The sequence below is a fragment of the Streptomyces xingningensis genome (assembly GCF_054957865.1).
Genome location: NZ_JBDJPF010000014.1, coordinates 1 through 56,259 on the forward strand (window position 1 = coordinate 1; position 56,259 = coordinate 56,259).

Below are 56,259 nucleotides of genomic sequence, written 5' to 3' on the forward strand. Positions count from 1 at the left end.
GGCGGCCGCCGCGGAACAGGCCCGCGCCGAGGGCGTACGGGTGGCCCTGATCCCCACCCGCTCCCCGGTGCAGGGCATCGCCGCCCTCGCCGTCCACGAGCCCGGGCGCCGCTTCGACGAGGACGTCGTCGCCATGACCGCCGCCGCGGGCGCCACCCGCTACGCCGAACTGGCCGTCGCCGAGCGGCAGTCCTGGACCATGGCGGGCGTCTGCCAGGCCGGGGATGTGCTCGGCCTGATCGACGGGGACGTCGCCGTGATCGGCGCGGAGCTGGCCGCGACCGCCGAGACCGTGCTCGACCGGATGCTGGCGGCGGGCGGCGAAATGGTCACCCTGGTCCTGGGCGCGGACGTCCCGGACGCGGTCGCCGACCGGCTGGAGCGGCATGTACGCGGCGGTCACCTCGCCGTGGACACCGTGGTCTACCGGGGCGGACAGCAGTCGGCACCGCTGCTCATCGGCATCGAATAGACGGCATCGAATAGACGGCATCGAATAGCCCCGGCTGTCAGCGGCCTGGTGTGCAATAGGGGCGTGCCCGCGCTCGACACTGCGAATTCCTGGGGGATGACCCCCAGACCCCCAGCCGGAGCCCCACGGCGCCGGCCCTGGAGACAATTGTGCTGCTCAACGAACCACTGAAGAAGATCCTCGGCGGCAACACCGCGAAGGTGATGGCCGAGCACCTCGGCCTGCACACCGCCGGCGATCTGCTGCACCACTACCCGCGCCGCTACGCCGAGCGCGGCGAGCTGACCCGGCTCGCCGATCTGCCGCTCGACGAGCACGTCACGGTGGTCGCCCAGGTCGCCAAGGCGGCCATGAAGACCTTCAACCATGGCAAGGGCGTCCGCCTGGAGGTCGTGGTCACCGACGGCAGCGGCTCGCTGACCCTGGTCTTCTTCGGCCGGGGCGCCTATGCGCGGGAGAAGGAGCTGATCCCCGGGCGGCGCGGCATGTTCGCCGGGAAGACGTCCCTCTTCAACCGCACCAGACAGCTGCTGCACCCCGACTACGAGCTGCTGGACCGCGACGGCGGCGCGGCCGCCGCCGAGGAGTTCGCGGGCCGGCTGCTGCCCATCTACCCGGCGTGCAAGCAGTTCCAGTCCTGGAAGCTCGCCAAGGCCGTCGGCACGCTGCTGGACCTCTTCGAGGCGGAGGGCTGGCAGGGCATCGTCGATCCGCTGCCGCCCGCGCTGCGCGAGGGCCGGGGGCTGGCCGAGCTCGCCGACGCCTTCCGCAAGGTCCACCGGCCGCGCGCCAAGGCGGACATCGAGGACGCCCGGGCCCGGCTGAAGTGGGACGAGGCATTCGTCCTCCAGGTCGCCCTGGCCCGTCGGCGGCATGCGGAGGGGCAGCTGCCGGCGGTGGCCCGCAAGCCCGTCCAGGGCGGGCTGCTGGACGCCTTCGACGCCAGGCTGCCGTTCACCCTGACCGAGGGTCAGCGCACGGTCTCCGCCGAGATCTTCGGCGACCTGGCCACCGAGCACCCCATGCACCGGCTGCTGCAGGGCGAGGTGGGCTCGGGGAAAACCCTGGTCGCCCTGCGCGCCATGCTGGGCGTCGTCGACGCGGGCGGCCAGGCCGCGATGCTCGCCCCCACCGAGGTGCTCGCCCAGCAGCACCACCGGTCGATCACCGAGATGATGGGCGAGCTGGCCGAGGCCGGCCTGCTGGGCGGTGCCGAGCAGGGCACCAAGGTGGTGCTGCTCACCGGCTCGATGGGCACGGCGGCGCGGCGGCAGGCGCTGCTGGATCTGGTCACCGGCGAGGCCGGGATCGTCATCGGCACCCATGCGCTGATCGAGGACAAGGTGCAGTTCCACGACCTCGGCCTGGTGGTGGTGGACGAGCAGCACCGCTTTGGAGTCGAGCAGCGCGACGCGCTGCGCTCCCGGGGCAAGCAGCCTCCGCACCTGCTGGTGATGACCGCGACGCCGATTCCCCGCACCGTCGCCATGACCGTCTTCGGCGATCTGGACACCTCCGTCCTGGACCAGCTCCCGGCCGGGCGTTCGCCCATCGCCACCCATGTGGTGCCCGCCAAGGACAAGCCGCACTTCCTGGCCCGCACCTGGGAGCGGGTGCGCGAGGAGGTCGAGGCCGGGCACCAGGCGTATGTAGTGTGCCCGCGCATCGGCGACGAGCAGGACGAGCCGGGGAAGAAGTCCGCGGAGTCCGTCGAGGACGCCATCGAGAAGCGCCCGCCGCTCGCGGTCCTGGAGATCGCCGAGCAGCTCACCGGGGGCCCGCTGGCCGGGCTGCGCATCGAGGTCCTGCACGGCCGCCTGCAGCCCGAGGCGAAGGACGACGTGATGCGCCGCTTCGCGGTCGGCGAGGTGGACGTCCTGGTCGCCACCACCGTGATCGAGGTGGGCGTGAACGTGCCCAATGCCACCGCCATGGTGATCATGGACGCGGACCGGTTCGGCGTCTCCCAGCTGCACCAGCTGCGCGGCCGGGTCGGCCGTGGCTCGGCGGCCGGGCTGTGCCTGCTGGTCAGCGAGATGCCGGAGGCCGGCCCCGCGCGGGCCCGGCTGGCCGCCGTGGCCGGCACGCTGGACGGCTTCGAGCTGTCCCGCATCGACCTCGAGCAGCGCCGCGAGGGCGATGTGCTCGGCCAGGCGCAGTCCGGCGTCCGCTCCTCGCTGCGCATGCTCACCGTCATCGACGACGAGGAGGTCATCGCGGCGGCCCGGGAGGAGGCCTCGGCGATCGTCGCGGCCGACCCCGGGCTGGCCCGGCTCCCCGAGCTGCGCACGGCGCTGGACGCGCTGCTGGACGCGGAGCGGGAGCGCTACCTCGACAAGGGGTGACCAGCGGCGGAGCCGCATAGGCTGAGGGTGCGGCGGCCCGTTCGCCGCCGCCCCGCCGCCGCCACTCCGAAGGACCGAGAGCCCATGACCCGCGTGATCGCCGGAGCCGCCGGCGGACGCCGCCTGGCCGTGCCGCCCGGCACCGGCACCCGCCCGACCTCCGACCGGGCGCGGGAGGGCCTCTTCTCCACCTGGGTGTCCCTGCTCGGCACCCTGCAGGGCCTGCGGGTGGCCGATCTGTACGGCGGCTCCGGCGCGGTCGGCCTGGAGGCGCTCTCCCGCGGCGCGGACCATGTGCTGCTGGTGGAGGCCGACGCCCGCGCGGTCCGGGTCATCCGGGAGAACGTCCGTGCGATCGGGCTGCCGGGTGCCGAGGTACGGACGGGCAAGGCGGAGCAGATCGCGTCGGCCCCCGCCCCCGGCGCCCCCTATGACGTGGTCTTCCTCGACCCGCCCTATGCCGTGACAGATCAGGAACTGCGGGAGATCCTGCTCACACTCCGCACCCATCACTGGCTGGCCGAGGGTGCGCTGATCACCGTGGAGCGCAGCACCCGAGGCGGGGAATTCCGCTGGCCGGAGGGTTTCGCGGCGCTGAGGGCCCGTCGCTACGGCGAGGGGACGCTTTGGTACGGTCGCGCCGCCTCGGCGTGCACGGCCGACCCGGCTCAGGGCACGCCATGAATGGACCGGAGAGCGAGGAACCACCGTTGTTGCGCCGCGCCGTCTGTCCGGGGTCGTTCGACCCCGTCACCAATGGACACCTCGACATCATCGCCCGCGCCGCGAAGCTGTACGACGTCGTACACGTCGCCGTGATGATCAACAAGTCCAAGCAGGGCTTGTTCACGGTCGAAGAGCGGATAGAACTGTTGCGCCAGGTCACCGCCGAGTACGGCAACGTACAGGTGGAGTCGCACCATGGACTGCTGGTCGACTTCTGCCGGGACCGTGACATCGCCGCCATCGTCAAGGGCCTGCGGGCCGTCAGCGACTTCGACTACGAACTGCAGATGGCCCAGATGAACAACGGCCTCTCGGGCGTGGAGACGCTGTTCATACCGACCAACCCCACCTATAGCTTCCTGTCGTCCAGCCTGGTCAAGGAGGTCGCGGCCTGGGGCGGCGATGTCTCCCACCTGCTGCCGCCGGTGGTGCTGGAGGCACTCACCGAGCGGCTCGCGCACTCCTGATGATCTGACAAGTCGTCAGTTGGTGTCAGGCCGGGGCCGCTGGCCGTACAGTCGTCCCGTTCGTACCAGCCAAGAAAGCGACGGTCGCCAAGGTGGACGTGCAGAAGAAGCTCGACGAGATCGTCACGGCCGTCGCCGGTGCCCGTTCCATGCCCATGTCGGCCTCCTGCGTCGTCAACCGGGCCGAGCTGCTCGCCCTGCTGGAAGAGCTGCGGGCCGCTCTGCCCGGTTCGCTGGCCCGGGCGCAGGAGCTCATCGGCGACCGGGAGCAGCTGGTCGCCGAGGCCCAGGAGGAGGCCGAGCGGATCCTGGAGTCCGCGCGCGCCCACCGGGGTTCGCTGATCTCCGACACCGAGGTCGCCCGGGAGTCCCGGGAGGAGGCCGACCGGATCCTGGCCGAGGCCGGCCGGGAGGCCGAGGAGATCCGCGCCCAGGCCGACGACTATGTCGACAGCAAGCTCGCCAACTTCGAGGTCGTCCTGACCAAGACCATCGGCTCCGTCGACCGCGGCCGGGAGAAGCTGCTCGGCAGGGGCGACGGCTACCAGGACCCCGAGGACGCCGAGGTGCCCGAGCGCAGCACCGATCCCGGCACCCAGCGCCACAACGCCGACGCCTATGTGGACGCCAGGCTCGGCGCGGTCTCGGCCGTGCTGGCCAAGACCCTCGAGGCGGTCGGCCGGGGCCGTCAGAAGCTGCAGGGAGCCCGGCCGATCGACGAGCTGGGCGCCCACCTGGCGGCCCAGGACGACCTCGCCGCGGGCCACGGCCCCAGCGACGCGGACTTCCTCGCCCACCTGGCCGCCCCCGGCGAACCGGCCGCGCAGCCGCCGGCCCAGCCCGGCTACCCCGAGTACCCCGAGTACGCCGTGCCCGCCGCCGGCTACCAGCCCCAGGAGGCGTACGGCTACCAGCCGCACTATGCGCAGCAGCCGGACCCCTACGCCGCCCAGGGCGGCTACCAGCAGCCGGATCCCTATGCCTGGCCGGTGCAGAACACCGGGCCGGGCCAGGGCGCGGACGGCGGCGCGTACCAGCAGCCGCAGCCGCAGCCGCAGCCCCAGCCGGGCGGTGCGCTCGACGAGACCAGCCTGTTCGACACGAGCATGATCGACCTCAACCAGCTCCGCCGCTACGAGCAGGGACGCTGACCCGGCCGACGCGGATTGGGCCCACAGCGGGCCGTCCAGTATCCTGGCTGTTCGGTCGCGTGCACGACCGCGATCCAGGCTGCCCACGGTGTATCACCATCGATCGCCATGGCGGCAGCCGTCACCGCAGCGTAGAAAGCAGGAAGCCCTGAACGCCCGCCTTGATCACCGTTCCCCTCTTGTGTTCGACACACACGAGCTGGGGCGGCGTCCCGGTGCGCTGAAGAGGGTTTCCCGCTCCGTCCCGGCCCCGACCGACCTCGGCATCGGGGTCGCCGAGGGCGCGACGGTGGAGCTCGACCTCCGCCTTGAGTCGGTCATGGAAGGGGTGCTTGTCACAGGCACCGCCCGTGCACCGCTGGCAGGGGAGTGCGTAAGGTGTCTGGAGCCGCTGGAGCGAGAGCTCGACGCGGACTTCCAGGAGATGTTCTCCTACCCCGACGCCGACGACCGGAGCCGCCCCAAGGCGGAGCCCGGCGACGACGCCGAGGAAGAGGAGGACATGCTCTTCCTCGAGGGCGACCTGTTCGACCTCGAGCCCGTGCTGCGCGATGCGGTGGTGCTCGCACTGCCGCTGCAGCCGGTGTGCCGGGAAGACTGTCCCGGCCTGTGCTCCGAGTGCGGAGCGCGGCTGGCGGACGAACCGGACCACCATCACGAGACCGTCGACATTCGTTGGGCGGCACTGCAGGGACTCGCCGGATCCGGCCAGGACGGCGAGATGGACAACGCACCCCGTTCCGACGGGGATGACTCACAGGAGAAGTAGCCGTGGCTGTTCCGAAGCGGAAGATGTCGCGCAGCAACACGCGCCACCGCCGGTCGCAGTGGAAGGCTGCGGTCCCCACCCTGGTGGCGTGCGAGCGCTGCCACGAGCCGAAGCAGCAGCACATCGCGTGCCCCAGCTGCGGCACCTACAACAAGCGCCAGGTCCTCGAGGTCTGATCGGCGGGTGACAGGCTTTATGTCAGACGCCACTACCTCGTCCCGCAAACGCGGGGATGGCTCCGGACCGGTGCCACAGGCGGACACGGCCTCGTCTCACGCGCTTCTGGAAGGGCGGCTCGGGTATGAACTCGAGACCGCCCTTCTGGTGCGTGCGCTGACCCACCGTTCCTACGCGTACGAGAACGGCGGCCTGCCCACCAACGAGCGGCTGGAGTTCCTCGGGGACTCGGTGCTCGGCCTGGTGGTCACGGACACGCTGTACCGCATCCACCCGGACCTGCCCGAGGGCCAGCTGGCCAAGCTGCGGGCCGCGGTGGTCAACTCCCGGGCGCTGGCGGAGGTCAGCCGTGGCCTGGACCTCGGCGCCTTCATCCGGCTCGGCCGCGGTGAAGAGGGCACGGGCGGCCGGGACAAGGCATCCATCCTCGCGGACACCCTGGAAGCGGTGATCGGCGCGGTCTACCTCGACCAGGGTCTGGACGCCGCCGCCGAACTGGTGCACAGGCTCTTCGATCCGCTGATCGAGAAGTCCTCGAACCTCGGCGCCGGCCTGGACTGGAAGACCAGCCTCCAGGAGCTCACGGCCACCGAGGGGCTGGGCGTGCCGGAGTATCTCGTCACCGAGACCGGGCCCGACCACGAGAAGACCTTCACGGCTGCTGCCCGCGTCGGTGGTGTCGCGTACGGCACCGGCACCGGCCGCAGCAAGAAGGAAGCGGAGCAGCAGGCGGCGGAGTCCGCCTGGCGTGCCATCCACGGTGCCGCCGAGGCGCGCGCCGGGGACGGGCAGTCGGACGACAAGCCCGACGACGCTTCGCTCTGAGCCACCCTTCGGCCCGCGGCGCCCTCCGGCGTCGCGGGCCGAAGGTTTTCCCGCCGCTTTCCCAGGGCCTTTCCGAAGGAGATCCGTGCCCGAGCTGCCCGAGGTCGAGGTCGTACGGCGCGGACTGGAGCGCTGGGTCTGCGGGCGCACGGTCGCCGAGGTGCAGGTCCTGCACCCCCGGGCGGTCCGCCGCCATGAGGCCGGGGCGGAGGACTTCGCCGCCCAGCTGACCGGCCATCCGCTGGGCGCCGCCCGGCGGCGGGGCAAATACCTCTGGCTGCCCCTGGGCGACCGGCCCCAGGCCGTGCTCGCCCACCTCGGGATGAGCGGCCAACTGCTGGTCCGGCCACCGGACGCCCCCGACGAGAAGCACCTGCGGGTGCGCGTCCGGTTCGCCGACCCTGCGGGCACCGAACTGCGCTTCGTCGACCAGCGCACCTTCGGCGGGCTCTCGCTGCACGACACGGACCCCGAAGGGCTCCCGGATGTCATCGCGCACATCGCACGCGATCCGCTGGACACCGCTTTCGACGACGAGGCGTTCCATGCCGCGCTGCGCCGTCGCCGTACCACCGTCAAACGCGCCCTGCTCGACCAGTCGCTGATCAGCGGGGTCGGCAACATCTATGCCGATGAGGCGCTGTGGCGCTCCCGGCTGCACTACGACCGGCCGACCGCGACCCTGACCCGGCCGCGCACCGCCGAACTGCTGACCCACATCCGTGAGGTCATGAACGAGGCCCTGGCGGTGGGCGGCACCAGCTTTGACAGCCTCTATGTCAATGTGAACGGCGAATCCGGCTATTTCGACCGGTCGTTGGACGCCTATGGGCGCGAGGACCAGCCCTGCCGCCGTTGTGGCACCCCCATGCGCCGGCGTCCGTGGATGAACCGCTCCAGCTACTTCTGCCCGCGCTGCCAACGCCCGCCGCGCGGCTGAGTGTTACGCCCGCCCGGCATCGTATGCCCGCCGGGCCGCGGTGACCTCGGGCATTCGGGACTCCACGAGCTCGATCAGCCCCATCAGCCGCTCGGCCACCTCCTCTCCCAGCGGGGTGAGCCGGTAGTCCACGCGCGGGGGATTGGTCGGCTGGGCCTCGCGGTGGACCAGCCCGTCGCGTTCCAGTGCGTGCAGAGTCTGGGACAGCATCTTCTCGCTGACGCCCTCGACGCGGCGGCGCAGCTCGTTGAAGCGCAGCGTGTTCTCGCGCAGCGCGCCCAGGGTCAGGCTGCCCCAGCGCCCGGTGACATCGCCCAGCGTTTCGCGCGAGGGGCAGTCCCGGGAGAAGACGTCGAAGGCCAGCGCGTCATTGCAGCTGCCGCTGGCCTGCCTGGCGGTGCCGTCGGTCGTCATGCGATCACCATACTCCGGTAAAGCGCTCACTCCTAGGTTGCGCTAACCAAAAGTTAGTGCTTACCTTTCCTCATCGGATTCCCCCCCGTGATTCCCCCGAGGAGCTTCTGTCATGACGACGCCTGTCATCTCCATCGCCTACCACTCCGGCTTCGGCCACACCACCGTTCTCGCCGAGGCCGTCCGCACCGGGGCGGTCGAGGCCGGAGCGACCGTCCAGCTGATCAAGGTCGACGAGATCACCGAGGAACAGTGGGAGCTGCTCGACGCCTCCGATGCGATCGTCTTCGGCTCGCCCACCTACATGGGCACCGCCTCCGGCGCCTTCCATGCCTTCGCGGAGGCATCCTCCAAGCGCTGGTTCGCCAACGCCTGGCAGAACAAGATCGCCGCCGGTTTCACCAACTCCGGCTCCAAGAGCGGCGACAAGCTGCACACCCTGCAGTTCTTCACCATCCTCGCCGCCCAGCACGGCATGCACTGGGTCAGCCTCGGACTGCACCCGGGCTGGAACAACTCGACGGCGTCCGAGCAGGACATCAACCGCCTCGGGTTCTTCATGGGGGCCGGCGCCCAGAGCAACAACGACCAGGGCCCCGAGGGAGTGCACAAGGCCGACATCGAGACCGCCGTGCACCTCGGCCGCCGGGTCGCCGAGCAGACGAAGATCTTCGTCGCCGGCCGCGTCGCCGCCTGACCCGCGTCCCGCCCCCCATGGGCCGTTGCCCGCCGGCCGGCCTCCGGCGGGCAACGGCCGGGGTCAGTAGCCGAAGTCCTGGGTCCACCAGGGCCCGCCCGGGCCCCGGTGCACGCCGACGCCAAGGGTCCGGTACTCGCAGTTGAGGATGTTCTGCCGATGGCCCGCGCTGCGCATCCAGGCATCCATCACCGTGTGCGCGTCCGGGTGGCCGCGGGCGATGTTCTCGCCGCCGAGGTTCCTGATGCCGCGCCTGGCGGCCCGGTCCCACGGCGACTTGCCGTCCGGGTCGGTGTGGTCGAAGAAGCCCCGCCGGGCCATGTCGTCGCTGAAGGACTGCGCGAGGGTGCCGAGCCGGTGGTCGACGTGCAACGGGCGGCAACCGACCTTCGCCCGCTCCGCGTTGACCAGGGCGACGACCTGGCTCGCGACCGAGGCATGGACATCGGCGGCCGGCTGCTCGGGCGCCCGCACCTCCGCCGTCTCCGTCGCGGAGACCTCGGCGGAGACGTCCGAGGGAAGCCCGGAGGAGGGCGCCGCCACGGGCGTACGGGCCGGGCGCGGCCCGGCGTTGGGGGTGCCGTGCGGGGTGATGCCGGCGGCGGCCGGCCGGTGCGCCACCGGGGCGGCCGGAACGGGCGCCGCCGCGGAGTGCGCGGAGGGGGTGGGCGAGGGGGTACGGCCGTACGTCCGGCTCGCGGGGACCTCCGGGCGCTGGGCCGGGACGGTCGGTCCGGTGTGCCGTGCCGGCGGCGGTGGTGATTCGGACCGGGTGTCGGGCGGGGTGCCCACCGGGGTGTCCAGGGGCGCGTCGGCGCGCACCTGTCCGCTGGTGCCGCCGCTGTGCCCGCTCCCGGTGTCGCCGCCGACCGCCAGTGGATTGCCCGGCAGCAGGCCGGAGACCATGGCGACCGCGCCCATGGCCACCGCGGCGGAGGCGCCGAACAGCCCGGCCCGCGCCGGGGTCTTCGCCTTGGCCGTCTTGCCGGGCCTGGCCGCCTTCGGCCCGGGCCGGTGCGGGCTTCGGTGCCGCCCCGCGCCGACCGGGCGGGAGGGGGAGGCGATGGGGATGGGTACGGTGGGTGCTTCGTCCGGGTCGACGTGCCCGGCCGTCTCGCTCGTCAGGGGAGCCCGGGGACTCGCTGCCGCTTTGTCTGAGGTCACAGAGGCAGAGCGTCGATGACGACCCATCCGCTGCCTTCCTTTGTGCTCGGCTGTGCTCGGCGTCAAAGTGCGTCACTCGTACGGGGGAGTCTTTTCGACCCGGGACTGTACGGCATGCAGTGCGGGGCCGAAGTGCTGCTTATCTAATTGGCCGGTTAGCGTGCAGACATGAACGAGAATGTTCGTCTTACTGCCTGGGTTCGTGGCCAAGTGCAGGGTGTTGGTTTTCGATGGTTCGCCCGGGAGAACGCAATGCGCATCGGGGATCTGACCGGGTTCGCGTCGAACCTCGCGGACGGACGGGTGCAGGTCGTCGCCGAGGGACCGCGCACCGGGTGCGAACAATTGCTCGACTGGCTGCGTGCGGGAGATACGCCCGGCCGCGTGGACGGGGTCACCGAGATCTGGGACACACCGCGCGGCGGATACAACGGGTTCGAGATCCGCTGACCGTGCGGCAGGGAAAAGGGAATCCCCCGGAGAAGGGCTCGTCATATGCCTTCGGCATGTGTGAACCGGGGAAATCGCCTGATGGTTGCCAAGACGGCCCCGCCATGCAAGGCTGCCTCTCAACGGATGATCTCCACGCCCCCCGGTCCCGGACGAGGAAAGCGCCGCGCATTTCGCCGCCGCACACCCCCGGGACGCCGGTCGATACGGGGTGTGATCGTGTTGACCGTCAAACCTTTTGGTGAGACTCTGGAAGCCCCGCGCACCTTAGCTGTTTGGCATTGAAACACCGCAGTAGTGATGGCAGACACCGCGGGTGCGAATCCCTCACGACCCACACCGCTTCGGTCGGTCACTCAGTGTGGAGGACCATCCATCATGGCAAAGGCGCTTCTCGGTTACGTCGGCGGCTCCGACCCCCGAGTCCTCTCCGAGATGCGACGGCTTCAGCAGCGAGTCCAGGACCTGGAATCCGAGCTCATCCGGATGCAGGCCGAGAACGACGCGCTGTCTGCCGCCGCTCACCGCGGTGACTCGCTGCTCGACAGCATCGACGTACCCCAGGCGGAGCCTGCGCTCGCCTGACCGCGCGCCCCACCCCGGGGGCCCGGCCAGGCTGCCCCGTCAGCCGCTCAGAGAGTCTGCAAAGGGACGCTTCGGCGTCCCTTCGTCATTTCCGGATGTTTCCGCCCCCACCCCACACCGCATCATGTGCCCTGCACCTTCCAGGACGAAACCGAGATGAACGGTAGAGTCCTTCCGCGTGCACCTCAAGAGTCTGACCCTGCGCGGCTTCAAGTCCTTCGCCTCGGCCACGACCCTGCGCTTCGAACCCGGCATCACCTGTGTCGTGGGCCCCAATGGCTCGGGCAAGTCCAATGTGGTGGATGCCCTGTCCTGGGTCATGGGCGAGCAGGGCGCCAAGTCGCTGCGCGGCGGCAAGATGGAGGACGTCATCTTCGCCGGGACGACCGGCCGTCCCCCACTGGGCCGCGCCGAGGTCTCGCTGACCATCGACAACTCCGACGGCGCGCTCCCCATCGACTACGCCGAAGTGACCATCACGCGGATCATGTTCCGCAACGGCGGCAGCGAGTACCAGCTCAACGGCGACACCTGCCGCCTCCTGGACATCCAGGAACTCCTCTCCGACTCCGGCATCGGCCGGGAAATGCATGTCATCGTCGGCCAGGGCCAGCTCGACTCCGTCCTGCACGCCGACCCGCAGGGCCGCCGCGCCTTCATCGAGGAGGCGGCGGGCGTCCTCAAGCACCGCAAGCGCAAGGAGAAGGCGCTGCGCAAGCTGGACGCGATGCGCGCCAACCTCGCCCGGGTCCAGGACCTCACCGATGAGCTGCGGCGCCAGCTCAAGCCGCTGGGGCGGCAGGCCGCGGTCGCCCGGCGGGCCGCCGTCATCCAGGCCGACCTGCGCGACGCCCGGCTGCGGCTGCTCGCCGACGACCTGGTGACCCTGCGCGAGGCGCTGCGCGCCGAGGTCGCGGACGAGGCCGCGCTCAAGGGCCGCAAGGAGGCCGCCGAGGCCGAGCTGTGCGCCGCGGCACAGCGCGAGGCGGCACTGGAGGAGCAGGTCGGGGAGCTCACCCCGCGCCTGGCGGCGGCCCAGCAGACCTGGTACGAACTGTCCCGGCTCGCTGAGCGGGTGCGCGGCACGATCGGCCTCGCCGATGCCCGCGTCACCAGCGCGAGCACGGCCCCCACCGAGGAACGGCGCGGCCGTGACCCCGAGGACCTCGAGCGCGAGGCGGCCCGCATCCGGGAGCAGGAGGCGGAGCTGGCGGCCGCCCTGGAGGCGGCGGGCCGGGCCCTGGAGGACACCGCACAGCACCGTGCCGAGCTCGAACAGCGGTTGGCCGACGAGGAACGCCGGCTGCGGGACGCGGCCCGGGCCGGTGCGGACCGCCGCGAGCAGCTGGCCCGGCTGCACGGCCGGGTCACCACGGCCCGCGGCCGGGTGGCGTCCGCCGAGGCCGAGATCGGCCGGCTGGTGGCCGCCCGCGACGAGGCACGGGAGCGGGCCGCCACCGCACAGGCGGAGTACGAGCGGCAGCAGGCCGAGACCGACGGCGCCGACGCCGGGGACCTCGAGCTGACCGGCCGCCAGGACCGTGCCAAGCAGGAACTCGCCGAGGCCGAGGCCGGGTTGACCGCCGCCCGGGAGGCCGCGACCACCGCCGAGCGCCAACGGGCCGCGATCACCGCCCGGCATGACGCACTGGCCCTCGGGCTGCGCCGCAAGGACGGCACGGGCGCGCTGCTGTCGGCGAAGGAACGATTGTCCGGACTGCTGGGCCCGGCTGCCGAACTCCTTTCCGTGGCACCGGGATACGAGCTTCCCCTTGCCGCCGCACTGGGCGCGGCGGCGGACGGCGTCGCCGTCACCGGGCTGCCCGCCGCGGCCGAGGCGCTGCGGCTGCTGAAGAAGGAGGACGCGGGCCGGGCCGTGCTGCTGCTCGGCGGGGCCCCCGAGCCCCGCACCGACCCCCCGGCCGGTCGTCGCGCGGCGGCCGAACTCATCGATGCCCCACCGGAGTTGCTGCCCGCCGTACACCGGCTGCTGCGCGATGTCGCGGTCGTGGACACCCTGGAGGAGGCCGAGGAGCTGATCGCCTCGCACCCGGAGCTGACCGCCGTCACCGCCGAGGGCGACCTGCTCGGCGCGCATATCGCGCAGGGCGGATCCGGTGGGGCGCCGAGCCTGCTGGAGGTGCGGGCCGCCGTCGACGAGGCCGCCGCGGAGCTGGCCGAACTCGATGGTCGCTGCGCCGGGTTGACCGCTGGGCAGCGCTCGGCCGAGGTGCGGCGCACCCGGTGTGCCGCGCTGGTCGAGGAGCTGGCGGCGCTGCGCAGCTCGGCCGACCGGGAGAAGTCCCAGCTCGCCCAGGCCCTCGGGCGGCTCGCCGGACAGGCCCGGGCGGCGGCGGGCGAGGCCGAGCGGACGGCGGCCGCCGCCGCCCGGGCCGAGGAGGCGCTGGCCCGGGCCACAGAGGAGGCCGAGGAGCTGGCCGAGCGGCTGGCAGTCGCCGAGTCGCTGGCGGACGAGGAGGGCACGGACGAACCGGATACCTCGGTACGCGACCGGCTCGCGGCCGACGGGGCCAATGCGCGGCAGACCGAAATGGAGGCGCGCCTGGCGGTCCGTACCCATGAGGAGCGGGTCAAGGGCCTGGCGGGACGGGCGGATGGGCTGGACCGGGCGGCGCGCGCGGAGCGGGAGGCGCGGGCGCGCGCCGAACAGCGCCGTGCGCGGCTGCACCATGAGACCCGGGTCGCCTCGGCCGTCGCGGCCGGTGCCCGGCAACTGCTCGCCCATGTCGAGGTGTCGCTGGTACGGGCCGATGAGGAGCGGCAGGCTGCCGAGGCGGCGAAGGGCGAGCGGGAGCGCGAGCTCATGGAGGGGCGCAACCGGGCCCGCGAGCTCAAGTCGGAGCTGGACAAGCTGACCGACTCGGTGCACCGGGGCGAGGTGCTGGGTGCGGAGAAGCGCCTGCGCATCGAGCAGTTGGAGGCCAGGGCCCTGGAGGAGTTCGGCGTCGAACCGGCGGCCCTGGCCGAGGAGTACGGGCCGGACCGGCCCGTACCGCCGTCGCCCCCGGCGGAGGACGAGGAGCTGCCGGACGACCCGGAGCACCCGAGGAACCAGCCGGTGCCATATGTGCGGGCCGAGCAGGAGAAGCGGCTGAAGGCCGCGGAGCGGGCGTACCAGCAGCTCGGCAAGGTCAACCCGCTGGCGCTGGAGGAGTTCGCGGCGCTGGAGGAGCGGCACCGGTTCCTCTCCGAGCAGCTCGAGGACCTGAAGAAGACCCGGACCGATCTGCTGCAGGTGGTCAAGGACGTCGACAAGCGGGTCGAGGAGGTCTTCACCGAGGCCTACCGGGACACGGCCCGGGAGTTCGAGGGCGTGTTCTCGCGGCTGTTCCCCGGCGGGGAGGGGCGGCTGGTCCTCACGGACCCCGAGGACATGCTGGCCACCGGCGTCGATGTGGAGGCCCGGCCGCCGGGCAAGAAGGTCAAACGGCTGTCGCTGCTGTCCGGCGGTGAGCGCTCGCTGACCGCCGTGGCCCTCCTGGTGGCCATCTTCAAGGCGCGGCCCAGCCCGTTCTATGTGATGGACGAAGTCGAGGCGGCGCTGGACGACACCAACCTCCAGCGGCTGATCGGGATCATGAGGGAGCTCCAGGAGAGCTCCCAGCTGATCGTGATCACCCACCAGAAGCGGACGATGGAGGTAGCGGACGCCCTGTACGGCGTCTCCATGCAGGGCGATGGCGTCTCCAAGGTGATCAGCCAGCGACTTCGCTAACCATCTCTTCAACTGTTGAAGCCAACCTGTCTGGAAGGTCAGGAAGAGTTCTTCATCACCATCTATTGACTTAGGAAAATGAAGACATAGGGTCTGCTGCGTCGCTTATGTCTTCAAGTGGTGGCTGGTTGGATCTTGTGCCCCACCGGAAAGGCCACCCCCCACCTCCCGGCAGTGCCGCCGGGACCCAGGAGTACACGTTGACCAGCACTGCGATGGCGCAGGGGGCCGAGGGCCGCAAGGCCCAGCCGGACCACCTCGGCCACGTCATCTTCATCACCGCGGCCGCGGCCATGGGTGGCTTCCTCTTCGGCTACGACAGCTCCGTGATCAACGGCGCGGTCGAGGGCATCCGCGGGAAGTACGACATCGGTTCGGCCGCCCTGGCCCAGGTCATCGCCATCGCGCTGATCGGCTGCGCGATCGGCGCGGCCACCGCCGGCCGGATCGCCGACCGGATCGGCCGGATCCGGGTGATGCAGATCTCCGCCACCCTCTTCACCATCAGCGCGGTGGGCTCGGCGCTGCCCTTCGCGCTGTGGGACCTCGCCCTGTGGCGCGTCCTCGGCGGTATCGCCATCGGCATGGCCTCGGTCATCGGCCCCGCCTATATCGCCGAGGTCTCGCCGCCTGCCTACCGCGGCCGCCTCGGCTCCTTCCAGCAGGCCGCGATCGTCGTCGGCATCGCCATCTCGCAGCTGGTCAACTGGGGCATCCTCAACGCCGCGGGCGGCGATCAGCGCGGCAAGCTCCTGGGCATCGAGGCCTGGCAGCTCATGCTCGGCGTCATGGTGGTCCCGGCCGTCCTCTACGGCCTGCTCTCCTTCGCCATCCCCGAGTCCCCCCGCTTCCTGATCTCCGCCAACAGGATCGACAAGGCGAAGGCCGTGCTGGCGGAGGTCGAGGGCAAGGACACCGACCTCGACGCCCGTGTCGCGGAGATCGAGCACGCGATGCACAGCGAGGAGAGGTCCACGTTCAAGGACCTCCTCGGCGGTCGCTCCGGCCTCCTCCCGATCGTCTGGATCGGCATCGGCCTCTCGGTCTTCCAGCAGTTCGTCGGCATCAATGTCGCGTTCTACTACTCCTCGACGCTGTGGCAGTCGGTGGGCATCAACCCCGAGAGTTCGTTCTTCTACAGCTTCACCACATCGATCATCAACATCGTCGGCACCGTGATCGCGATGGTCCTCGTCGACCGTGTCGGCCGCAAGCCGCTCGCCCTCGTGGGCTCCGTGGGCATGGCCGTGTCCCTCGCCCTCGAGGCATGGGCCTTTGCCTCCAAGACCTCGGGCGGCACCCTGCCGACCGCCCAGGGCACGGTGGCCCTCGTCGCGGCCCATGCGTTCGTGCTCTTCTTCGCGCTCTCATGGGGCGTCGTGGTCTGGGTCTTCCTCGGCGAGATGTTCCCCAACCGCATCCGCGCCGCGGCCCTGGGCGTCGCCGCCTCGGCCCAGTGGGTCGCCAACTGGGCCATCACGGCCAGCTTCCCGAGCCTTTCGGACTGGAACCTCTCGGGTGCGTACATCATCTACGCGGTCTTCGCCGTGCTCTCCATCCCCTTCGTGTTGAAGTTCGTGAAGGAAACCAAGGGCAAGGCGTTGGAGGAGATGGGCTGACCCACCCCGCCTCCGGCGTGTCCGGGCGGTTGTCACGGCAGGGCGCGGTCCGGTGCGGTGAGGGCTGCCCGGAGCCTGCCGAGGAGGGCCTTGGCCGCGGGCCCGGCCGGCCCGTTCTGCCGCCAGGTCAGGGCGACCCGGCCGCGGGGCCGCGGATCCGTGATCTCCAGTGTCCGCAGCCCGGAGCCGGACGCCGTCCCGGCCGGGGGCGGCGGGACCACGGCCACCCCCAGGCCGCGGGCGGCGAGCTGCGCCAGGACCTTGGGGGCGGCCGCCTCGAAGGCGATGCGCGGTCTGAGGCCCGCCTCGGCGCAGACGCGGTCCAGCACCCCGCGCAGGCCGGTGCCGGGCGGAAGGCTGATCAACGGGCGCTCGCAGAGCTCGGCCAGCGGGACGCTCGTCCGGTCCGGGTGTGTGACGAGGGGGTCGTCCGGAGCCATGACGGCGACCAGGGGTTCGTCGATCACGATGTCCAGACAGACGCCCGGCGGGGGCTCCTCCTCGGCCAATCCCACGATGGCGATGTCGAGTTCACCACGGTGCAGCGCGGCGAGCATCCGCTCCGAGGTGTCCTCGGTCAGGGCGATCTCGATCCGCGGGTGGTCGTCGTGGAAGTCGGCGAGGACGGAGGCCACGTCGAACTCGTCGTCGGCGGCGCCCGAGACCAGGCCGATCGTGACCTGACCGCGGAGCAGCCCGGTGAGTTCGTCCACGGCCTGCCGCACGCCCAGCGTGGCCGCGAGCGCGGCCCGCGCGTACGGCAGCACCGCTGCGCCCGCCTCCGTCGGGGTCACCGACCGGCCGGAACGGTCCAACAACGGCTGGCCGAGTTCCCGTTCGAGCTGCCGGATCTGGGCGCTCACCCCCGGCTGGGCCAGATGCAGCCGGGCGGCGGCGCGGGTGAAGTTGGCCTCCTCCACCACGGTGACGAAGTACTGCAGCTGCCGGAGTTCCATAACTGTTGATTCTAGCTACCAGAAACACAATGTCTTGGACTTCTGGCCGGGCTCACAAGATCCTTGATCCATGCGAAACACGACGCAGCACACCACGGACATACCGGCCTTCACCGGCCCCGTCTTCCGCCCCGGTGACGCGGGTTACGACGAGGAGGTCTCCGGCTTCCAGACCGCCTACACGCACCGCCCCGCGCTGGTCGTCGGCGCGGCCGACGCCGAGGACGTCCGCAGGGCGGTGGTGTACGCGGCGGGGCGGGGGCTTCCGGTGGCAGTGCAGGCGACCGGGCACGGACTGTCGGTGGCGGCCGGGGACGGGGTGCTCATCAGCACCCGGCGCATGACGGAGGTGCGGATCGACCCCGGGAACCGCCGCGCCCGCGTCGGTGCCGGGGTCCGTGCGGGCGCGCTGATCGAGGCGGCCGCCGCCCACGGCCTGGCGCCGCTCAACGGCTCCTCGCCGTCCGTGGGCGTCGTCGGTTACACCCTCGGCGGCGGACTCGGGCTGTTGGCCCGGCAGTTCGGCTATGCGGCCGACCATGTGCACGCCGTCGAGATCGTCACCGCGGACGGACGGCTGCGCCGGCTGGAAGCGGGCGACGAACTGTTCGGCGCGGTGCTGGGCAGCGGCGGCAACTTCGGCATCGTGACCGCCCTGGAGGTGGGTCTCGTCCCGGTGCGCACGCTCTACGGCGGTCGGCTGGTCTTCGACACACCGCTGGCCGAGGAGGTGCTGACGGTCTGGCGGCGCTGGACCGCCGAGGTGCCCGAGGAGCTGACCTCCTCGCTCGTCCTGCTCCGCTACCCCGATCTCCCGCAGTTCCCCGCGCAGTTGCGCGGCCACTACATCGCCTCCGTCCAGGTCGCCCACAACGGCCCGGCCGAGGAGGGGGAACGCCTTGTCGCCCCGCTGCGGGCGGTCGGCGACCGCATCAAGGACGAGTTGCGCGTCCTGCCGTACACCGAGTGCCACACCATTTACAGCGAACCGGACTTCCCGCATGCCTACGCCGCCGCCAATGCGCTGGTCGACGACCTCACCCCCGAGGCGCTGGACGCCCTGTTCGCCGAAACCGGACCGGACTCGCCGTTCCCCTGCGTCGTGGACATCCGCCACCTCGGTGGCGCCCTGCGCAAGCCGGGACCCGCGGGGGTCGCGGTGGACCACCGGGAAGCCGAATTCATCGTCCGCGTCGTCCACGAGCCCGGGGCGGCCCGCGATGTGTCCGCCCTGCTGCGTGGCCTGCTCGGGCCCCGGGTCCTCGGCCACAGCCTCGCCTTTCTCTACGGTGCCGGCGAGCGCGCCGACGAGGCCCAGACCCGCTCCGGCTACCGGCCCGGCACCTATGACCGACTCGCCGCACTCAAGGCGGTCCATGACCCGCGGAACCTCTTCCGCTTCAACCGCAACGTCCGCCCCGCCTGACGCCAAACGGCCCCGCCACCGTCCCCGGAGACGGTGGCGGGGCCGCGTCGGGCCATGGGCCGGGGTGTCTACGCGGTGACCTTCTCGCGCTCGGCGCGGGGCGCCGGCACCGGTGCCGCCGGGGCGTTCTCCCGCGGCGCGGGCAGCACGGCCATGATCACCGCCGAGATCACAATGGTCGCGGCCCAGCCCAGGCCGTACTCGCCGACGAACGGGGTCGAGGCCAGCGGGCCGGTGAACCAGGCGCACTCGGTGAAGCAGATGCCCGCCGCCAGGGCGACCGTCCAGGCCGTCATCGCCTGCCAGCAGAAGCCGCCGGCGTACCAGTAGCGGCTGGTGCGGCCGGTGTCCATCAGGCCCTGGGCGTCATAGCGCACGGCCCGCGAGCGACGGCGCGCCATGTCGACCGTGTAGACGCCGATCCAGGCGGAGAAGGAGACCGCCAGCAGGATCAGGAAGGTGATGAAGGAGCTGAGGAAGCTCTTCGCGACCAGCATCAGCAGCAGGCCGCCGACCAGTGAGATCACGGCGTTGATGCTGACGGCCATCGCCCGCGGCAGCTTGACGCCCATGGTCTGCGCGGTGAAACCGGCCGAGTACATCGAGAGGCTGTTGATCAGCAGCATGCCGATGATGGCGGTGGCCAGGTAGGGCACGGCCAGCCAGGTCGGCAGGATGTCACCGAGGAAGGAGACCGGGTCCGGGGCCTCGGCCAGGCCCGGGGTGGCCACTGCCATGACGCCGCCCATCAGCACCATCGGGACCATCACCAGGCCCGCTCCGGAGACCGTCGCTCCGACGATCTTCTTGCCGGAGGCCGAGTGGGGCAGGTAGCGCGCGAAGTCGGGGCCGGTGGGGACCCAGCTGATGCCGCCCGCGGCGATGGTGCCGATACCCGCGATCATCATGGCGGTGGAGCCGGCGGGCTTGGCGAAGACCTCGCTCCAGTCGATGTGGACGATCAGATAGCCGAGCACCAGCACGCTGAAGACGCCAAAGAGGTATGTCGACCACTTGTTGCACACATTGAGCGCCTTGCGCCCCATTCCGCTCACCAGGAAGGTGCAGGCGACAAAGACGAAGAGGGTGACCACGATGAGCGCGGTGTTGCTCTTGATGCCGAAGAGCAGGTCGAGGACGGTCAGTACCGCATAGGCACCGGTGACCGCGTTGATCGTCTCCCAGCCGAAGCGGGCCACCCACAGGATCGCGCCCGGGAAGAGGTTGCCGCGGACGCCGAAGGTCGCGCGGGAGAGCATCGCGCCCGGGGCGCCGCCCCACTTGCCGGACACCGACAACAGACCGACCAGGCCGAAGGACGCCGCGGCGGCGCACCCGGCGACGATCAGCACCTGCCAGAAGTTCAGCTGGTTGAAGACCACCAGGGCCGCGCCCATGGTGAGCAGCAGCACGCTGATGTTGGCCGCGACCCAGGTCGGGAAGAGCTCCCTGACCCGACCGTGCCGTTCATGATCTGGAACGGGCTCGATGCCGCGGGTTTCTATCGCGCCTTCGGAGTCGGCGGTGCTCACGTTGTCCTTGTGGGGGGCCATAGGGGGGGCTCCGTGCATGTGAAGCGGGGGGAGGGGGAGAGTCCGGTTGGTACCTGGGCACGAGGGGACGCTGGGACTCTACGCGCGTCGCATCGTCACACGCCATCGTAGTTTGCTCCAACTTTGGTCGTTTAGTGACTTTGGTCCTCAGTACGACGGATGGAGCCCGCTCATGGCCGTTCGCGCGGCCCGGTGGCCGATACTGGGTGCGTTATGGAAACCGTCATCCTTGCCGTAGTCATCGCTGTGGTCGCGCTCGGCGCGATCAGCGGGCTCGTGGTCAGCAGCCGAAAGAAGAAGCAGCTGCCCCCGGCTCCGCCGAGCAGCCCGTCCGTTACCGCGCCGCCTGCCGAGCCCCACATAGGCGAGGAGGCCGAGGCCCCGCGCGAGGAGCGGCGCCGCACCGTCGAAGAGGTCGAGCTCCCGGCGCCCGCCGAGAGCGCTCAGGCGCCCGTCGTCGAGCCGGAGGCCCCCGAGGCCGAGGCCGCGCCCGGGATCGAGGTCCCGGAGCCCACCGCCGGCCGGCTGGTACGGCTCCGCGCCCGGCTCTCCCGTTCGCAGAACTCCCTGGGCAAGGGCCTGCTCACCCTGCTCTCCCGGGAACACCTCGACGAGGACACCTGGGAGGAGATCGAGGACACCCTGCTGACCGCCGATGTCGGCGTCGCCCCCACCCAGGAGCTGGTGGAGCGGCTGCGCGAGCGGGTCAAGGTGCTCGGCACCCGCACCCCGGAGGAGCTGCGGGGCCTGCTCCGCGAGGAGCTGCTCACGCTCATCGGCACCGACTTCGACCGGAGCGTCCACACCGAGCCCGGTGTCGGCGTGAACGGCGAGGAGAAGCCCGGTGTGGTGATGGTCGTCGGCGTCAACGGCACCGGCAAGACCACCACCACGGGCAAGCTCGCCCGGGTGCTGGTCGCCGACGGCAAGTCCGTGGTGCTCGGCGCGGCGGACACCTTCCGTGCCGCCGCCGCGGACCAGCTGCAGACCTGGGGCGAGCGGGTCGGCGCCCGTACGATCCGCGGGCCCGAGGGCGGCGACCCCGCGTCGATCGCGTTCGACGCGGTCAAGGAGGGCATCACCGAGGGCGCGGATGTCGTCCTGATCGACACCGCGGGCCGGCTGCACACCAAGACCGGGCTCATGGATGAGCTGGGCAAGGTCAAGCGCGTCGTGGAGAAGCACGGCTCGGTCGACGAGGTGCTGCTGGTACTGGACGCCACCACCGGGCAGAACGGCCTGGTGCAGGCGCGCGTCTTCGCCGAGGTGGTGAACATCACCGGCATCGTCCTCACCAAGCTGGACGGCACCGCCAAGGGCGGCATCGTGGTCGCGGTCCAGCGCGAGCTGGGCGTGCCGGTGAAGCTGGTGGGCCTGGGCGAGGGTGCGGACGATCTCGCGCCGTTCGAGCCGGAGGCGTTCGTGGACGCGCTCATCGGGGAGTGAGTCCCGCGCGGTGCCTCCGCCGTGAGGAACGGGCCCTGTCGCAGGTGCAGTTGCGACAGGGCCCGTTCCGTATTCCGGGAAGACATCACTTCGGGAAGACGCCGGGGGCGGCTCAGGAGGCGGGGGACCGGTGGCAGACATAGGCGAGCGTGCCCAGCAACAGCCGTGCCTCGGGCGGGCGGTCGGCGGTGTCCAGGGCCGGCGGGCGCAGCCAGCGCATCGGGCCCAGGCCCGCGAAGTCGGAGGGCGGGGCGGTGATGTGGTCACCGGGCCCCAGGCCGCGCAGATCGAGCCGGGTGTCGTCCCAGCCCATGCGGTAGAGCAGCTGGGGGAGTTCGGCGGCGGCCCCCGGCGCGACGAAGAACAGGGCGCGCCCGTGCGGGGTGAGGGCAACCGGACCGAGCGGCAGGCCCATCCGCTCCAGTCGGGTCAGCGCATGGCGGCCCGCCGCCTCCGCGACCTCCAGTACGTCGAACGAGCGCCCTACGGGCAGCAGTACGGCCGCACCGGGCACCTCGGCCCAGGCGGCCGTCGCGTCGTCCAGCGTGGCACCGGCTGGTACCTGTGGGGCGAAAGAGAGCGGATGGGCCCCGGGGGAAGGGCAGTTGGCGCTGCCGCAGGAGCAACTCACCCGCCCGCCGCGGGCGGCACGGGCGCCCGGCACCACATCCCACCCCCAGAGGCCGGTGTATTCGGCGACCGTGGTCGCGGATTCGGATGTGCGGCTTCGGCGCCGAGAGCTCGAGCGCAGGTCCCGGATGCCGCCGATGGTGAAGCCCATGCCCCCTCCAACGGGTCGTCTTCGCAGATGGTTACGGGTCGGAGTGTCCCGGACACGTACGGTCGCGGACGACCGGATCCGTGGCGGCGTGACGGTGTGCCGCGGGCGGCGAGGCGCGATGTGCGCGCCGTGGCGCGCATCCACGCGCCTTGTCCTGTTGTTCGTTGGGCGACCCGTGTCAAGTCAATCGTGTGGAGGGCTCCGGGAGTTCATTCGTTGGGGTGGCGAATGGTGGCGTTTGCTGGACTGCGCTCGCCTCACCGGTGATCGTAGGATTACTTTCGGTGCATAAGCCGTGCGAACTCCGGGAGGATGGGGCCGGTCGTCGCAGTCCAGGGCCGCCACAACGGGCGGCGCGGCGGCGGTGGTTCGCGCGCGGAAGACGTACGGAAGACGTACCGGAAGGCTTCGCGTGCGCAAGCACGGGAAACACCGGGCACGGGAAACCTACGCGGTAGGGAATGGGGGTGTTCCAGTGGGCGGCGACGTCGGTGGCACCGTTGGTGCCGACAGGGCTGACGGGGCTGGTGCGGCCGGCAAGGTCGACAAGGGCGAGAAGCGCCCCAATGAGCAGCTCAACTCCTGGTTCCTGCGCAGCGGCTGGTCCAAGGGTGAGCTGGCACGCCAAGTGAACCGCAGGGCCCGGCAGTTGGGGGCCCACCACATCAGCACGGACACCTCCCGGGTGCGCCGCTGGCTGGACGGCGAGCAGCCGCGAGAGCCGATCCCGAAGATCCTCTCCGAGCTGTTCTCCGAGCGCTTCGGCTGTGTGGTGGGCGTGGAGGACATCGGGCTCCGGGTCGCGCACCAGTCGCCGTCCGTGTCGGGGGTGGACCTGCCCTGGGCGGGCCCGCAGACCGTCGAGCTGATCAGCGAGTTCTCCCGCAGCGACCTGATGCTCGCGCGGCGCGGTTTCCTGGGCACCTCGCTGGCGCTCTCGGCGGGGCCGGCGCTCATCGAGCCCATGCAGCGCTGGCTGGTCCCCGGCCCGACCGGCCGGGACGGCGACCAGGCCGGCGCGCTGCTCCCGCCGGACCGCTCGCGGCGCCCGCCCAAGCTGTCCAAGCCGGAGCTGGAACTGCTGGAGTCCACCACCAGGATGTTCCGGGCCTGGGATGCCCAGTGCGGTGGCGGGCTGCGCCGCAAGGCCGTGGTGGGCCAGCTCCATGAGGTCACCGATCTGCTCCAGGAGCCACAGCCGGAGGCCACCTCCAGGACGCTCTTCAAGGTCGCGGCCGAACTGGCCGAGCTGGCCGGCTGGATGAGCTATGACGTAGGGCTGCACCCCACCGCCCAGAAGTACTTTGTGCTGGCCCTGCACGCTGCCAAGGAGGCCGGGGACCGCCCCCTCGGTTCGTTCATCCTCTCCAGCATGAGCCGCCAGATGATCCATCTGGGGCGGTCGGACGATGCGTTGGAGCTGATCCACCTCGGGCAGTACGGCTCGCGGGAGACGGCCACCCCGCGCACCCAGGCGATGCTGTTCGCGATGGAGGCCCGGGCCTACGCCAACCTGGGCCAGCCGGCCAAGTGCAAGCGCGCGGTGGCGATGGCGGAGGACTGCTTCGCCGACTGCGTCCCCGGTGACACCGACCCCGACTGGATCCGGTTCTTCTCCGAGGCGGAGCTCAACGCGGAGAACGCCCACTCCTACCGGGACCTCGCCTATGTGGCCGGGCGCAGCCCGACCTACGCCTCGCTGGCTCGGCCCAAGATGCAGCGGGCGGTCGACCTCTTCGCGCAGGACGAGGTGCACCAGCGGTCGTATGCGCTCAACCTCATCGGCCTGGCCACCGTGGAGTTGATGGAGCGCGAGCCGGAGGAGTCCACGGTGCATGCGGCGAAGGCCATGAAGATCGCCAAACAGGTGCGCTCGGAGCGGGTGAACAACCGCCTGCGCAAGACGGTGGACAACGCCGTCCGTGACTTCGGCGACGTGGCCCAGGTGCGGCAGCTGACCGAGCAGCTCTCCGCCCACCTGCCGGATTCGGTGGAGGCCGCCCACGTGGTGTGAACCCACCGGCCTCGTCCGGCCCCGGTACCCGGCCGCGGCGGCCCTCCCGAACAGCCCGACTCGGCTCCCCCACGCCAGGTCACTCCGGGAGGCCGCCGCGGTCGGCCCTGTGTTCCCGCCACGGTCTGTGACGGCAGAGGCGGGAGCATGGCCGAATTCACCCGCACGTAACACTCCCGCGGTCTTCGTCACCGACGCGAAACAGTCGGCTGCCCTGGCCGAAACCGTGCTGCGTCAGCCTCGAGGCCACACCGGCCCATGGGGAAGGCTGCCCGCACGGGGGCACGGGCCCGTCGTTGCGAGGAGACACCGACCATGAATGGCGCAGACACCGCATTCGTCTTGATCAGCGCCGCGCTGGTGATGCTGATGACGCCCGGCCTGGCCTTCTTCTACGGCGGCATGGTGCGGGTCAAGAGCGCGCTCAACATGCTGATGATGTCCTTTGTCTCGCTCGGCATCGTCACGGTGCTGTGGGTGCTGTACGGATACTCGCTGGCGTTCGGCGACGACCTGGGGGCCGGGCTGCTCGGCAACTTCGACCACATCGGCCTCAAGGGCATCAGCCCCACGACCCTGACCGGCGGCAAGGAGGGCATTCCGGTCTTCGCCTTCGCCCTCTTCCAGCTGATGTTCGCGGTCCTGACCCCCGCGCTGATGAGCGGGGCGCTCGCGGACCGGGTGAAGTTCAGCGCCTGGTCGCTGTTCATCACCCTCTGGGTGACGATCGTCTACTTCCCGGTGGCGCACTGGGTGTGGCAGCCCGGAGGCTGGCTCTTCAAGCTCAAGGTGATCGACTTCGCCGGCGGCACCGCCGTGCACATCAACGCCGGAATCGGCGCGCTCGCCGCGGTGCTGGTGGTCGGCAAGCGGATCGGCTTCGCCAAGGACCCCATGCGCCCGCACAACCTGCCCCTGGTGATGCTCGGCGCCGGACTGCTGTGGTTCGGCTGGTTCGGCTTCAACGCCGGTTCGGCGCTCGCCGCCAATGGCACCGCCGCCAACATGGCGCTCAACACCCAGGTGGCCACCGGAGCCGCGATGCTCGGCTGGCTCGCCTACGAACGGGTCAGGCACGGCGCCTTCACCACCCTCGGCGCGGCCTCCGGAGCCGTCGCGGGCCTGGTCGCCATCACTCCGTCCGGCGCCGCGGTGAACGCCTTCGGCGCCATCCTCATCGGCCTGGTCGCCGGAGCCGTCTGCTCCTGGGCCGTCAGCCTCAAGTTCAAGCTCGGCTTCGACGACTCGCTGGACGTGGTCGGCGTCCACCTGGTCGGCGGCGTCATCGGCACCCTGCTCGTCGGCCTCCTCGCCACCGACGGCATCGGCGGCGCCACCCAGCTGGGCCGCCAGGCGGCGGGGGCGTTCTCGGTCCTGGCCTACTCCTTCGCCGTCTCCTGGGTCCTCGCCAAGCTGGTCGACAAGACGATCGGCTTCCGGGCCACCACCGACGACGAACTCGGCGGCGCCGACCAGGCCTTCCACGCCGAGACCGCCTACGACTTCAGCGCCACCGGCGGCGCCTCCGCCGCCCGGACCGCCCCGCACACCACCGCCGCGCGGCCCGGGAACAACGGGCAGCCCGAGCAGCAGAAGGTGGACGCATGAAGCTGATCACCGCGGTCGTCAAGCCGTTCAAGCTCGATGAGGTCAAGGAGGCCCTGCAGAACTTCCGGGTCCAGGGCCTGACCGTCACCGAGGTCAAGGGATATGGCCGCCAGCGCGGCCACACCGAGGTCTACCGGGGCGCCGAATACACCATCGACCTGCTGCCCAAGGTCCGGCTGGAGATCCTGGCGGAAGACGATGACGTCCCCGACATCGTCGACGTCATCGTGAAGACCTCCCGCACCGGCAAGATCGGCGACGGCAAGGTATGGGTCGTCCCGGTCGAGACGGTGGTACGGGTACGCACCGGCGAGCGCGGCCCGGACGCGCTCTGAACCATCCACGAGGGAGCCCGAGTTGACCGACGCCAGACCGGATCAGAACGACTCGGGAACCGGCTGCTACGCGGCGGCCCGGCTGCGCCTGCTGCACGAGCGGGCGCTGACCGGGCCGCCGCTGCGCACCGCGCTCGCCCGGCTGACCGACGGATGGCTGAGCGCCCTGCTGGGCCGCGCCCAGGACGTCGCGCTGGTGGCCGTCGGCGGCTATGGCCGGGGCGAACTCTCCCCGCGCAGCGACCTCGACGTCCTGCTGCTGCACCGGGAATCGGCCGACCCGGCCCGCGTCGCCGCCATCGCCGACCGCGTCTGGTATCCCGTCTGGGACATGGGCCTCGCCCTCGACCACTCCGTGCGCACCCCCGCCGAAGTGCGCCGGACCGCCGCCGCCGACCTCAAGGTGCACCTCGGCCTCCTCGACGCCCGGCACCTCGCCGGCGACCCGGCCCTCACCGCCGCCCTGCGCACCACGGCCTATGCGGACTGGCGCGCCCAGGCGCCCGCACGGCTGCCGGAACTGCGCGAACACGGCGAGGAACGGGCCCGCCGCCAGGGCGAGTTGAGATTCCTGCTGGAGCCGGATCTGAAGGAGGCGCGCGGCGGTCTGCGGGACGCCACCGCGCTGCGCGCCATCGCCGCCTCCTGGCTGGCGGACGCCCCGCGCGAGGGCCTGGAGGCCGCCCGTGCCCTGCTCCTCGACACCCGCGACGCCCTGCACCTGACCACCGGACGGGCCACCGACCGGCTCGCGCTCCAGGAACAGGACCAGGTCGCCGCCCGGCTCGGCCTGCCCGACGCGGACACCCTGCTGCGCCGGGTGTACGAGGCGGCCCATACGGTCTCCTACGCCTGTGACGTCACCTGGCGCGAGGTCGGCAGGGTGCTGCGCGCCCGCGCGGGCCGGCCCCGGCTGCGCAGAGGTGGGGGTACCTCCCATGCCGTTCAGGCTATGGGGGACGGCGGGCGCGGGGGCCGGGGCGGATTTGCGGAACCCGAGCGCGTCCCGCTGGCGGAGGGCGTGGTCGAGCAGGACGGCGAGGCGGTCCTGGCCCGCACGGCGCGCCCCGAGCGCGACCCGGTGCTGCCGCTGCGCGCGGCGGCAGCGGCGGCCCGGGCCGGGCTGCCGCTGTCCACCCACGCCGCACGGCGCCTGGCGGCGGCCGGCCCGCTGCCGGTGCCCTGGCCGGACGAGGCGCGCGAGCAACTGGTCACCCTGCTCGGCGCGGGCGAGCCCACGGTCGCCGCCTGGGAGGCGCTGGAGGCGGAGGGGATCGTCTCCCGGCTGCTGCCCGAGTGGGAGCGGGTGCGCTGCCGCCCGCAGCGCAACCCCGTCCACCGGTGGACCGTCGACCGGCACCTGGTCGAGACCGCCGTCCGGGCCTCGGCCTTCACCCGCCGGGTGGCCCGCCCCGATCTGCTGCTGGTCGCGGCGCTCCTGCACGACCTGGGCAAGGGCCGCCCCGGCGACCACTCGCTGGCCGGCGAGGCGATCGCCCGGGAGGTGGCGTCCCGGCTCGGCTTCGGGGCCGAGGACACCGAAGTCCTCGGCACGCTCGTCCGCCACCATCTGCTGCTCGCCGAGACCGCCACCCGGCGCGACCTCGACGACCCGGCCACGGTCCGTACCGTGACCCGGGCCGTCCGGCGGGCCGGCACCCTGGAGCTGCTGCACGCCCTCACCGAGGCGGACGCGCTGGCCACCGGCCCGGCGGCGTGGAGCAGTTGGCGGGCCGCGCTGGTGGCCGACCTGGTGCGCCGCAGCGCCGCGGCGCTCGCGGGCGAGCCGGTCGCGGAGCGCAGGGCGCCGACGGCGCCGAGCGAGGAGCAGCGGGCGCTGGCCGAGGAGGCTCGCCGCACGGGCGGCCCGGCGGTGGCGCTGTCCGGTACCGAGCTGCTGATCGCGGTCCCGGAGCGGCCGGGCGTACTGCCCGCCGCCGCCGGGGTGCTCGCGCTGCACCGGCTGACGGTCCATGCGGCGGAGCTGGCCGGGGGTGCGGTGCTGTCGCTGAGGTGGCGGGTGTCCGCCGAGTACGGGGAGCCGCCGGAGGCCGCGCGGCTGCGCAACGATCTGGCACGGGCCCTGGACGGCTCGCTCGACCTCGAGGCGCGACTGGCCGAGCGCGAGGATGTGTACTCGGCGGCCAACCGCCGGCGCCGGGGCGTGGCGTGCGCGCCGCCGTCGGTGACCGTGGTGGCGGACGGCCCGCGGGACGCGACGGTGCTGGAGGTGCGGGCACAGGATGCGCCGGGCCTGCTGTACCGGATCGGGCGGGCACTGGAGGGCGCCGGGGTGCGGGTGCGGAGCGCGCATGTGTCGACGCTGGGCAGCAGCGTGGTCGATGCGTTCTATGTGACGGGGGTGGATGGGCAGCCGCTGGGGGAGGAGGCGGCGGTTGCTTTGGCGGGGGTGGTGGGGCGGGCACTGGCGTGAGGGGTTGTGCGCCCCGGTGCCTCCCATGCCGTTCAGGCCAGGAGGGAGGGACCGGGGCTCCCTCCGACGCGGGTGCGGATACCCTGGAGGGCGATTCCCTTCCGCCCCCGACCCCGAGGACCGACGAGCGCCGTGTTCGACACCCTTTCTGATCGCCTCGCAGCGACCTTCAAGAACCTCCGCGGCAAGGGGCGCCTCAGCGAGGCGGACATCGACGCCACCGCTCGCGAGATCCGCATCGCCCTTCTCGAGGCGGACGTCGCCCTCCCGGTCGTCCGGGCCTTCATCAAGCAGGTCAAGGAGCGCGCGGGCGGCGAAGAGGTCTCCAAGGCCCTCAACCCGGCGCAACAGGTCGTCAAGATCGTCAACGATGAGCTGGTCGGCATCCTCGGCGGTGAGACCCGCCGCCTCCGGTTCGCCAAGACCGCCCCCACCGTGATCATGCTCGCGGGTCTCCAGGGCGCCGGTAAGACCACCCTCGCCGGAAAGCTCGGCCGCTGGCTCAAGGGCCAGGGCCACTCCCCGCTGCTCGTCGCCTGTGACCTCCAGCGCCCCAACGCCGTCAACCAGCTGAGCGTCGTCGCCGAGCGGGCCGGGGTGGCCGTCTACGCGCCGCAGCCGGGCAACGGCGTCGGCGACCCGGTCCAGGTGGCCAAGGACTCGATCGAGTACGCAAAGACCAAGCTGCACGACATCGTCATCGTCGACACCGCCGGCCGCCTCGGCATCGACGCCGAGATGATGCAGCAGGCCGCGGACATCAAGTCCGTGGTCAACCCCGATGAGACGCTCTTCGTCGTCGACGCCATGATCGGCCAGGACGCCGTCAACACGGCGGAAGCCTTCCGCGACGGAGTCGGCTTCGACGGTGTCGTCCTCTCCAAGCTCGACGGTGACGCCCGGGGCGGTGCCGCGCTCTCCATCGCGCATGTCACCGGCAAGCAGGTCATGTTCGCCTCCAACGGCGAGAAGCTGGACGACTTCGACGCGTTCCACCCGGACCGCATGGCGTCCCGGATCCTCGACATGGGCGACATGCTCACCCTGATCGAGAAGGCCGAGCAGACCTTCAGCCAGGCCGAGGCCGAGAAGATGGCGGCCAAGCTGGCGAAGGGGCCCAAGGAGTTCACGCTCGACGACTTCCTGGCCCAGATGGAGCAGGTCCGGAAAATGGGCAGCATCAGCAAGCTGCTCGGCATGCTGCCCGGCATGGGCCAGATCAAGGACCAGATCAACAACCTCGACGAGCGCGATGTCGACCGCACCGCCGCGATCATCAAGTCGATGACCCCGGCCGAGCGCCAGGACCCGACGATCATCAACGGCTCGCGCCGCGCCCGCGTCGCCAAGGGCTCGGGCGTGGACGTCAGCGCCGTGAAGTCGCTGGTCGAGCGGTTCTTCGAGGCCCGCAAGATGATGTCGCGGATGGCCCAGGGCGGCGGCATGCCCGGAATGCCGGGCATGCCCGGCATGGGGGGCGGGGCGGCCCGCAAGAAGAAGCAGGTCAAGCAGGCCAAGGGCAAGCGCCAGAGCGGCAACCCGATGAAGCGCAAGGCCGAGGAGCAGGCCGCCGCCGCCCGCCGGGAGCAGCAGGCGGCCAACCCGCTGGGTCTGCCGGGCGCCGGTCAGGACCCGAAGAATTTCGAACTGCCCGATGAGTTCAAGAAGTTCATGGGCTGATCCGGCCCGCCGAGCGCACTGCCCCCGGCCGTCGGCCGGGGGCTTTCGCGGTCAAGTGGCCGGTCACGCCCGGGCGATGAGATAGCGGAAGACATTGGGCAGCCAGACGGTGCCATCGGTGCGCACATGCGGCTGGAGCGTCTCGACCAGCTCCTTGGTCACCTGTTCCTCGTCCGTGCTGCGCAGCGCCGCGTCGAAGGCGCCGGTCGACAGCAGGCCGCGTACCGCGCTGGCCAGGTCGGCGTAGCCGTACGGGCAGGACACCCGCCCCGAACCGTCCGGCCGCAGCCCGGCCTGGCGGGCCAGGTTCTCCAGGTCGTCGCGGCCGCTCGGCCGCCAACGGGCGGCCGTGGTCGTCGGGTCGGCGAGCCGGGCCGCCACCCGCAGCACCGCGGAGGCGGCGCAGCGCTCCGGCGGACCCCAGCCGGCCAGCACGACCGGGGCGCCGGGTTCGGCGCAGGCGGCGGCGCGGGTGAGGGACCGCGCCATGCCGTGACCGGTCCCGCCGGCGCAGTGCAGCGGATCGAAGGCGGTGACGAGGTTGAACGGGCGTCCGTCCGGGGCCGGTACGCATTCCGGGCCGCCCTGCCCCAGCCGGCCGTCCCGGGTGCCGTACGGCCGGCTGGTGAGCCGTTCCCGGGCCAGGTCCAGGCGGCGGCCGTCCGCGTCCACACCGCTGACCGAGGCGCCGCGGGCCGCCGCCATCAGCAGGGCCAGGCCCGATCCGCAGCCGAGGCTGAGCAGCCGGGTGCTCTCCCCGACGTCCAGCCGTTCGTGGACCGCCTCATAGAGCGGCACCAGCATCCGTTCCTGGATCTCCGCCCAGTCGCGGGCCCGCGACCGGGGCGGAGCTGAGGGCGGACGGTGCTGTCGCAGGAGCGTCGGTGTCATCGCATGGGCCCCCATCTCGCCGAGTGGTGTGATCCTTCCGAAGCTGCCTCCGCCCCCATGTGTGCTGCCGTGCGCTCTGCCGCGAGGCATCCCCCGATGCCAGAGAACTGCGCCTGGGCGTCCGAGTCCAGTGAATGGCGCCAGAAGGTTCCGCCACGCCCCCGTTGGCATGTGCCGGTTGCCGGGGCGGGAACGGATTCGCACTCCGCCGGACCGGGCCCGTACCATTCGCCCCATGGCAAAGGCTCCCATTCTCACCCCCCAGGCGGAAGATTTCCCGCGCTGGTACCAGGACTTGATCAACAAGGCCGAGCTGGCCGACAACGGCCCGGTGCGCGGCACCATGGTCATCCGACCGTACGGGTACGGGCTCTGGGAGCGCATGCAGCAGGAGATGGACGCCCGGATCAAGGACGCGGGCGCCTCCAACGCGTACTTCCCGCTCTTCATCCCGCAGTCCCATCTGACGCGGGAGGCCGAGCACGTCGAGGGCTTTGCGCCCGAGCTGGCGGTCGTCACGCACGCCGGCGGCAAGGAGTTGGAGGAGCCGGTCGTGGTCCGGCCCACCTCCGAGACGATCATCAACGAGTACTTCTCCAAGTGGGTGCAGAGCTACCGCGACCTGCCCCTGCTGATCAACCAGTGGGCCAATGTGGTCCGTTGGGAGCTGCGGCCCCGGGTCTTCCTGCGCACCAGCGAGTTCCTCTGGCAGGAGGGGCACACCGCGCACGCCACCCATGAGGACGCCCGCGACTACGCGGCCCGCATCCACCGCGAGGTCTACTACGACTTCATGGTCAATGTGCTGGGCATCGATGTGGTGCTGGGCCGCAAGACGCCCAAGGAGCGCTTCGCGGGCGCGATCAACACCCTCACCCTCGAGGGCATGATGCGCGACGGCAAGGCGCTGCAGATGGGCACCAGCCATGAGCTGGGCCAGAACTTCGCCAAGGCGTTCAACACCTCGTACCTGTCCAAGGACGGGCACCAGGAGCTGGTTTGGCAGACCTCGTGGGGCGTGTCGACCCGGATGGTCGGCGGTCTGATCATGTCGCACGGCGACGACAACGGCCTGCGCGTCCCGCCGCGGCTGGCGCCGGTGCAGGCCGTGGTCCTGGCGATCAAGGGCGATGAGGCGGTGCTCGCCAAGGTCCGGGAGATCGGCGAGGTGCTCAAGGCCGCGGGCGTGCGGGTGCAGGTCGACGACCGCACCGACATCCCGTTCGGCCGCCGGGCCGTGGACTGGGAGCTCAAGGGCGTGCCGGTGCGGATCGAGATCGGCCCGCGCGACCTCGAGAACGGCACCGCGATGCTGGCCCGCCGGATCCCGGGCGGCAAGGAGCCGGTACGCGTCGACAACGCGGCCGAGCTGGCCGCGCTGCTGCCGAAGGTGCTGGAGGAGGACCAGGCGCTGCTGCTGCGTCAGTCGCGCGAGCTCCGGGAGTCCCGTACCGCGGACGTTTCGACCATCGCCGAGGCCGCCGAGGCCGCCGCCGCCGGTGGCTGGGCGCGCATCCGGTGGGCGGACCTGGGGTCCGAGGGCGAGGCCGAGCTGGCCGAGCAGGCGGTGTCGGTGCGCTGTTTGGTGGGCGAGGACGGCTCGGTGCCGGAGGCCGATGACACCCCGGGCACGGTCGCCCTGGTGGCCCGCGCCTACTGAGTTCGCTGCTGACCCGTGAGTCAGTTCGCCCCGTCTTGCAACAGGTGTCCGCACCCGCCCTCGTCAGGGCGCATGAGGCGGGATAGCGAAGGAAACTGACTGGTACGTGCAAATTATTTGGGATGGCCCGGTATCGGAACACCGGGCCACCCCGGCTCGTTGTCACGACGTGAGCACGACACCACCTGTTCTCGCCGCAGAGCTGGCGCAGGCGTGGGCCGACATTCAGCGGTTCCACCCCGAGCTGCCGGATCTCGCCGCGCCCGAATCATTGATCGGGGAGTCGTCGTCCGCCTGTGGCGCCGAGCTTTCCTTCGAAAGGCTGCTGCACGAGGCAGTGCACGGCATCGCGGCCGCCCGCGGTGTCCGGGACACCTCACGCGCCGGCCGCTACCACAATCGCCGGTTCCTGGCGATCGCCGAGGAGCTGGGGCTCGACCACAGTGATGAGCCGCATCCCAGCAGCGGCTTCTCCCTGGTCGTGCTCACCCCGGAGGCGCGCAAGCGCTACCGCCCCACCATCGACAGACTGCAGCGTGCCCTCAAGGCCCACACGGTGGCCACCGCCGCCGACACCTCCCGCACCTTCCGTGGCCCGGCGGCGCGCCACGGTTCGTCCGGCGGCGGCGTGCGGGTGAAGGCCGTATGCGACTGCGGGCGCAATGTCCGCGTCGTGCCGTCCGTGCTCGCCCAGGCGCCGATCATGTGCGGCGGCTGTGGCCAGCCCTTCCGGATCCCGGAGGCCATGTCCGTGGGGTGAGCTCCCGGGTGGGAGGCCCCCGGCCGGTGTGGCACAATGGGTCGCTGTACTCGACAGTCGCACAGGACCCCTCTCTCCTCCGGCTGACGCGTCCATCGGGCACCCGAGTACCGCAACCCCACGTGGCATCTTGTTGTGCCCAACCACGTCAAGACCAGGAGACACCACTTCCGTGGCAGTCAAGATCAAGCTGAAGCGTCTGGGCAAGATCCGTTCGCCTCACTACCGCATCGTCGTCGCCGACTCCCGTACCCGCCGTGACGGCCGGGCCATCGAGGAGATCGGCCTGTACCACCCGGTGCAGAACCCCTCGCGCATCGAGGTCGACTCCGAGCGTGCGCAGTACTGGCTGGGTGTCGGCGCGCAGCCGACCGAGCCCGTGCTGGCCATCCTCAAGGTCACCGGCGACTGGCAGAAGTTCAAGGGCCTGCCGGCCCCGGCCCCGATGCTCGTCGCCGAGCCGAAGGCCGACCGCAGCGGTCTCTTCGAGGCCGCTGTGAACGCCGCCGGCGAGACGAAGGGTGAGGCCATCACCCCGAAGGCGAAGAAGTCGAAGGACGAGGCCGAGGCTGCTGACTCGGCGTCCTCTGAGTCGACCGAGGCCTGAGCATGCTCGAGGAGGCCCTCGAGCACTTGGTCAAGGGCATCGTCGACAACCCCGACGAGGTGCAGGTCGCATCCCGCAACCTGCGCCGCGGGCGCGTGCTGGAGGTCCGGGTCCACCCCGATGACCTCGGCAAGGTGATCGGCCGCAACGGCCGTACCGCCCGCGCGCTGCGCACCGTCGTGGGCGCCATCGGCGGCCGTGGCATCCGCGTCGACCTCGTCGACGTGGACCAGGTCCGCTGAGCGGTGACAGAACACCGGCACGGGCCGGGAAGGGTTTCCCTTCCCGGCCCGTTTCCGCATGTGTACGAGAGAAGGACAGCAAGTGCAGCTGGTAGTCGGCAGGATCGGCCGCGCCCATGGCATCAGGGGCGAGGTCACCGTTGAGGTGCGCACGGACGAGCCCGAGCTGCGGCTGGGGCCCGGCGCCGTGCTGGCCACCGACCCCGCGGGTACGGGGCCGCTGACCATCGAGGCGGGCCGGGTGCACAGCGGGCGGCTGCTGCTGCGGTTCGAGGGCGTGCACGACCGTACGGGCGCCGAGGCGCTGCGCAACACGCTGCTGATCGCCGAGGTGGACCCGGACGAGACGCCCGAGGACCCCGAGGAGTTCTACGACCACCAGCTGATGGACCTGGAGGTCGTCACCCTCGACGGCACCGTCGTCGGCCGCATCGCGGAGATCTCCCATCTGCCCTCGCAGGACCTGTTCATCGTGGAGCGGCCCGACGGCGGCGAGGCGATGATCCCCTTCGTCTCCGAGATCGTGACCGAGATCGACCTGGCGGCCCAGCGCGCGATCGTCGACCCACCGCGCGGCCTGCTGGACGGCGACCGGGCCGAGACCGCGAGCGGCCGCGAGGAGGGTGACGCCTGATGCGGCTCGACGTCGTCACCATCTTCCCCGAGTACCTCGAACCGCTGAACGTCTCACTCGTCGGCAAGGCCCGGGCGCGCGGCCTGCTGGATGTGCGGGTGCACGACCTGCGCGAGTGGACGCACGACCGGCACCACACCGTCGACGACACCCCCTACGGCGGCGGCCCCGGCATGGTGATGAAGCCCGGGCCCTGGGGCGAGGCGCTCGACTCGGTCATCGAGTCGGGGGAGACCGCGGCCGATGGCGGCTCCGCCGCGGAGCCCACGCTCGTCGTTCCGACGCCCAGCGGCAAGCCCTTCACCCAGGAGCTCGCCGTCGAACTGTCCGCGCGGCCCTGGCTGGTCTTCACCCCGGCCCGCTACGAGGGCATCGACCGCCGGGTGATCGAGGAGTACGGCGAGCGCCTCGAGGTGCGCGAGGTGTCGGTCGGCGACTATGTGCTGGCCGGCGGCGAGGCTCCGGTGCTGGTCATGGTCGAGGCCATCGCCCGGCTGCTGCCCGGGGTGCTCGGCAATGCCGAGTCGCACCGCGACGACTCCTTTGCGCCCGGGGCCATGGCCGACCTCCTGGAGGGCCCGGTCTACACCAAGCCGCCCGAGTGGCGCGGCCGTGGCATCCCGGAGGTGCTGCTCAGCGGCCACCACGGCAAGATCGCCCGCTGGCGCCGCGACGAGGCGTTCCGGCGTACGGACCGCAACCGGCCCGATCTGATCGAGCGCGCCGACCCGGCGTCCTTCGACAAGAAGGACCGCGAAATGCTCTCGATCCTGGGCTGGGCCCCGGGGCCCGACGGCCGATTTTGGCGAGCGGGCCAGGCCATGGAAGAATGAGCCGTTGCCTTGCGTCCGGCGCACGCCCCTGCCACAGGGGGAACGACGTCCGCCCGCCGTGATCGGCACACCTTTCCACTTCAGCACGAGTTCCGCTGATGACCTGTGGCATCGGCGAGGAAGCAGACGATCATGTCCCACCTGCTCGACGACGTCAACGCCGCAACGCTGCGCACCGACGTTCCCGCCTTCCGTCCCGGTGACACCGTGAACGTCCACGTTCGCGTCATCGAGGGCAACCGCTCCCGTATCCAGCAGTTCAAGGGCGTGGTCATCCGCCGCCAGGGCGCCGGCGTCAGCGAGACCTTCACGGTCCGCAAGGTCTCCTTCTCCGTCGGCGTCGAGCGCACCTTCCCGGTGCACAGCCCGATCTTTGAGAAGGTCGAGCTGGTGACCCGCGGTGACGTCCGCCGCGCCAAGCTGTACTACCTCCGTGAGCTGCGCGGCAAGGCCGCGAAGATCAAGGAGAAGCGCGACAACTGAACTTCCGTCCGGCGCCCGGGCCCGGCCGGATAGGCTCTCGGCTCGATGGACACCGACGAACAGCTCTCGGAGCGCGGCCGCACACCCGAACCCGTCCAGGGGGAGAGTGAGCGGCCGCGCTCCTCGCGTATTCCGCGGCGCCCGTCGCCGCGGGCGGTGTGGCGGTGGCTGACCGGCGGGGGTCCGCTACGCCGGGCGGGGGTGCTGCTGGGGGCCTGCCTGATCTTTCTGCTGCTGGTCAGCAGCTATGCCGTCCAGCCCTTTGTGATCCCGTCCGGTTCGATGGAGAACACCCTCCAGGTCGGTGACCGGGTGCTGGTCAACAAGCTCGCCTACCGCTTCGGGGAGCAGCCGCGCCGGGGCGATGTGGTGGTCTTCGACGGCACGGATTCCTTCGTCCGGGACCGGCCGTCCGAAAACCTGCCCACCGCGCTGGTGCGCAAGGTGGCCTCGTCCGTCGGCCTGATGCGCCCCGCGGCGACCGACTATGTGAAGCGGGTCGTGGGCACGGGCGGCGACCGGGTGGTGTGCTGTGACCGGCGCGGCCGGATCGTGATCAACGGGCGGTCGGTGACCGAGGACTATCTCCACCCCCAGGACGCGCCGTCCCGGGTGCCCTTCGACGTTGTGGTGCCCGAGGGGAAGCTGTGGGTGATGGGCGACCATCGCAGCGCCTCCAGCGACTCGCGCGACCATCTGGGGGAGCCCGGCGGCGGCATGGTTCCGGTGTCCCGGGTCATCGGGCGTGCCGACTGGATCGCCTGGCCCTTCGGCCGCTGGGAGGCGCTGGAACGGCCCGCCGCCTTCGCGGACGTACCCGATCCGGGCCGGGGGGCGGGCGCGGCGCACGGCGGGGGCGCGCATGGGCGGTCGTAGCCGGCGGCGCCGGGGGGACGGCGGTTCCGCGCCGGACCCCTCGGCGGGCCCGGCCGGGGCGGGCACCGGGGGGCGGGCGGCGCGGCGGATGGCCGCGCGGCGGGCGGCGCGGCGGCGGCGCCGGTCGGTGGTCAAGGAGGTGCCGATCCTCATAGTGGTGGCGCTGTTGATCGCCCTGGTGCTGAAGACCTTCCTGGTGCAGGCGTTTGTGATCCCGTCCGGCTCGATGGAGCAGACGATCCGGATCGGCGACCGGGTGCTGGTCGACAAGCTGACGCCCTGGTTCGGGGCGCGGCCGTCCCGGGGTGATGTGGTGGTCTTCAAGGATCCCGGGAAGTGGCTCGAGGGGGAGCGGCGGAGGTCCGGGCCGGATCCGGTCGGGATCAGGCAGGGAAAGCAGTTGCTGACCTTCATCGGTCTGCTGCCGTCCGCCGATGAGCAGGATCTGATCAAACGAGTGGTCGGAGTCGGGGGCGATACGGTCAAGTGCTGTGAGAAGGACGGCAGGATCACCGTCAATGGAACGCCGCTCCAGGAGCCCTATGTCCACCCCGGAAACCCTCCCTCGCAGCTGAGGTTCGAGGTGCGGGTTCCGGTCGGCCGGATCTTCGTACTGGGCGACCACCGTTCGGACTCGGCCGATTCACGGTCCCATCTGGACGAGCCGGGGCAGGGCACGGTCCCGGAAGACCTGGTGATCGGGCGTGCGCTGGTCATCGTCTGGCCGGCCGGGCACTGGCGGCGGCTGGAGGAACCGGACACCTTTGCGTCGGTCCGGGACGCGCCGCTGCCGGGGGCGCGGGCGGAGAGTTCGCCGCATAGGGTGTCCCCCACGGATCGGCAAGGAATGACCGGGCTCCCGACCCCTGCGGAACTCCCGCTCGTTATGGGAGTGGTGGGCCTGCGTCGGATGCGCGACAGGCGACAGCGCGGAGTGAGGAGTGGATGTGGGGGATTTGGCGGTCGGCGCGCGGTCCGGTCACGGTGAGCCCGAGAAGCGGCCCGGGAGCGCCGAGGGAGAGCCCAGGAGCCAGGCGCCGGACGAGCCCATCTCCCAGGCGCCCCACGGGTCCGCGGAAGAGCCCGCGGAGGCGGAGGCCGACGGGGTGACCTCCCCGGAGGAACCGGCCGAGGGCAAGGGGCCGGGTAAACCGGATAAAAAGGCTCCCAAGAAGCAACGATCCTTCTGGAAGGAGCTGCCGATCCTCATCGGCGTCGCCCTGATCCTCGCGCTGTTCATCAAGACCTTCCTGGTGCAGGCGTTCTCGATCCCCTCCGAGTCGATGCAGGACACCCTCCAGCGCGGGGACCGGGTGCTGGTGGACAAGCTGACACCGTGGTTCGGCTCCAAGCCCGAGCGTGGTGAGGTGGTCGTCTTCCACGATCCGGGCGGCTGGCTGAACGAGAACCCGGCCCAGGAGTCCGGTCCGATCGCGGGCGGCATCCAGAAGGTCCTCAGCTTTGTCGGCCTGATGCCCTCCGCCGAGGAGAAGGACCTGATCAAGCGGGTCATCGCGGTCGGCGGGGACACCGTCGAGTGCAAGGGCGACAACAACCCGGTGACGGTCAACGGCAAGGCCCTCAAGGAGCCGTACATCTTCCCGGGCAACACCCCCTGCGGCGACAAGCCCTTCGGGCCGGTCAAGGTCCCCAAGGACCGGATCTGGGTGATGGGCGACCACCGTCAGAACTCGCTGGACTCCCGCTACCACATGGGCATGAACGACGGCACGGTCTCGGTGGATGACGTCGTCGGCCGGGCCATCGTCGTCGCCTGGCCGGTGAACCGCTGGGCCACGCTGCCCGTCCCGGACACCTTCGACCAGCCGGGGCTGAACGCGGCCGCCGCGGCACCCCCGGCCCTGGGCCTCGTGGGTGCGGTGCCGCTGGTGCTCTGGCGGCGGCGTCGGCTGATCAAGAAGGCGGAGTCCTTGCACCTGAAGGGCTGACCGACGTCCGTACCGCCGGGTAGTGTGCGATTCCGTGCCCCAGGGCATGCGGGGTCCGACCTTCTACGCGGCGGGGGAACGGGATGAGCGGAGCACCACGGAACGGCGACGGCCACGGCCGCGCGGGCAGGATACTGTCCGGGCTGGCCGTGGCCGTCGGTTGCGTGCTGTTCCTGGGCGGCTTCATCTGGGGCGCCATCGTGTACAAGCCCTATACGGTGCCCACCGATTCGATGGTGCCCACCATCGCCCGGGGCGCCCGGGTCCTCGCCGAGCGCATCGACGGCGGGGAGGTGCGGCGCGGGGACGTGGTCGTCTTCCGGGACAAGGTCTGGGGTGATGTACCGATGATCAAGCGGGTCGTCGGTGTCGGAGGGGACACCGTGGCGTGCTGTGACCGGCGGGGCCGGATGACGATCAACGGCCGGTCGATCGAGGAACCGTATCTTCACGACAGCGGGCCCGCCTCGCCGACGGGCTTCTCCGCCACCGTGCCCAAGGGGGAGCTGTTCCTGCTCGGGGACCACCGCTTCGACTCGATCGACTCCCGGACCCATCTGGCCAAGGACCACGGCACCGTCCCGGTCGGCGAGGTCAGCGCGCGCGTGGACGCCAGGGCCTGGCCGATGGACGATTGGGGCATGATCGGCCGCCCCGACTCCTTCGCCGCACTGCCCGGCGGCACCTCCCGGGAGGGGCCGCTGCCCCTGCTGGCCATCGCGGTGCCGGCCGGTGCCGTACTGATCCTGGCCGGTGCGGCGTACGGGCCCGTCGCCCGCCGCCTGTCGGGCCGGGCGGCCCGGGAAAAGGCCGGAAAAGTGGCGGCACCCCATGGCTGACCGGGGCCAGGATGTCGCGGGTACCCGCAAGGCCGCCCGGGTGATCCTGCTCGACGCACACGACCGGATTCTGCTGTTGCACGGCTATGAGCCCGACGATCCCTCCGTCACCTGGTGGTTCACTCCGGGCGGTGGCCTGGAGGGTGACGAGGGCTGGGAGGAGGCGGCACGCCGGGAGCTCGCCGAGGAGACGGGCATCACGGAGATCGAACTCGGCCCGCTGCTGTGGCGGCGTCACTGCTCCTTTCCCTTCGACGGCCGGCGCTGGGACCAGGAGGAGTACTACTTCCTGGCCCGTACGCGGCAGGCCGGGACCTGGACCGGCGGGGAGACGGAGCTGGAGCGGCGCAGCGTCACGGGGCTGCGGTGGTGGAGCTGCGGGGAACTTCTCGCGGCCCGTGAGACGGTGTATCCGACCAAGCTCGCCGAGCTGCTGCGCGCACTGCTCGACGAGGGTCCGCCCAGTGCGCCGGTGCTCCTGGAGACGGAGCGGGCCTGACGCACAATGGGGGGACGCACGGCTGAAGGGGAACATGCCATGAGCGCCGAGGACCTCGAAAAGTACGAGACCGAGATGGAGCTGAAGCTCTACCGGGAGTACCGCGACGTCGTCGGTCTGTTCAAATACGTGATCGAGACCGAGCGGCGTTTCTATCTCACCAACGACTATGAGATGCAGGTCCACTCCGTGCAGGGCGAGGTCTTCTTCGAAGTCTCGATGGCCGACGCCTGGGTGTGGGACATGTACCGGCCGGCCCGGTTTGTGAAGCAGGTACGGGTGCTGACGTTCAAGGACGTCAACATCGAGGAGCTGAACAAGACCGATCTCGACCTTCCGAGTGGCTGAGTTCTCCACAACCGGCGAGTAGTCCACCAAGATCCAATAGTTTATGGCGGATGCCTCACAGTCGGTGCCGGAGGTGGTGCCGATGTGGGGCTCCGGACGTGCCCGGCAGGCGATCGGCCGCTATGGGGAGGACCTGGCGGCGCGCCGGCTGACCGAGGCCGGGATGACCGTGCTCGCGCGCAATTGGCGGTGCAGGCTCGGGGAGATCGATGTGGTGGCGCTCGACGGCGACGCGCTGGTCGTGTGCGAGGTGAAGACCCGCCGGGCGAGCCCTTATCAGCACCCGATGGCGGCCGTGACGCCCGGCAAGGCCGAGCGGCTGCGCCGGCTCGCCGAGCGCTGGCTGGAGCGGCACGGCGGGCCGCCGCCGGGCGGGGTGCGGATCGACTTGGTGGGCGTCGTGGTGCCGAGCCGGGGTGCGCCGGTCGTCCAGCACGTCAAGGGGGTGGCGTGATGGCCTTCGCCCGCACCTGTTCGGTGGCCCTGGTCGGCGTCGAGGGCGTGGTGGTCGAGGTGCAGGCCGACCTGGAACCGGGCGTCGCTGCCTTCACCCTGGTGGGTCTCCCCGACAAGAGCCTCAGCGAGAGCCGGGACAGGGTGCGTGCGGCGCTGGTGAACTCCGGCGCCGAGTGGCCGCAGAAGAAGCTCACCGTGGGGCTGAGCCCGGCCTCCGTGCCCAAGGGCGGCAGCGGCTTCGACCTCGCCGTGGCCTGCGCGGTGCTCGCCGCCGCCGAGCGCATCGAGCCAGGCCGGATCGCCGACCTGATGATGATCGGGGAGCTCGGCCTGGACGGCCGGGTGCGCCCGGTGCGCGGCATCCTGCCCGCGGTGCTGGCCGCGGCCGACGCGGGCCACCGGCAGGTCGTGGTGCCCGAGCGCACGGCGGCGGAGGCGGCCCTGGTACCCGGCGTGGAGGTCCTCGGCGTGCGCAGCCTGCGGCAGCTGATCGCCGTACTCACGGACGAGCCGGTCCCCGAGGAGGAACCGCCGGGTGAGGGCCGGCCGGACCCGATGCTGGCGGGCCTGGCGGTGCCGGGCGCGGGGCACGCCCTCGGGGCGTTCCCGGGCGGGTTCCGGCCCGACCTCGCCGAAGTCGCCGGCCAGCCCAGGGCACGCCGGGCGCTGGAGGTGGCCGCCGCCGGGCGGCACCACCTCTTCCTGCTGGGGCCGCCCGGGGCGGGCAAGACGATGCTGGCCGAGCGGCTGCCGGGGCTGTTGCCACCGCTCACCCCCGAGGAGTCGCTGGAGGTCACGGCCGTGCACTCGGTGGCCGGGACACTGCCCGCCGGGCAGCCCCTGATCGACCGGGCACCGTACTGCGCGCCGCACCACTCGGCGTCCATGGCCTCGTTGGTCGGCGGCGGGTCGGGGCTGCCCCGGCCGGGCGCCGTCTCGCTGGCCCATCGGGGCGTCCTGTTCCTCGACGAGGCGCCCGAGTGCAGCCCGCGGGTGCTGGATGCGCTGCGCCAGCCCCTGGAGTCGGGGCATGTGGTGGTGGCCCGCTCCGGAGGGGTGATGCGGCTGCCGGCCCGCTTTCTGCTGGCGCTCGCCGCGAACCCCTGCCCATGTGGCAGACACGGGCTGACCGGGGACGGCTGCGACTGCCCGCCCCAAGTGGTCAGGCGCTATCTGGCCCGGCTGTCCGGGCCGCTGCTGGACCGGGTGGATCTGCGGGTGACCGTCGAGCCGGTGGCCCGCTCCGAGCTGGCCGGGCTCGGTGCCCGGGCCGAGCCGACGGCCGAGGTCGCCGCGCGGGTCCGCGCCGCCCGGGAGCGGGCCGCCGCGCGCTATGCGCAGACACCGTGGCGCACCAATAGCGAGGTGCCCGGCCATGAGCTGCGGACCCGCTGGCGCGTCGAGCCCCGGGCGCTGGACGAGGCCGAGCAGGAGATGGGGCGCGGACTGCTGACGGCACGCGGTTTCGACCGGGTGCTCCGGGTCGCCTGGACCCTGGCGGATCTCGCCGGACACGACCGTCCGGACGTGACGGACGTGCGGCAGTCCCTGGAGCTGCGGACGGGGGTCCGGCGGGGTGCGATCATGGCCGGGGGCGTGCCATGACCCGGGTGGCGCCGGAGGAGCGGCTGGCCCGGGCCGCGCTGACCCGGCTGACCGAGCCGGGTGACGAGAGCGTGGGCCGGTGGGTGCGGGAGATGGGGGCCGCGGGGCTGGTGCGGGGGCTCACGGGGCAGGGGCCGCCGCCGCGCGGGGCGCGGGCGGACCGGCTCGCCGGATGCCGGGCCCGCGCCGCCATTCTCGATCCGGGCCGCGACCTGGACACCGTCGCCGGGCTGGGCGGCCGCTTCCTGTGCCCCGGTGAGACGGAGTGGCCGCGGCAACTCGACGACCTCGGCGACGCCCGGCCGCTCGGCCTGTGGGTGCGCGGCAGCCCCGATGTGCGGCTGTGGGCGCTGCGCTCGGTGGCCGTGGTCGGCGCCCGCGCCTGCACCGACTATGGCTCGCATGTCGCGGCCCTGCTCGGCGCCGGGCTCGCCGAGCGGGGCTGGGTGGTGGTCTCGGGTGCGGCCTATGGGGTCGACGGCGCGGCGCATCGCGGGGCGCTCAGCGCGGGCGGGGCGACGGTGGCGATGCTGGCGTCCGGGGTGGACGTGCCCTACCCGCGCGGGCATGCCGAGTTGATCGGCCGGATCGCGGAACAGGGGCTGCTGTTGGCCGAGTTGCCGCCGGGCGGGCATCCGACCCGGAGCCGCTTTGTGCTGCGCAATCGGGTCATCGCCGCATTGACGCGGGGGACGGTCGTGGTGGAGGCCGAATATCGCAGCGGTTCGCTGGTCACCGCGCGCAGGGCCCGGGAGCTCGGCCGGTACACGATGGGCGTTCCGGGACCGGTCACCTCGGGGCTGTCCACGGGGGTGCACCAGCTGCTGCGCGAGGGGGCGTGCCTGGTGAGTGACGCCGACGAAGTCGCCGAACTGGTGGGCGACATGGGGGAACTGGCTCCCGAGCGCCGGGGGCCCGTGGTGGCCAGGGATCTGCTGGACTCGCTGACGGCAGGGGTGCTGGAAGCCGTGCCCGGCCGTGGCGGGAACACGGAGTGTGTCGCCCTCAACGCCGGTCTGGGCCGGGACCGTACGCTCGGCAAGCTCTATGAGCTCCAGTCCCTGGGCTTTGTGGAACGGCGGGGCGATCGCTGGCAGTTGGCTGACCCGCCGTCAACATCCGGCATACCCAAGCCCCCCGGACGGCGCCCCGCTGTGCGGCGAGGCGGACCTTGACCTGGGGCGATCGGGTGAAAGGGTTAAGGACGTGACCACGGCGGCCGATACGCCGGGCACTGTGCGGCCCGAGGGCCCGGCGGTCGTCGGGGAGCGTGGCCGGCGGATCGCGCCCCCGCACACCGAAGGGATCTTCATCGCGCGGCGCGGCACTTCGGTCACGCTACGCTCACGCAATTCCAGCCATTCGTACCACCCGATCCATGTCACAGCAGAACGGCTCAAGACGACGAATGCCCCAGCAACCCTCCGGGTCCGACCGCGCCGCCGCGCCACCCGCAGCACGCGGCGCCGTGCGCCCTCCCGCACCCTCGACGCTCGATGAGCTGTGGCGGTCGTACAAGGCATCGGGCGACGAACGACTGCGGGAGCAGCTGATCCTCCACTACTCACCCCTGGTGAAGTATGTGGCGGGGCGGGTCAGCGTCGGGCTGCCGTCCAATGTCGAGCAGGCGGACTTCGTGTCCTCCGGGGTCTTCGGCCTCATCGATGCCATCGAGAAATTCGATCCCGGCCGGTCCATCAAGTTCGAGACCTATGCCATCACCCGCATCCGCGGGGCGATGATCGATGAACTGCGGGCGCTGGACTGGATCCCGCGCTCGGTCCGGCAGAAGGCACGGGCCGTCGAGCGCGCCTACGCCACCCTGGAGGCCGCGCTGCACCGTACGCCCTCCGAAGCGGAGGTGGCGGCGGAGATGGGGATCTCCCTCGATGAACTCCACACGGTATTCAGCCAGTTGTCGCTGGCCAATGTGGTGGCGCTGGAGGAGCTGCTGCACGTGGGCGGTGAGGGCGGCGAGCGGCTCAGCCTGATGGACACGCTCGAGGACACCGCCGCCGACGACCCGGTCGAGGTGGCCGAGGATCATGAGCTGCGCCGGCTGCTCGCCCGTGCCATCAACACCCTGCCGGACCGCGAGAAGACCGTCGTCACCCTCTACTACTACGAGGGCCTGACGCTCGCCGAGATCGGGCATGTGCTCGGCGTCACGGAGAGCAGGGTCAGCCAGATCCACACCAAGTCGGTACTCCAGCTGCGGGCCAAGCTGGCGGATGTGGGGCGCTGAGGAGCGCCGAATCGTCCCTCCGCCGTCGTCGCCGGACCGGTCGGTCCGTAGAGTGGGGGCGTGCCCAGGATTCGAGCGGCCTCAGTGGTCGAGCACCGGACGATGCAGCGCGGCGCTTTGCTGGACGCCGCCCGTTCTCTGCTGTCCGAAGGCGGTACGGAGGCACTGACCTTCCCCGCCCTCGCCGAGCGCACCGGACTGGCGAGGTCCTCGGTCTATGAGTACTTCCGCTCCCGGGCCGCCGTGGTCGAGGAACTGTGCGCCGTCGACTTCCCCGTCTGGGCGGCCGAGGTCGAGGCCGCGATGGAGCGGGCCGGTACGCCCGAGGCGAAGATCGAGGCATATGTCCGCCGGCAGTTGGCGCTGGTCGGCGACCGGCGGCACCGGGCCGTGGTGGCCATCTCCGCCGGGGAACTGGACGCGGGCGCCCGGGAGAAGATCCGCGCCGCCCATGGCGGTCTGATCGGCATGGTCGGCGAGGCGCTCGTCGGCCTCGGCCATGAGCAGCCGCGGCTGGCGGCCATGCTGCTGCAGGCCGTGGTGGACGCCGCCGTCCGCCGCATCGAACTCGGCGTCGAGGATCCGGAGCAGATCACCGAGGCGGCGGTCGCCATGGCCCTGCGCGGGGTCGGCGGCTGACAGCGGCAGCAGTCGCGAGGGGGCGCGCCGCAGCATCCAGGTCGGCAGCAGGCTCAGCGGGTCGAGATAGGTGTGCTCGCGCAGCAGCCCCCAGTGCAGGCAGCCCGCCGGACAGTGCCCGGGGGTCGCTTCGAGCTCGCCGAGCACCGCCCCGGCCGTCACCCGGTCGCCCTTGTGCACGGTGGCCCGCACCGGTTCATAGGTGGTGCGCAGCGGGGGGTCGCCGGTGCCGGACAGCTCGACCGACACCACTCCGCGGCCCGCGACCGTGCCCGCGAAGGACACCTCGCCCGGGGCGGCGGCCCGCACCGGCTGCCCCGCACGGGCGGCGAGATCCACTCCGCGGTGGCCGGCGGCCCAGCGCACGGGCGGTGGCTCCCAGCCCCGCACGATCAATGGCCGGGCGCCGCCCGGGCCGGCGACCGGCCAGGCCCGGTCGGGGCCGGCCGGCCCGGGGCCCGGCCCGGCCGTGGCCGGGACGCACGTCAGACAGAGGACGAGCGCCATAAGCGCACCGGTGATCACTGCCCGTATCCCGGGGCCCCGCCCCGGAGAAACGGCGAAAGCGGGGGCACCTCCCACGCCGTTCAGGACGGGGGCACCTCCCGTGCCGTTCAGGCAACGGGGGAGGGGGAGAGGGAAGGGCGGGGACACCACCCCGACGCCGCGAAGTCGCATGCGCACCACCGTGGCCGACTTCCGCGAATCCCGGGGATCTTGACCGGGATCCGTGGACTACTCGTGGGTTGTGGACAACGCCGTCACCCGGCCCTTCCCCGGTCCCGTACACTTCTCATGGCGATCCGGGTCACCGGGTCGACTTCGCACGCCCCGCCACCGGCGCATCAGACCCTCCGGGGCAGCGCGGTGGCCGTGCCCCTCGGTCCGGGAACGGCTCTCTCGCAGAGCGGTTCGCGGCAGGCACGCCGGGGCGTCAGGAGCGGCGGCCGCCCGGCCGCCGTGGAACCGAGTATCACAAGGAGCGCGGCCATGGCCGTCGTCACGATGCGGGAGCTGCTGGAGAGCGGCGTCCACTTCGGTCACCAGACCCGTCGTTGGAACCCGAAGATGAAGCGTTTCATCTTCACCGAGCGCAACGGCATCTACATCATCGACCTGCTCCAGTCGCTGTCGTACATCGACCGCGCCTACGAGTTCGTCAAGGAGACCGTCGCGCACGGCGGCTCCATCATGTTCGTCGGTACGAAGAAGCAGGCCCAGGAGGCCATCGCCGAGCAGGCGACCCGGGTCGGCATGCCCTACGTCAACCAGCGCTGGCTGGGCGGCATGCTCACCAACTTCTCGACCGTCTACAAGCGCCTGCAGCGCCTGAAGGAGCTCGAGCTCATCGACTTCGAGGACGTGGCCGCCTCCGGCCTCACCAAGAAGGAGCTCCTGGTCCTGTCCCGCGAGAAGGCCAAGCTCGAGAAGACCCTCGGCGGCATCCGCGAGATGCAGAAGGTGCCCAGTGCCGTCTGGATCGTGGACACCAAGAAGGAGCACATCGCCGTCGGCGAGGCGCGCAAGCTGCGCATCCCGGTCGTCGCGATCCTCGACACCAACTGCGACCCCGACGAGGTCGACTACAAGATCCCGGGCAACGACGACGCGATCCGCTCCGTCACCCTGCTCACCCGTGTGATCGCCGACGCCGTCGCCGAGGGCCTCATCGCCCGTTCCGGTGCCGCGACCGGTGACCAGAAGCCGGGCGAGAAGGCCGGCGAGCCGCTGGCCGAGTGGGAGCGCGACCTGCTCGAGGGCGAGAAGAAGGCGGACGAGGCTCCGGCCGCCGCCGAGGCCCCGGCCGCCGCTGCCGCCGAGGCTGCGGAGCCGGCGAAGCCGGCCGCGGACGGCGAGCAGGCCTGACCCTGCCGTAGGGACGGCGGGGTCGCCGTTGCGCCGACCCCGCCGTCACCCGGTGGATCCACGGCCGGGTCCCGTCCGCTGGACGGGAGTCGGCCGTCGTGGTGACCTCAAGACGGACCAGCCCTGCCGGATGCCGAGCGGCACGGCAGGGCGTAGTGCACAAGAAGGATTGAAGGATGGCGAACTTCACCGCCGCTGACGTCAAGAAGCTCCGTGAGCTCACCGGCGCCGGCATGATGGACTGCAAGAAGGCGCTGGACGAGGCCGTTGGCGACCTCGAGAAGGCCGTCGAGATCGTTCGCGTCAAGGGCCTGAAGGGCGTGGCCAAGCGCGAGAGTCGCACCACCGAGAACGGCGCCGTCGTCTCCCTCATCTCCGAGGACAAGACCTCGGGTGTGCTGCTCGAGCTCAAGTGCGAGACCGACTTCGTCGCCAAGGGCGAGAAGTTCATCGCCGTCGCCAACGCCCTGGTCGCGCACGCAGCCAAGGCCGCCCCGGCCGACGTCGAGGCCCTGATGGCCTCCGAGATCGAGCCCGGCAAGACCGTCCAGGCCTTTGTGGACGAGGCCAACGCCACCCTCGGCGAGAAGATCGTCGTCGACCGCTTCGCGGTCTTCTCCGGCGGTTTTGTCTCCGCGTACATGCACCGCACCGCCGCGGACCTGCCCCCGCAGGTCGGCGTCCTGGTCGAGCTGGACAAGGAGAATGCCGAGGTCGCCAAGGACATCGCGCAGCACATCGCCGCGTTCGCGCCGAAGTTCCTGACCCGTGACGCGATCCCCGCCGAGGTCGTGGGAAACGAGCGTCGCGTCGCCGAGGCCACCGCGCGCGAGGAGGGCAAGCCCGAGGCCGCCCTGCCGAAGATCGTCGAGGGTCGGGTCACCGGCTTCTTCAAGGAGCAGGTCCTGCTGGACCAGCCCTTCGCCAAGGACAACAAGAAGACCGTCCAGAAGATCCTGGACGAGGCCGGTGTCACGCTGAAGCGCTTCGCGCGCATCCGCGTCGGCGCCTGAGCCCCATCAGCAGGGCAGCGAATGACCCGCGACCCGCTAGGGTCGTATGCAGTCGGCCGTCCACCGGCCGGCCGCTGATGTGACGAGGAGGCCATTGCCGCAGAGGGAACCGCGAGGACCCATCGGCAGTGGCCTTCTTCGTATGTGCACGAGGAGAGTTCCCATGAATCAGGGTGCGGACGCCCATACGGCCGCCGACGACAAGAGCGCCGACCACGGCAAACACCGCCGGTTCCTGCTGAAACTGTCAGGTGAGGCCTTCGCCGGTGGCGGAGGGCTCGGTGTCGACCCCGATGTCGTGCACGCCATCGCCCGCGAGATCGCGGCGGTGGTCCGCGACGGCTACGAGATCGCCGTCGTCATCGGCGGCGGCAACTTCTTCCGCGGCGCCGAGCTGCAGCAGCGCGGCATGGACCGGGCCCGCTCGGACTACATGGGCATGCTCGGCACCGTGATGAACAGCCTCGCCCTCCAGGATTTCCTGGTGAAGGAGGGCGTGGAGACCCGGGTCCAGACCGGCATCACCATGGGCCAGGTCGCCGAGCCGTTCATCCCGCTGCGCGCCGTGCGCCACCTGGAGAAGGGCCGCGTCGTGATCTTCGGTGCGGGCATGGGCATGCCCTACTTCTCCACCGACACCACCGCTGCCCAGCGAGCCCTGGAGATCCATGCCGAGGCGATCCTGATGGGCAAGAACGGCGTCGACGGGGTCTATGACTCCGACCCCAAGAAGAACCCCGACGCGGTGAAGTTCGACGCCCTCGAGTACGGCGAGGTCCTTTCCCGCGGCCTCAAGGTCGCCGACGCCACCGCCATCAGCCTGTGCATGGACAACAAGCTGCCGATCCTGGTCTTCGAACTGCTCGCCGAGGGCAACATCGCCCGCGCGGTGAAGGGTGAGAAGATCGGCACGCTCGTGAGCGACCAGGACTCGCGGGACTGAGACGCCGTAACACCGTCCGTGAGGGTCCCGCCGAGGCGTACGGTCACGGACGACAACTCCGGGCCGTGGGAAGACCTCGACACGGGGATGGACAACTGCCTGCCGGTCGGACACCGTGCAGGAGAAGACGCGCGCAGGGGCGAGGCTCTGCTTACTGATAACACCAGGAGCAAGTGGTGATCGAAGAGATCCTCCTCGAGGCCGAGGAGAAGATGGAGAAGGCCGTTGTGGTCGCCAAGGAGGACTTCGCGGCGATCCGCACCGGGCGTGCGCACCCGGCCATGTTCAACAAGATCGTGGCCGACTACTACGGCGCCCTGACGCCGATCAACCAGCTGGCGTCCTTCTCGGTGCCCGAACCGCGGATGGCCGTGGTGACCCCGTTCGACAAGAGCGCCCTGCGCAACATCGAGCAGGCGATCCGCGACTCGGACCTGGGTGTCAACCCGAGCAATGACGGCAACATCATCCGGGTGACCTTCCCGGAGCTCACCGAGGAGCGCCGCCGGGAGTTCATCAAGGTCGCCAAGGGCAAGGGGGAGGACGCGAAGGTCTCGATCCGCTCCGTCCGCCGCAAGGCCAAGGACGCCCTGGACAAGCTCGTCAAGGACAAGGAGTCCGGCGAGGACGAGGTGCGCCGTGCGGAGAAGGAGCTCGACGACACCACCGCGAAGTATGTCGCGCAGGTGGACGAGCTGCTCAAGCACAAGGAAGCCGAGCTGCTCGAGGTCTGACGAACTCCGATGAACAACGCATCCTGGGGAGCCCCGCCGCGCGCCGGAGACTGGGGGTCCACGGACCAGCGGCCCCCGGTTCCGGCGGGTCCTGTGCATGGGGCGGGCGAGGCGGCGCAGACTCGGCCCATGCCCATCGTGCCCGACGCAGGCGGAGACCAGGACGACCGTGACCAGGGGGCCGCGCATTCCGGCGACCCCACGTTTCATGGCGAACGCGCCCATGGCGAACGCGCCGAGAGGGAGCCCGACATCCTGCCCCAGCAGTCCGCCGCAGCCAAGGCGGGGAAGAAGAGTGCGGGGCGTGATCTACGTGCCGCGATAGGAGTGGGGCTGGGCCTGGGCGCGGTCATCATCGCCTCCCTGTTCATCTACAAGCCCGTCTTCCTCGGCGTCATCGTGGTCGCCGTGGTGGTGGGGCTATGGGAGCTGACCTCCCGGCTCGCGGAGCAGAAGTCGATCAAGGCCCCGCTGGTGCCGCTCGCCATCGGCGGTGCCGCGATGACCGTCGCGGGCTATGTGAACGGCGCCGAGGGCGCCTGGGTGGCCATGGCCTTCACCGCGCTCGCCGTGCTCGTCTGGCGGATGACGGAGCCACCGGACGACTACCTCAAGGACGTCACGGCGGGCATCTTCGCCGCGTTCTACGTACCGTTCCTCGCCACCTTCGTGGCGCTGATGCTCGCTGCGGGCGACGGCGCCTGGCGGGTGCTGACCTTCCTCATCCTCACCGTGGTCAGTGACACCGGCGCCTATGCGGTGGGCTGGCGGTTCGGCAAGCACAAGCTGGCACCCCGCATCAGCCCCGGCAAGACCCGCGAGGGCCTGGTCGGAGCGGTGCTGTTCGCCATGGTGGCGGGCGCGCTGTGCATGCACTTCCTGATCGACGGCGGAGTGTGGTGGCAGGGCCTGCTGCTCGGCCTCGCGGTCGCGGTCAGCGCCACCCTGGGCGATCTCGGCGAGTCGATGATCAAGCGGGACCTGGGCATCAAGGACATGGGCGAGCTGCTGCCCGGTCATGGCGGGATCATGGACCGGCTGGATTCGCTGTTGCCGACGGCGCCGGTGGTGTGGTTGTTGATGGTGGCGTTTGTAGGGTCCTGAGCTGCACTTTCTTTGGTGAGGGGTCCGTGGTCCACAGGACGGCGGGCCCCCTTCGTACGTCTGCGACACTGGATGGACCATGCCTAAGCCCGGAGAACTGGCAGTGATCCGGCGGCAACAGGCCCTCTACCTGCGTGTTTGGCGCGAGTAGAGGGCCTGTTGCGCGTCACTGGGCCGTCTCTGGGCCGTCAGCTCTGCGTGGGGAAGGCAGAAGCACCCCGTCAATGGCCTTTCTCGTGCGCTCCTGACTCGATGGCATGAGGTGCGCGTACACGCGGAGCGTCAGCCCTGGGTCTGAGTGTCCGAGGTACTGGCTCACTGCCTTGATGGTCTCTCCGGCATCCAGCAGAACGGACGCGTAGAAGTGCCGGAGCGCGTGCATGCCGTGCTCGCGCGCGGAGTCGTACTTGCCGTTGTCGCTGGCCTCGGGGATCAGACCCGCCGCCGCGATCGCGGGCTTCCACTCCTGAATGTTGAAGTTGCTTCGCCAGACGACCCAGTTCGCCGTGTTCGTGAACAGGAGGCGAGCCGAGACTTTCGGGCCGTCCGGCTTCCGCCACGGGAGAGTGACCTCCACAGGCTTGTATGTGTCCATGTGCGCGCGTAGGGCCCTGGCGACCGACGGAGGCAGCGGTACGTCCCGCTCCTTGTTGCACTTTGGCGGGGCGAACACGGCCTTCCCTCGGATGAGCTTCACTTGCCGCACCACGTGCAGGGCGGCGTCCTGGAAGTCGAGCGCATCCTCAGCCAGTCCGACTATCTCGCCCTGGCGCAGTCCGCACCCTGCACCGACATCCACCATGGCGCGGTACCGCTCTGGGAGCTCTGTGCGGACAGCGCGAACCTGCGCGGGCAGCCATGGCACAACGCGGCGCTGCTCAGCCTCTGGCGGGCGGACGGACTTCGCAGAGCAGGGGTTGCGAGGCAGCAGGCCGTCGTCAACGGCTGCCGTCAGCACGGCGCGGACGTCGCCGTAGATGTTCCGCGCGTACGCTCCGCTGACGGTAGGGCTCGTCTCCATGGCGCTTACCAGTTCGCGGATGTGCTCGGGGCGGAACGAGTCCAGCGGCCTGGAGCCGATGAGCGGGAACGCGTGGAGACGCAACCGCTGCTCTGCCACGATCTGGCTCGACAACTCCGTGGTGTGCGTCTTGAGCCACTTCTCTGCGTAGCGCTTGAACGTGATCCGGGCTGCGCGCGGGTCGATGTACTGGCCGCGCGACATGTCGGACGCGGTGTTCGTGAGCCACTTCTCCGCAAGGCGCTTCTGCCGGTCGGGGAAGCTCTTTGACTTCTCGGTGCCGTCGGGGCCCTCGTAGCGAGCGCGGTAGCGCATACCGGTGCCGTGGCGATCGGTCTTCACTCGTCGGGGCTTGCCGTCGGAGTCGGTTTCGGTCTTGTACCAGCGGTCTTGGACGTGGCCAGCCATGGGGGCTGGTCTCCTTTCCGGTAGCAGGGCGGGGGAGGGCCTGGGAGGCCGCTCTCCGGCCGGTTTTGGGGTGTGCTGGGTGGGGCCCGCTACTTGCTGCGGGCCTGATCAAGAGGAGTTTGGGGTGCTACCGGTAGCCTGAGAGCCGCTACCGGTAGCGGCTCTCAGGCGGCATCTTCGGCGTCAGCTCGCCGGGGGATGGAAGAGACCACGCGCCCCCGGGCGGGGGTGGTCTCTTCCTGGCTCATCTGCCCAGTGACCCAGCGGTGCACGGTGGCGGGGTCGTAGCGGACGTGCTTGCCGACGCGGAAGCCGGGCGGTCCGGTGCGCTTCTTGCGCCACTGGTAGACGGTCTCCAGTGGCACGTCGAAGAGCTGCGCGATGTCCTCGGGGGTGAGGTATCGGTCGGGCAGCCCTGCCCGGAGGGTGGTGCGCGGGTCGGGCGGCTGGGTCTGCGCGGGACTCATGACGCTTCCTCCCGTGCCGTGTCGATGTCGTGGTGGCTGCGGGAAGGCAACAAGGCAACACCTGTTGCCTTCCCGCGCTCCAGTTCCGAACGGCGGATTCTTACCGCGCCATTCGGGAGCTTGATTGTTTTCGGCCCTTTCCTCTGCTGTCGCCAGCGGTAGAAGGTCGACAGCGGTACGCCGATTTCCTCGATCACCTGAGGAATCGTGAGCGTCTCGTCACGCGCCATGGTCAGGTCCTTCCGAGGTGTCGCCAGTGGAACGGGGGTCGGACAGCTGGGACAGTCCCGATTCTGGCTGTCCCACCTGTTCGTGCAGGTCAGATGAGGTATTGGGACAGTCGGACAGCTGGGACACCTCCGGCGTGCCCTGGGTCCGGGTCTCGGTGTCCGGGTAGTAGCGGCCCCCGGCGTCCTTGGTCAGCTGTCCGTCCGCGGCCATGCGCGAGCAGGTGCGGCGGACGTTCTCGGCATCGAGCTGCGGCAGCGCGGCGGCGATGTCCCGTGGGCGGGCGCCGGGGTTCTCGCGGACGTGTCGGAGGATGGCCGCTCGGGTGTCACCGATGGCGTGGTCCGAGACCGGCCCATCGAGCATCTGCCAGGCGCCGGAGGCGGCTTGGAATCTGAGCGCGTACTCTGCTTCGTCGACGTCGCGGCCGGTGACGTGCAGTACGCCGTCCGCCTGCCCGCGCGCCCGCTTCAGGACGAGCGTGGCGTCCGCGGCGCCCGCGATGCCGTTGGTGCCGGAGACCTCGGTCAGGAAGTCTTCGGAGCTCGCCTTACGGACGTGGTGGACGAGGACAACAGCCACGCTGTAGTGGTCGGCGATCCGCTTGGCGTACCCGACGGCGACGTAATCTGTGTCGTACGCCGACACACCTTGCGGGGCCCTACCACGCATCTTGGCGAACACATCGATAACCACCAAGCGGGCATCGGGATTGCGGTCCAGCCACCCCGCGATGGCCTCGGTTCCGCCCTGGGGAAAGGGCGGGCACTCCGTGACCAGAGTCAAACCGGCTGGCGCCGCCTGACCGCCCAAAACCTTGCCCATGCGCCCTTGGAGACGGCGCGGGGTGTCCTCCAGCGCGAGGTAGAGAACCGGGCCGCCCTGCACGGGCACCGAGTCGAATGCGCGCCCGCCGGCCGCGACCGCGAGGGCCAGGCCGAGGGACAGCCACGACTTGCCGACCTTGGGCGGTCCGGCGAGCAGGTTCACGCCCTCTGCGAAGATGCCGGGCACGGCCCACTTCGGCTCCGGGAAGTCGGCGGTCATGAGCTGATCCGCGGTCCATGCGGTGCGTGGGCGCTCGCGCTTCGCAGATGCCTCAGGGGGCGTCTTGGGGTCGGTGGGCACGGAGTACAGATGCAGTGGGGGAATGGGGTTGCTGTTCACGCTGCGTGCCTCTTGCCGGTGCCGGTGTGGAGTCCGTTGGCGACGGCGCGTTGTGCGTATGCCTGGGGTACGCCGACCGATATGGCGGCGGCCACGATCTGCTGCCCGATGGTGTCCAGGTCGCAGGGTCCGGGGCACTGTGTGTGTTGGGCTGCCAGGAAGCGGGCCACGCCGAACGCCTGTGATCCGGCGCCGGATTTGGTGCGGGCGCGTACCAGGGCCAGGCCGTGTTCCAGGCCGGTGCGGATGTAGCGCTCGGTGTGGCGGCATCCGTGGGCCACTGTCCGGTCCCAGGTGGCGCGCAGGGTGGGGGAAGAGGCCACTCCCGCCCGGGGCGGGGTGGTTTCTTCTTTCACGGTCAGGGCGTGGACGGCGGGGGGCAGGGTGGTCATGGTGCCGGTGCCGTGGCCGAGCCACCGGGCGTAGACCATGCGCGACTTGATGTCCACGCCGGGCCGCACGTCGTTGGCGGAGGGCATGGTGCCGAGGTAGATCCAGTGTTCTCCGCGGGTGGTGGGCACGGTCCGGGTGGCGGGGAGACTCTCGCGTGCCCAGGCCACGGCGTGGGTGCTGTCCAGGTCCACGACGGTGAGTCCGACTCCGGCCGGGTGGTAGCCGACCGCCCCGGCCGCGCGCCAGGCCGGGGCCCATGCGGGGGAGGTGATCACGCGGGTGTCGGTGGTCGCGGCGGCCCAGGCGTGGCACGGGGCGGGGCAGTGGCACGCACCCGGGTTCTTCATGTGGGGCCGGCCGCCGCACGCACCGCGGGCGCATGCGCGGCAGTTGGCGAACGGCATCTTGCCTTCCCGAAGGGGCAGCACCGGCACGCCAGTTGCAGCCAGGGCCAGGGCGGTACGCAGGTGCTCGCTGATGCCGCCGCCTGCGTCGGGCGGGAGGCGCGGTCGGTCCTGACCGTGGCTTGTCTGGGCGGGACGGGCCGGTTGGCCCTGGCCGGATGCGGCACGGTGGGTC

At 71.1% G+C, this 56,259-nt stretch carries 51 protein-coding genes and 5 pseudogenes; 44 read left to right on the forward strand and 12 right to left on the reverse strand.

The genetic code is table 11. From position 1 onward, the window contains the following. The 9 genes and pseudogenes from ABCR83_RS10015 to mutM form a co-directional block, all read left to right on the forward strand. Positions 1–472 (forward strand): annotated as a pseudogene (locus ABCR83_RS10015) (DAK2 domain-containing protein); the annotation flags it as partial. 203 nt (positions 473–675) lie between these two features. Then, complete coding sequence (gene recG / locus ABCR83_RS10020; protein WP_462694627.1) at positions 676–2,817, forward strand: ATP-dependent DNA helicase RecG; 2,142 nt, start codon at positions 676–678, stop codon at positions 2,815–2,817. 84 nt (positions 2,818–2,901) lie between these two features. Next, complete coding sequence (gene rsmD, locus ABCR83_RS10025; RefSeq protein ID WP_462694531.1) at positions 2,902–3,501, forward strand: 16S rRNA (guanine(966)-N(2))-methyltransferase RsmD; 600 nt, start codon at positions 2,902–2,904, stop codon at positions 3,499–3,501. Next, the gene (gene coaD / locus ABCR83_RS10030; protein WP_462694532.1) at positions 3,498–4,010 is read left to right on the forward strand and encodes a pantetheine-phosphate adenylyltransferase; all 513 of its coding nucleotides are present in this window, start codon (positions 3,498–3,500) and stop codon (positions 4,008–4,010) included. Before rsmD ends, coaD begins: the two co-directional genes overlap by 4 nt. 92 nt (positions 4,011–4,102) lie before the next feature. Next, positions 4,103–5,161, forward strand: a complete 1,059-nt coding sequence (locus ABCR83_RS10035) for an ATP synthase subunit B family protein (RefSeq protein ID WP_462694533.1) — start codon at positions 4,103–4,105, stop codon at positions 5,159–5,161. A gap of 181 nt (positions 5,162–5,342) precedes the next feature. After that, on the forward strand, positions 5,343–5,930 hold the full coding sequence (locus tag ABCR83_RS10040) for a YceD family protein (RefSeq protein WP_462694534.1): 588 nt from the start codon (positions 5,343–5,345) through the stop codon (positions 5,928–5,930). Between the two features lie 2 nt (positions 5,931–5,932). Then, entirely contained in the window at positions 5,933–6,106 is a 174-nt protein-coding gene (gene rpmF / locus ABCR83_RS10045) for a 50S ribosomal protein L32 (protein ID WP_003951102.1), read from the forward strand. A gap of 19 nt (positions 6,107–6,125) precedes the next feature. Further along, a complete protein-coding gene (rnc, locus tag ABCR83_RS10050) occupies positions 6,126–6,932 on the forward strand; it encodes a ribonuclease III (protein ID WP_462694535.1) in 807 nt (268 codons plus the stop codon). 85 nt (positions 6,933–7,017) lie between these two features. After that, the gene (gene mutM, locus ABCR83_RS10055) at positions 7,018–7,872 is read left to right on the forward strand and encodes a bifunctional DNA-formamidopyrimidine glycosylase/DNA-(apurinic or apyrimidinic site) lyase (protein WP_462694536.1); all 855 of its coding nucleotides are present in this window, start codon (positions 7,018–7,020) and stop codon (positions 7,870–7,872) included. Between the two features lie 3 nt (positions 7,873–7,875). On the opposite strand, the gene ABCR83_RS10060 is transcribed toward mutM, so the two are convergent. Then, a complete protein-coding gene (locus ABCR83_RS10060) occupies positions 7,876–8,286 on the reverse strand; it encodes a winged helix-turn-helix transcriptional regulator (protein ID WP_462694537.1) in 411 nt (136 codons plus the stop codon). Positions 8,287–8,398: 112 nt separating this feature from the next. Here ABCR83_RS10060 and ABCR83_RS10065 point away from each other — a divergent pair, with 112 nt between their 5' ends. After that, a complete protein-coding gene (locus ABCR83_RS10065) occupies positions 8,399–8,983 on the forward strand; it encodes a flavodoxin family protein (protein WP_462694538.1) in 585 nt (194 codons plus the stop codon). A 63-nt stretch (positions 8,984–9,046) separates the two neighbouring features. Here the strand turns inward: ABCR83_RS10065 and ABCR83_RS10070 are convergent, their stop codons facing one another. Further along, positions 9,047–10,147 (reverse strand): CAP domain-containing protein, encoded by a 1,101-nt coding sequence (locus ABCR83_RS10070; protein ID WP_462694539.1) that lies wholly within the window; start codon positions 10,145–10,147, stop codon positions 9,047–9,049. A 168-nt stretch (positions 10,148–10,315) separates the two neighbouring features. Here ABCR83_RS10070 and ABCR83_RS10075 point away from each other — a divergent pair, with 168 nt between their 5' ends. The 4 genes from ABCR83_RS10075 to ABCR83_RS10090 all read left to right on the forward strand — a co-directional run bounded on the left by ABCR83_RS10075 (position 10,316) and on the right by ABCR83_RS10090 (position 16,537). After that, positions 10,316–10,597, forward strand: coding sequence for an acylphosphatase (locus ABCR83_RS10075; RefSeq protein WP_462694540.1), 282 nt, complete (start codon positions 10,316–10,318; stop codon positions 10,595–10,597). A 378-nt stretch (positions 10,598–10,975) separates the two neighbouring features. Then, complete coding sequence (locus tag ABCR83_RS10080; protein WP_462694541.1) at positions 10,976–11,182, forward strand: hypothetical protein; 207 nt, start codon at positions 10,976–10,978, stop codon at positions 11,180–11,182. 178 nt (positions 11,183–11,360) lie between these two features. After that, the gene (smc, locus tag ABCR83_RS10085) at positions 11,361–14,918 is read left to right on the forward strand and encodes a chromosome segregation protein SMC (RefSeq protein WP_462694542.1); all 3,558 of its coding nucleotides are present in this window, start codon (positions 11,361–11,363) and stop codon (positions 14,916–14,918) included. Between the two features lie 200 nt (positions 14,919–15,118). Continuing rightward, positions 15,119–16,537, forward strand: coding sequence for a sugar porter family MFS transporter (locus ABCR83_RS10090; RefSeq protein WP_462694543.1), 1,419 nt, complete (start codon positions 15,119–15,121; stop codon positions 16,535–16,537). Between the two features lie 32 nt (positions 16,538–16,569). On the opposite strand, the gene ABCR83_RS10095 is transcribed toward ABCR83_RS10090, so the two are convergent. Further along, positions 16,570–17,493, reverse strand: coding sequence for a LysR family transcriptional regulator (locus ABCR83_RS10095; RefSeq protein WP_462694544.1), 924 nt, complete (start codon positions 17,491–17,493; stop codon positions 16,570–16,572). A gap of 70 nt (positions 17,494–17,563) precedes the next feature. Between ABCR83_RS10095 and ABCR83_RS10100 the strand changes: the two genes are divergently transcribed. After that, on the forward strand, positions 17,564–18,919 hold the full coding sequence (locus tag ABCR83_RS10100; protein WP_462694545.1) for an FAD-binding oxidoreductase: 1,356 nt from the start codon (positions 17,564–17,566) through the stop codon (positions 18,917–18,919). Between the two features lie 68 nt (positions 18,920–18,987). Here ABCR83_RS10100 and ABCR83_RS10105 read toward each other — a convergent pair whose 3' ends face one another. Beyond that, positions 18,988–20,472, reverse strand: a complete 1,485-nt coding sequence (locus ABCR83_RS10105; RefSeq protein WP_462694546.1) for a purine-cytosine permease family protein — start codon at positions 20,470–20,472, stop codon at positions 18,988–18,990. 213 nt (positions 20,473–20,685) lie between these two features. Here ABCR83_RS10105 and ftsY point away from each other — a divergent pair, with 213 nt between their 5' ends. Beyond that, positions 20,686–21,918, forward strand: a complete 1,233-nt coding sequence (gene ftsY / locus ABCR83_RS10110; RefSeq protein ID WP_462694547.1) for a signal recognition particle-docking protein FtsY — start codon at positions 20,686–20,688, stop codon at positions 21,916–21,918. A 112-nt stretch (positions 21,919–22,030) separates the two neighbouring features. On the opposite strand, the gene ABCR83_RS10115 is transcribed toward ftsY, so the two are convergent. Then, positions 22,031–22,699: a bifunctional DNA primase/polymerase gene (locus tag ABCR83_RS10115; RefSeq protein WP_462694548.1), complete on the reverse strand. Its 669-nt coding sequence runs from the start codon at positions 22,697–22,699 to the stop codon at positions 22,031–22,033. Between the two features lie 475 nt (positions 22,700–23,174). Between ABCR83_RS10115 and nsdA the strand changes: the two genes are divergently transcribed. The 5 genes from nsdA (at position 23,175) to ffh (ending at position 30,770) form a co-directional block, all read left to right on the forward strand. Further along, entirely contained in the window at positions 23,175–24,713 is a 1,539-nt protein-coding gene (gene nsdA, locus ABCR83_RS10120; protein WP_462694549.1) for a transcriptional repressor NsdA, read from the forward strand. Between the two features lie 315 nt (positions 24,714–25,028). Next, positions 25,029–26,321 (forward strand): ammonium transporter, encoded by a 1,293-nt coding sequence (locus ABCR83_RS10125; protein ID WP_462694550.1) that lies wholly within the window; start codon positions 25,029–25,031, stop codon positions 26,319–26,321. Continuing rightward, on the forward strand, positions 26,318–26,656 hold the full coding sequence (locus ABCR83_RS10130; protein ID WP_462694551.1) for a P-II family nitrogen regulator: 339 nt from the start codon (positions 26,318–26,320) through the stop codon (positions 26,654–26,656). Before ABCR83_RS10125 ends, ABCR83_RS10130 begins: the two co-directional genes overlap by 4 nt. 22 nt (positions 26,657–26,678) lie before the next feature. Next, positions 26,679–29,090 carry a [protein-PII] uridylyltransferase gene (locus tag ABCR83_RS10135; protein ID WP_462694552.1) on the forward strand — a complete coding sequence of 804 codons (2,412 nt, stop codon included), beginning with the start codon at positions 26,679–26,681 and terminating at the stop codon, positions 29,088–29,090. A gap of 132 nt (positions 29,091–29,222) precedes the next feature. Further along, positions 29,223–30,770 carry a signal recognition particle protein gene (gene ffh, locus ABCR83_RS10140; RefSeq protein WP_462694553.1) on the forward strand — a complete coding sequence of 516 codons (1,548 nt, stop codon included), beginning with the start codon at positions 29,223–29,225 and terminating at the stop codon, positions 30,768–30,770. A 63-nt stretch (positions 30,771–30,833) separates the two neighbouring features. Here the strand turns inward: ffh and ABCR83_RS10145 are convergent, their stop codons facing one another. Further along, positions 30,834–31,661, reverse strand: coding sequence for a class I SAM-dependent methyltransferase (locus tag ABCR83_RS10145; RefSeq protein ID WP_462694554.1), 828 nt, complete (start codon positions 31,659–31,661; stop codon positions 30,834–30,836). A 235-nt stretch (positions 31,662–31,896) separates the two neighbouring features. On the opposite strand from ABCR83_RS10145, the gene proS reads away from it, so the two are divergent. The 18 genes and pseudogenes from proS (at position 31,897) to ABCR83_RS10235 (ending at position 46,336) form a co-directional block, all read left to right on the forward strand. Further along, positions 31,897–33,321 (forward strand): proline--tRNA ligase, encoded by a 1,425-nt coding sequence (gene proS, locus ABCR83_RS10150; RefSeq protein WP_462694555.1) that lies wholly within the window; start codon positions 31,897–31,899, stop codon positions 33,319–33,321. 169 nt (positions 33,322–33,490) lie between these two features. Then, on the forward strand, positions 33,491–34,081 hold the full coding sequence (locus ABCR83_RS10155) for a hypothetical protein (protein ID WP_462694556.1): 591 nt from the start codon (positions 33,491–33,493) through the stop codon (positions 34,079–34,081). Between the two features lie 172 nt (positions 34,082–34,253). Beyond that, a complete protein-coding gene (gene rpsP / locus ABCR83_RS10160; RefSeq protein ID WP_462694557.1) occupies positions 34,254–34,688 on the forward strand; it encodes a 30S ribosomal protein S16 in 435 nt (144 codons plus the stop codon). A 2-nt stretch (positions 34,689–34,690) separates the two neighbouring features. After that, complete coding sequence (locus tag ABCR83_RS10165; RefSeq protein ID WP_020868149.1) at positions 34,691–34,930, forward strand: RNA-binding protein; 240 nt, start codon at positions 34,691–34,693, stop codon at positions 34,928–34,930. Positions 34,931–35,012: 82 nt separating this feature from the next. Then, the gene (gene rimM, locus ABCR83_RS10170) at positions 35,013–35,564 is read left to right on the forward strand and encodes a ribosome maturation factor RimM (protein WP_462694558.1); all 552 of its coding nucleotides are present in this window, start codon (positions 35,013–35,015) and stop codon (positions 35,562–35,564) included. Next, positions 35,564–36,397, forward strand: coding sequence for a tRNA (guanosine(37)-N1)-methyltransferase TrmD (trmD, locus tag ABCR83_RS10175; protein WP_462694559.1), 834 nt, complete (start codon positions 35,564–35,566; stop codon positions 36,395–36,397). Before rimM ends, trmD begins: the two co-directional genes overlap by 1 nt. A gap of 132 nt (positions 36,398–36,529) precedes the next feature. Then, positions 36,530–36,880: a 50S ribosomal protein L19 gene (gene rplS, locus ABCR83_RS10180; RefSeq protein WP_462694560.1), complete on the forward strand. Its 351-nt coding sequence runs from the start codon at positions 36,530–36,532 to the stop codon at positions 36,878–36,880. A gap of 45 nt (positions 36,881–36,925) precedes the next feature. After that, on the forward strand, positions 36,926–37,756 hold the full coding sequence (gene lepB, locus ABCR83_RS10185) for a signal peptidase I (protein ID WP_462694561.1): 831 nt from the start codon (positions 36,926–36,928) through the stop codon (positions 37,754–37,756). Next, positions 37,743–38,741: pseudogene (lepB, locus tag ABCR83_RS10190) on the forward strand (signal peptidase I); the annotation flags it as partial. The gene lepB (ABCR83_RS10185) and the pseudogene lepB (ABCR83_RS10190), both read left to right, overlap by 14 nt. Then, positions 38,713–39,705, forward strand: a complete 993-nt coding sequence (gene lepB / locus ABCR83_RS10195) for a signal peptidase I (protein WP_462694628.1) — start codon at positions 38,713–38,715, stop codon at positions 39,703–39,705. The pseudogene lepB (ABCR83_RS10190) and the gene lepB (ABCR83_RS10195), both read left to right, overlap by 29 nt. A gap of 83 nt (positions 39,706–39,788) precedes the next feature. Further along, positions 39,789–40,544, forward strand: coding sequence for a signal peptidase I (gene lepB, locus ABCR83_RS10200; protein ID WP_462694562.1), 756 nt, complete (start codon positions 39,789–39,791; stop codon positions 40,542–40,544). Beyond that, complete coding sequence (locus ABCR83_RS10205; RefSeq protein WP_462694563.1) at positions 40,537–41,043, forward strand: NUDIX hydrolase; 507 nt, start codon at positions 40,537–40,539, stop codon at positions 41,041–41,043. Before lepB (ABCR83_RS10200) ends, ABCR83_RS10205 begins: the two co-directional genes overlap by 8 nt. A gap of 39 nt (positions 41,044–41,082) precedes the next feature. Further along, entirely contained in the window at positions 41,083–41,391 is a 309-nt protein-coding gene (locus ABCR83_RS10210) for a DUF2469 domain-containing protein (RefSeq protein ID WP_462694564.1), read from the forward strand. A 43-nt stretch (positions 41,392–41,434) separates the two neighbouring features. Next, positions 41,435–41,845: a YraN family protein gene (locus ABCR83_RS10215; RefSeq protein ID WP_462694565.1), complete on the forward strand. Its 411-nt coding sequence runs from the start codon at positions 41,435–41,437 to the stop codon at positions 41,843–41,845. Further along, positions 41,845–43,452: a YifB family Mg chelatase-like AAA ATPase gene (locus ABCR83_RS10220; RefSeq protein ID WP_462694566.1), complete on the forward strand. Its 1,608-nt coding sequence runs from the start codon at positions 41,845–41,847 to the stop codon at positions 43,450–43,452. The genes ABCR83_RS10215 and ABCR83_RS10220 overlap by 1 nt, the downstream gene beginning before the upstream one ends. Then, positions 43,449–44,627, forward strand: a complete 1,179-nt coding sequence (gene dprA / locus ABCR83_RS10225) for a DNA-processing protein DprA (RefSeq protein ID WP_462694567.1) — start codon at positions 43,449–43,451, stop codon at positions 44,625–44,627. The genes ABCR83_RS10220 and dprA overlap by 4 nt, the downstream gene beginning before the upstream one ends. A gap of 233 nt (positions 44,628–44,860) precedes the next feature. Then, positions 44,861–45,697, forward strand: coding sequence for an RNA polymerase sigma factor WhiG (gene whiG / locus ABCR83_RS10230; protein ID WP_462694568.1), 837 nt, complete (start codon positions 44,861–44,863; stop codon positions 45,695–45,697). Between the two features lie 102 nt (positions 45,698–45,799). Next, positions 45,800–46,336 carry a TetR/AcrR family transcriptional regulator gene (locus tag ABCR83_RS10235; RefSeq protein WP_462694629.1) on the forward strand — a complete coding sequence of 179 codons (537 nt, stop codon included), beginning with the start codon at positions 45,800–45,802 and terminating at the stop codon, positions 46,334–46,336. A 117-nt stretch (positions 46,337–46,453) separates the two neighbouring features. Here the strand turns inward: ABCR83_RS10235 and ABCR83_RS10240 are convergent. Beyond that, positions 46,454–47,014: pseudogene (locus ABCR83_RS10240) on the reverse strand (peptidoglycan DD-metalloendopeptidase family protein); the annotation flags it as partial. A gap of 312 nt (positions 47,015–47,326) precedes the next feature. On the opposite strand from ABCR83_RS10240, the gene rpsB reads away from it, so the two are divergent. From rpsB to ABCR83_RS10265, 5 genes are all read left to right on the forward strand, one after another. Further along, positions 47,327–48,202 (forward strand): 30S ribosomal protein S2, encoded by an 876-nt coding sequence (gene rpsB, locus ABCR83_RS10245; RefSeq protein WP_462694569.1) that lies wholly within the window; start codon positions 47,327–47,329, stop codon positions 48,200–48,202. 176 nt (positions 48,203–48,378) lie between these two features. Further along, positions 48,379–49,215: a translation elongation factor Ts gene (gene tsf, locus ABCR83_RS10250; RefSeq protein ID WP_462694570.1), complete on the forward strand. Its 837-nt coding sequence runs from the start codon at positions 48,379–48,381 to the stop codon at positions 49,213–49,215. A 163-nt stretch (positions 49,216–49,378) separates the two neighbouring features. Further along, the gene (gene pyrH, locus ABCR83_RS10255) at positions 49,379–50,158 is read left to right on the forward strand and encodes a UMP kinase (RefSeq protein WP_462694571.1); all 780 of its coding nucleotides are present in this window, start codon (positions 49,379–49,381) and stop codon (positions 50,156–50,158) included. A gap of 176 nt (positions 50,159–50,334) precedes the next feature. Continuing rightward, positions 50,335–50,892 carry a ribosome recycling factor gene (gene frr, locus ABCR83_RS10260; RefSeq protein WP_462694572.1) on the forward strand — a complete coding sequence of 186 codons (558 nt, stop codon included), beginning with the start codon at positions 50,335–50,337 and terminating at the stop codon, positions 50,890–50,892. Positions 50,893–50,901: 9 nt separating this feature from the next. Further along, positions 50,902–51,996, forward strand: coding sequence for a phosphatidate cytidylyltransferase (locus ABCR83_RS10265; RefSeq protein WP_462694573.1), 1,095 nt, complete (start codon positions 50,902–50,904; stop codon positions 51,994–51,996). Positions 51,997–52,162: 166 nt separating this feature from the next. On the opposite strand, the gene ABCR83_RS10270 is transcribed toward ABCR83_RS10265, so the two are convergent. The 5 genes and pseudogenes from ABCR83_RS10270 to ABCR83_RS10290 all read right to left on the reverse strand — a co-directional run bounded on the left by ABCR83_RS10270 (position 52,163) and on the right by ABCR83_RS10290 (position 56,159). After that, the gene (locus ABCR83_RS10270; protein WP_462694574.1) at positions 52,163–53,425 is read right to left on the reverse strand and encodes a tyrosine-type recombinase/integrase; all 1,263 of its coding nucleotides are present in this window, start codon (positions 53,423–53,425) and stop codon (positions 52,163–52,165) included. Between the two features lie 248 nt (positions 53,426–53,673). Next, positions 53,674–53,892: pseudogene (locus ABCR83_RS10275) on the reverse strand (helix-turn-helix domain-containing protein); the annotation flags it as partial. Between the two features lie 74 nt (positions 53,893–53,966). Next, a pseudogene (locus ABCR83_RS10280) lies at positions 53,967–54,122 on the reverse strand (helix-turn-helix transcriptional regulator); the annotation flags it as partial. Beyond that, positions 54,112–55,287: an AAA family ATPase gene (locus ABCR83_RS10285; protein WP_462694575.1), complete on the reverse strand. Its 1,176-nt coding sequence runs from the start codon at positions 55,285–55,287 to the stop codon at positions 54,112–54,114. The gene ABCR83_RS10285 and the pseudogene ABCR83_RS10280, both read right to left, overlap by 11 nt. After that, positions 55,284–56,159: a bifunctional DNA primase/polymerase gene (locus ABCR83_RS10290; RefSeq protein WP_462694630.1), complete on the reverse strand. Its 876-nt coding sequence runs from the start codon at positions 56,157–56,159 to the stop codon at positions 55,284–55,286. The genes ABCR83_RS10285 and ABCR83_RS10290 overlap by 4 nt, the downstream gene beginning before the upstream one ends. Between the last annotated feature and the right edge of the window lie 100 nt (positions 56,160–56,259).

Bases quoted from the DNA above. Each gene is read 5' to 3' on its own strand.
- recG (WP_462694627.1), top strand. From the start codon at position 676: ATGGCCGAGCACCTCGGCCTGCACACCGCCGGCGATCTGCTGCACCAC.
- rsmD (WP_462694531.1), top strand. From the start codon at position 2,902: ATGACCCGCGTGATCGCCGGAGCCGCCGGCGGACGCCGCCTGGCCGTG.
- coaD (WP_462694532.1), top strand. From the start codon at position 3,498: ATGAATGGACCGGAGAGCGAGGAACCACCGTTGTTGCGCCGCGCCGTC.
- rnc (WP_462694535.1), top strand. From the start codon at position 6,126: ATGTCAGACGCCACTACCTCGTCCCGCAAACGCGGGGATGGCTCCGGA.
- ABCR83_RS10060 (WP_462694537.1), bottom strand. From the start codon at position 8,286: ATGACGACCGACGGCACCGCCAGGCAGGCCAGCGGCAGCTGCAATGAC.
- ABCR83_RS10065 (WP_462694538.1), top strand. From the start codon at position 8,399: ATGACGACGCCTGTCATCTCCATCGCCTACCACTCCGGCTTCGGCCAC.
- ABCR83_RS10075 (WP_462694540.1), top strand. From the start codon at position 10,316: ATGAACGAGAATGTTCGTCTTACTGCCTGGGTTCGTGGCCAAGTGCAG.
- ABCR83_RS10080 (WP_462694541.1), top strand. From the start codon at position 10,976: ATGGCAAAGGCGCTTCTCGGTTACGTCGGCGGCTCCGACCCCCGAGTC.
- ABCR83_RS10095 (WP_462694544.1), bottom strand. From the start codon at position 17,493: ATGGAACTCCGGCAGCTGCAGTACTTCGTCACCGTGGTGGAGGAGGCC.
- ABCR83_RS10100 (WP_462694545.1), top strand. From the start codon at position 17,564: ATGCGAAACACGACGCAGCACACCACGGACATACCGGCCTTCACCGGC.
- ABCR83_RS10105 (WP_462694546.1), bottom strand. From the start codon at position 20,472: ATGGCCCCCCACAAGGACAACGTGAGCACCGCCGACTCCGAAGGCGCG.
- ftsY (WP_462694547.1), top strand. From the start codon at position 20,686: ATGGAAACCGTCATCCTTGCCGTAGTCATCGCTGTGGTCGCGCTCGGC.
- ABCR83_RS10115 (WP_462694548.1), bottom strand. From the start codon at position 22,699: ATGGGCTTCACCATCGGCGGCATCCGGGACCTGCGCTCGAGCTCTCGG.
- ABCR83_RS10125 (WP_462694550.1), top strand. From the start codon at position 25,029: ATGAATGGCGCAGACACCGCATTCGTCTTGATCAGCGCCGCGCTGGTG.
- ABCR83_RS10130 (WP_462694551.1), top strand. From the start codon at position 26,318: ATGAAGCTGATCACCGCGGTCGTCAAGCCGTTCAAGCTCGATGAGGTC.
- ABCR83_RS10145 (WP_462694554.1), bottom strand. From the start codon at position 31,661: ATGACACCGACGCTCCTGCGACAGCACCGTCCGCCCTCAGCTCCGCCC.
- proS (WP_462694555.1), top strand. From the start codon at position 31,897: ATGGCAAAGGCTCCCATTCTCACCCCCCAGGCGGAAGATTTCCCGCGC.
- ABCR83_RS10165 (WP_020868149.1), top strand. From the start codon at position 34,691: ATGCTCGAGGAGGCCCTCGAGCACTTGGTCAAGGGCATCGTCGACAAC.
- trmD (WP_462694559.1), top strand. From the start codon at position 35,564: ATGCGGCTCGACGTCGTCACCATCTTCCCCGAGTACCTCGAACCGCTG.
- rplS (WP_462694560.1), top strand. From the start codon at position 36,530: ATGTCCCACCTGCTCGACGACGTCAACGCCGCAACGCTGCGCACCGAC.
- lepB (WP_462694561.1), top strand. From the start codon at position 36,926: ATGGACACCGACGAACAGCTCTCGGAGCGCGGCCGCACACCCGAACCC.
- lepB (WP_462694562.1), top strand. From the start codon at position 39,789: ATGAGCGGAGCACCACGGAACGGCGACGGCCACGGCCGCGCGGGCAGG.
- ABCR83_RS10205 (WP_462694563.1), top strand. From the start codon at position 40,537: ATGGCTGACCGGGGCCAGGATGTCGCGGGTACCCGCAAGGCCGCCCGG.
- ABCR83_RS10210 (WP_462694564.1), top strand. From the start codon at position 41,083: ATGAGCGCCGAGGACCTCGAAAAGTACGAGACCGAGATGGAGCTGAAG.
- ABCR83_RS10215 (WP_462694565.1), top strand. From the start codon at position 41,435: ATGGCGGATGCCTCACAGTCGGTGCCGGAGGTGGTGCCGATGTGGGGC.
- ABCR83_RS10220 (WP_462694566.1), top strand. From the start codon at position 41,845: ATGGCCTTCGCCCGCACCTGTTCGGTGGCCCTGGTCGGCGTCGAGGGC.
- dprA (WP_462694567.1), top strand. From the start codon at position 43,449: ATGACCCGGGTGGCGCCGGAGGAGCGGCTGGCCCGGGCCGCGCTGACC.
- whiG (WP_462694568.1), top strand. From the start codon at position 44,861: ATGCCCCAGCAACCCTCCGGGTCCGACCGCGCCGCCGCGCCACCCGCA.
- ABCR83_RS10235 (WP_462694629.1), top strand. From the start codon at position 45,800: ATGCAGCGCGGCGCTTTGCTGGACGCCGCCCGTTCTCTGCTGTCCGAA.
- rpsB (WP_462694569.1), top strand. From the start codon at position 47,327: ATGGCCGTCGTCACGATGCGGGAGCTGCTGGAGAGCGGCGTCCACTTC.
- tsf (WP_462694570.1), top strand. From the start codon at position 48,379: ATGGCGAACTTCACCGCCGCTGACGTCAAGAAGCTCCGTGAGCTCACC.
- pyrH (WP_462694571.1), top strand. From the start codon at position 49,379: ATGAATCAGGGTGCGGACGCCCATACGGCCGCCGACGACAAGAGCGCC.
- ABCR83_RS10265 (WP_462694573.1), top strand. From the start codon at position 50,902: ATGAACAACGCATCCTGGGGAGCCCCGCCGCGCGCCGGAGACTGGGGG.
- ABCR83_RS10270 (WP_462694574.1), bottom strand. From the start codon at position 53,425: ATGGCTGGCCACGTCCAAGACCGCTGGTACAAGACCGAAACCGACTCC.